This is a genomic window from Klebsiella sp. MISC125, from assembly GCF_051131775.1.
GTDB lineage: Bacteria > Pseudomonadota > Gammaproteobacteria > Enterobacterales > Enterobacteriaceae > Klebsiella.
This window is the reverse complement of record NZ_CP180448.1, coordinates 3263735-3320677: the sequence shown is the minus strand read 5'-3', so window position 1 is coordinate 3320677 and position 56943 is coordinate 3263735. Positions and strand designations below refer to the sequence as shown.

Below are 56943 nucleotides of genomic sequence, written 5' to 3'. Positions count from 1 at the left end.
CCGATGGGTAAGGATGAATTATTGAAAATTGCCGAGCGTATTGTCCATTCAGTAAAACATCGCTGATGGAAAACTACCCATATAATAAATTCACTTTCCATGATGAACAATGTTACTATTGGGTAGATAAAGATTCAAGCTCTCGAGGTAATACTAGTGCGAATTTTATTCAGCGAATGAATATTTCAGGGGGTTCTGTTTGCGCTTATAGTAGTTTTTTGTCTATAAAAACTTGATGGATATAATATGAAGATAATAACTCTATTGGCGGCCCTGTTATTAACCGGTTGTTGCGTGATACTCCCTAATCGCGCAACGGTTTACCCTGATAAATTGCCCGTAGCGATAGTCGGTGAAAAATACCAGGCGAGTATTTATGTTGACGGCACGCCGGTGTCTTCAATGAGTATCAAAATTGGTGATAATTATTCTGATGACTATGTGGAAAATGGCCTAAAACTCTCTTTAGTAAGAGACGGTATAGATATACATGTTAATATTTCAGGTGTGCCTGAAAAAGCCAGTGAGTTAACATTCAGAGTCGACGGTGGTACTAAGGGTACGCAATGTCCTGGGGCCTGTTTTGATAAGGAGTATACGCTTAAGGTTGTCGACTGAGGGGAAAATCTATGTCGAATATCTCAATGTAATTTTTAACGGATATAAAAACTATCAATTCTATCGTTGTTTTACAGATTTTAATGCTCATGAGATATAGCTTATGCAAAGGTTATCAATGCTGTTTTTTTTCCTCATCCCTGTGCTTTCTGGATGCAGTATGTTTAATAATATTTTCGAAAAGAACTATTCGTTGAGCGCGGTGGCGAGTTTTTCTGATGATATAAACGAACTAAAAGAGATATGGTTTTTTTGCGACAAATGCTTGAAAGGCTCATCATGTAAATATAATGAGGTGGAACAATGTGAAAACGTGACCATTCCGAGCAGAAGTGAGGCTTTAAGCAAAGCAGTAGGTCGAGCTAACGTTGAAGCGGTTCACTTTTTGGTGGATGTTGCAAAAACGGATGTTAATGGCGTCAGCGGCAGCTATGAGGAAACGCCTTTAACTATAGCGGCATATTATGGCACGAAAGAGCATCAGGATATTGCTGCGTTTTTGCTTGCGCGTGGGGCGGATATCAATAAACCCTATAATGCTGTAGGCGGAACTCCCCTGGGGGTAGCGATGTGGAAACATAATGTTGATTTTGCAAAGTTCTTGCTTAAATCTGCTGCAAATCCCTCTGCCGGTGCCTATGGGAAAATAAAGGGAGATGTGTGTTTTAAGGCAATAAATAAAAACCTCCCCGAATTGTTCCCGCTTATTCCAGGGTGCTGTGCGTTAGCATTGCGTGATCTTAATTTTGACCCGAATATTAAACCCTTAACCATTCTGCAATGTCAGGGAGTAAAACATTAGCCATCGCATTTTTACACTTTCGGACGCGTTTAACCATACATAGGAGGTTTTTCACTTTCTTCATGCGGAGTGGCATTGTTAACACTTTTTATTACTGCGGGATTTATACGGGGTATATATTTCAGGGGGCTGTTTGTGCTGGTGGTGGTTTTTCTTGTCTATATAAAATTGATGGGTATAATACAAAGATAATGGCTGTAATCCTTAATTGGTCAATGTTATGTATATGACAGTAGTGATGGAGGAAATTATTAATCAGGGGAGATTGCATGAGATATTTTATAAGCTGTGTATTGGTTCTTTCTTCTTTCTGGAATGGTGGTGCTCTTGCGATGGGCGCAACCTCATGGGAGGGTGAGTTTGGAATCGAACAGCGAGGTGAAGAGTTAATCGATGGAACGCAGGTTTCATTACAGTATTTAATAAAAATAGATAATAAAAGCAATCGAGCTTCTTTATCTATGACAACATGGCATGCACCTATATCATGTACAGGCGATTATTCGGTAGAGAATAAGTCAGGGGTTTTAAAGTTATATTATTCTGGTGGGGAAGAAAAAGACGCGTGTCCCTATCCATCGCCACAATTTGAACTGCGTAGAACAGGGGGGCGTTATTTTATAAAAGGGACGATATTTGCATACTCCGAACCAGGTAAATGGTTGCACCTTAAGAAGATAAAGTAACAGGGTGTTTTACAAAGTTATACTGAGCGGTAGTGTTAGTAAAACTTAAAACATCGTGCAGACGCAAGTAGAGTAATAAAAAGAAAATAGAGATAATTCGCATCATTTTGCTATGATAAAGTCAATCGGCCTGTGAGCAGCGTTGAGCAAGAGCATACGTTCGAACCACTCTCAGTTAAAAGTATCAATGCCAGGGAAAGTCATTCAGGCGGTGTGGGGCCAGTAAAATTTATCAACAAGGACGTAAATAGTTTATGCGGAATAAAACGAAAGTTATTGCGGTGGCAGTCATCCTGGTGGCCAGCGGGGCGGTATTGGCGCAAAGGAAACAGAATGATAATCAGCCCTGCGATGAAACTCAGTTAGCTATCAATAACTCGAACTATATCATTTTGACAAAAATGCCACCAGCGATGCCAGACGAAGGTTCTCTTACCATGCAGTTTTCTGGCAAAGGAAAACTTTACCATTATGAATCATCCGGCACGATGTCACTCTCCCACTGCGGGCGGCTGGAAACTCGTTCTGAAACGGGAGATCGTGATATTGGTGATAATAAAATGTTGCGAACGACAATTCATATTAAGCGTGATCAACCGCAGGGATGGCTAATGGAGGTAGCGATTGATGGTTTGTATAAAGATAAGACGGGCGTCGATACTCGACATTATTATACTGACAAACAGGGAAGAATAACTCATGCAAAGGGTCAATATAGGGTAGGTGAAGAACAGCGCGAACCCACGACCTGGCAATATCTATATGATGATCAGAACCGCGTGATTCGTGAAGTGATGAAACACGCGGATTTTCCGGCTGATATCCTCATCGACTATTACTACGATATCAAGGGACGCCTAGCGCATATTACCGAAGGGTCCCGCACCCGCTTGCTGCGATGGGATGAAAAAGGGCGCTGGTTGTCCAGTATGCTTCAGGGGAATGCTGCCAGTAATACGATGCGGTTTGAGGATAAATGCACAAGGTGGGACGTTGTAGGAAACTGTACAGTAATCAATATGTGGGAAGCGGATACAAATCGCGCAGGAACCGAACGAGAAATGCAGGTGAATTATCAAATTCACTATCAGCCGAATAGCGCTGAATGATGTTCCCTGTCAACAAGGATGTGAGTCGCTTATGCGGAAAAAAACAAAAGTTATTATGTCTGTTTTCGTCGTAGTGGCCTGCGGCGTGGCATTTACGCTATGGAAATGGCAAAACGGCCACGCTTGCGATAAGGCGCAACTGACTATCAACGAAGCGAATTTTTTTATTTTAACAAGAATGGTACCGTTTACGGGAGAGCTACGTAGCGTGCAGATTTCCGGTGAGGATAATCAGTATTACAACAAGATGATCTTTTCCCGCTGCGGTATGCTGGAAAGCCGTATAGCTACGCGGGAGAGCGATTTTGGTGGTGGTATGACATCAAGCACTAAAATCAAACTTAGCCGCAACAGCGAGGATGGCGGTAAAGGGTGGGTACAGGAAATCACGACTGTCATTAAGAGGGATAAAGAAGTGAATACCTCAACGACGAGCCGCTATTTCCATACCGATGAATTGGGGCGGATCGCCTGGTCAGAGGAAGATAAGACAGGGAGGGAGAAACTGAGCGACACGAGAACCAGGCGCTACCGCTATAACGACCAGCATCGCCTGGTCCGGGAATATGATGTTGATTCTCCGCAGAAGGTTTTCACCGATTTTAGTTATAACGAAAAGGGTCGCTTAAGCCGCGTTGTTTCCACTGCTTACGACCGTCAGTCTCGCTGGGACCGTAAAGGACGCTGGTTATCTGACGAGGCTGCATATGGCAACGCCAAACTGATTATGGAAAATATGTGTTCGGCGTGGGACAACATCGGGAACTGTACGCTGACTGATATTATTACGAAAATACGTTCAGCGGATGAGGAATATGTGGAAAGGGGGCAACGGCTACAGCAGAAATACCAGTATGAGTATCAACAATAGCAGGCATGATCCGAATTGTGGCTTAGCGCCGCAATCCGGATTCTCAGATTAATTAATGGTTCACCCACGCCAGCGTAAAGCCATCCCAGCCTTTGCTGCCTACCGTTTGCAGCGCCGTGACCGTCAGGCGAGGATCGCTGCCCATCATCTCAATAAACGCTCTGACGCCCTGAACGCGATCGTCCGTGCTGTGCGGGTTAGTCACTTCACCGTCGCGCACGACGTTATCACCAACAATCAACGTCCCCGGACGGGAATAATGCAGAGCCCAGCGCAGATAGTTTGGGTTATTTGGCTTATCCGCATCAATAAAAATCAGGTCAAACGGCGGGCAATCGCCCAGCTTTTCGAGGGTCGCCAGCGCCGGGCCTTCCAGTACCTTAACCTTGTTATCAACGCCCGCCAGCCGGAGGTTTTCCCGCGCCACGGCGGCATGATGGGCGTCGGCCTCCAGAGTGAGTAATTCGCCATCAGTGGGTAATTCTCGGGCCATCCAGATGGTGCTGTAGCCGCCGAGAGTGCCGATTTCCAGCACTCGTTTTGCGCGGGTCATTCGTACCAGCAGGGCCAGAAACTGCCCCTGGTTGGCGGCGACATCGATAGCCGGAAGCCCGGCGCGCTCGTTGTTATCGAGAACCCGCTCCAGTATCGGATCGCTGGGGATTAATGCTTCAACGAGATAATTATCTACTGCCGTCCACTGTTGCTGCATGTCAGACTTCCCGTATTACTTCCCTGGTGAATCAGACCAGCCGCCTCCCAGCGACCGGTACAAATCAATTTGTGCCAGCAGCAGGTTGTTTTTCACCTGTACCACGCTGAGTTGGGTGGAGAACAGCGTGCGCTGGGCGTCCAGCACGTCTAAGTAAGATGAGTAACCGTTGCGATAGCGGTTCTGGGCGATACGCAGCGTCTCCTGGGCGACTTTCTCCTGCTCTTGTAACTCCGCCAACTGCTCGCCGTAGCGGCCAATCGCATCGAGGCTGTCGTTCACCTCCTTAAACGCACTGCGCACCGTTTTCTCATAGCCGTACAGCGCCTGATTGCGCTGGGCCATCGACACATCCACCTGAGCATTTAGCGCCTGACGGTTGAGGAGCGGTGCCAAAATACTGCCACCCAGACTCCATAAGCGTAGCGGATTATCGAGCAGATCGGGCAGGGTACGGTCCTGCATGCTACCGGTGGCGGTAAGGTTAATTGACGGTAGCAGCTGCGCCTGCGAGGACGCCAGCGTGGCGTCGGCGGCGAGCAGTTGACGTTGGGCCTGAACGATATCCGGGCGGCGGTTAAGCAGCGTTGACGGTAGCTGTGCCGGCAGCGTCAGCGGCGTCAACTGGGCGAATTCATTACGCTTAATGGTTCCCGGGTTAGACCCGATCAGCAGGCTAAGCGCATTTTCCTGCTGGGTGATTTGGTGCTGCAAGGGTGGGATCTGCGCCCGCGTAGAGCGCAGTTCCGAATCCGCCTGCATTAGCTCCAGACGGGAGGTGTAGCCCGTCTCAAACTGACGTTTCGCCAGATTAAACGCATCCTCTCGCGATTTTTGCGTTTGCTGCGTCACCCGCAGCTGTTCATCCAGCGAGAGCAGAGTAACGTAGCCAACCGCCACCGACGTCGCGACGGTCAGGTTCGCCGCCGCGGCAGCGGCCTTTTGCGCCTCAAGGCTAGCCTCCGCCGCGCTGGCGGCGCTACGGTTTGCACCCCAGATATCAACATCGTAACTCGCGGTTAGCGCGCCTTTATACACCGTGCTATGGACAGGCAGGCCGGTCGCTGCCGACTGCGAACGCGCGCGGGTGCCGGTTAGTCCGGCGTCAAGAGAGGGAAACAAGCTGCTGTCGGCGGCATAAACCCGCGCCTGATACTCATTCACCCGCTCGCGGGCAATCAGCACGTCGCTGTTGTAACGCAGAGCCTGATCGACATACAGATTGAGCGTGCTGTCGTGAAGGTTGCGCCACCACACGCCTTCCACCGGGCTGCCTGGACCGAAATCCGCGCGCCAGGCGGCGGGGATTTGTAACGTGGGGGCGGCTTGCTGGATGTCGGCAGACTGACAGCCAACCAACGCGAGAATGACGGTGAGGGTGAGCGGGCGGATCATTGTTTCTCCTCCCCGCGCGTATCAATGGTGACCTGCACCGACATCCCCGGACGCAGCCGCTGGTGGTTTTTCTGTCCCTCATCCACGGCGATACGCACCGGAATGCGTTGGGCGATTTTGACAAAGTTACCGGTGGCGTTATCCGGCGAAATGGCGCTGAATTCAACGCCGGTCGCCGGGGAAATACTTTGTACGGTACCGGTGAATTTTTCGCCGTTCAGCGCATCGACGGTGAAAGTCACCCGCTGTCCCACGCGCACCTGCGCCAGCTGGGTCTCTTTTAAATTGGCGATCAGCCAGTGCTGTGGCGGCACCAGCGAGGTCAAATGCGTCCCGGCGGTGACGTAAGCGCCTAGCCGGACGGAAATCTGCCCTAGCTGGCCGTCAGTCGGAGCGACTATACGGGTGTTTTGCAGATCGATTTGCGCCAGCTCCAGCGCCGCTTTGGCACTGGCGACATCGGCCACCAGCGAGTCACGGTTAACGATGGTCGATTGCAGATCCTGACGTGACATCTCAAGCGTTGCCTTCGCTTGTTCAATATCCGCATTGCCCTGCGCCGCGCTGGCGCGGGCAGAATCGCGCTCGCGAATGGAAAGGGAACCGTCGGCGGTCAGCTCCTGAACGCGTTTCAGATCCGCCTGCGTTTTAAGATTCTGCGCGCGGGCGTTTTGCAGCGCCGCTTCGTTACGCGCGATCACCGCTTCCGCGCTTTTACGCTGTTGCTGGTTATTCTTCAGCGCCGCCTCTTTCATCGCCACCTGAGCTTCCGCCTGGTGAACGCGCTGGTTATAAATGCGATCGTCAATCTGAAACAGCACGTCTCCGGCTTTTACCTGATTGAAATCCTGCACCTTCACCTGAGTGATATAGCCGTTAACCTGCGGGCTGATAAAGGTGGTCTGCCCGCGCACATAGGCGTTATCGGTAAACTGGCTTTGACGGGTAAATGGCGGTAGCTGCCAGGCGTAAAGAATAACCAGTACGCCGACGATACCAATGGCGGCGGCGGTAAAAATGGATACCACGCGAATATTATTACGGGTGTTGGCCTGTTGTTTGGCCGCATCCTGCTGACTCATAACGACTCCAGAGTGAAAATTTTATTTGCTGCCCGTGGCGCGTTTCAGCGCGATACGGGCGGTAATACGCAATCTTATTAAGCGCCAGAAAACCCAGACCAGCGTGGCGGCGGAAATCGCCGCCGTCAGCAGATACGTGTCATTGTAGGCGAGAATATTGGCCTGTAGCGTGGCGGCGTTTTGCAGCAGCGTGGTAGCCTGAACGTTCAGCAGCGTGCTGTCGCCAATCTGGCTTTGGTACATCTGGCTGTATTGCTGTAAGCGTTCGGTGATCAGCGGATTAAGCGTGGTGAGCTGGTCGGCAAGCTGGCTGGAGTGAAACTTCTCTCGCCAGGTCTGGAAGGTCCCGAGAATGGCGGAGCCCAGCAGGCCACCGATGTTTTGGCTCATACCGAACAGTACCGAAAAACTCACCAGGTTGCGCTGATCGGCGATCACGCCGCCAATGCCCGCCAGCATCGCCGGGGCGAGGAAGAAGGCGCTGCCGAAACCGAGCAGGAACTGGCTGAACATCAGCTGTTCTGGTCGCGTGAGGATCGTCGACTGGCTGTCGAGCAGTGAGGCAATCATTATCAACGCCAGCGCCGTGGCGGTGGGCCAGTAGAGGCGCTGCGGATTTAGCGTCAGGCAGCTGGCGACAATCCCGCAGGCGATCCCGGCAAAAATAGACCAGGCCAGATTGGTCATCTGCTCATTTTGCAGGCCGACGTACTGCAGCCAGCCAATCACTCCGGTGTTCTGCTCCGCCAGCACGATACGGATCAGTAGCATAATCAGCCCGAGTCGCAGAATACTGCCACTGGATAGCCATTTAGTATTGAGCAGCGGGTTGCTGCGGTTATGTTCAAAGGCGATAGCGGAAACAATCAACACCACTGCGCCCGCCAGCGACCAGCCAATCCACGGCGCTTCAAACCACCAGTCCAGACGCCCCAGCGACAGCACTGCGCACACCAGCGCCATCCCCGGTGCCAGCAGGCAGAAGGTGATGAAATCTTTCTTCTCGAACACTTTTTTGCGATCGCTCGGCGGCAGCTTCAGCGCCATCACGCAGGCCAGCGACACCAGCGCCAGCCCCAGTTCGAAGAAGTACAGCCCGCGCCACTCATCAATTTGTAGCAGTTCGGTAGAGAAAAGGCGGGCAAGGGGGATCGCCAGCGAGGAGCCAGTGATGCCGATAGTCAGCGCCTTTAGCCGATGGCGGGCAGGCCAGGCCTGCACCTGATAATAAATCCCTAACGAGCTGAGTGCTGCCGCCACCATGCCATGCGCCGCGCGCACCATCAGGGCTGAACTGAGGTCGTTAACGAACAGGTGGAAGAAGGTCACCAGCACGTAGAGCACCAGAAAACCTTCGGTAAAGGCGCGCAGGCCAAACTGCTGGCGGAATTTCACCAGTAGCAGGTTGATGGAGACGTTAGTCATCACGTAGACCGCCGGTAGCCAGGCGATCTCTGTCGACCAGGCGGCAAAGGTCCCCTGCAATAGCTGCAGGTTGGCAGTGACCACCGCGTTGCCCAGCGCCCCGGTCAGGCACACCAGCAGCCCGACGATTCCGTAGGCAATACGTTTTGGCGTGCTGTGAATAGGCGTTGAAGGTGAGCCGAGAATGGCCGGTTTTTCATGCGGGGCCCAGTCGTGGGGAACGTAGGGGTTACTTTTACGGCGAGGCATTATTTTTTCTCCACCTCGCGCAGCAGTTTTTCCAGCACCCGCTGGGTCTGCTGCTGTTCTTCTGGGGTAATGGCAGTGAGGATCTCCTCACGCAAACCGTCGGCCACCGTTTTCACCTGTTGATAAATCTCAAGGCCTTTGGCGGTGGCGATCAGCAGCCGTTTACGCTTATCGCGTTCGGTTTTGACCCGCTCAACCAGGCCGAGATCGACCAGTCGGTTAAGCAGCGGCACGAGGGTGGCGCTTTCGACGCCCAGCTCCTGGGCCAGCTCGCTTTGTGATAGCGGCTGTTCGTTACGGGCAATGGCGGCAACGGCGACCCAACTGGCCTGGCTCATGCCAAGGTTTTTGAGGCGACGGTTGACCGCAAGCCGCCAGTGGTGGGCGGTCAGATATAAAAGATGGGAGAAGTTAAGCTGTCGGTTATCCATAGGCCAGTCTGCAATATCGTTAGAGCTCTAATGATTTTAGGCCTGGCCAAAACGAGAATTCAAGCTGATTGATAAAAATCAGTTAACGGTATGTGCGTTTATTGTAGGGGGATAAGAAAACACAACCGGTTGGGCTAAGAAGGTGTTGCATTGCCCGGCGGGGCCTACAGGAGGATGCATAACATGTTGGTACCGTGGGTTTTGTAGGCCGGATAAGGCGTTAGCCGCCATCCGGCGAAAATACGAGCAGCGAACCTAAGCCCGGCATAAACCGGGCTGAGAAGGTCAGATTATCCTGGATAAATACCGCGATCTTTACGCGCCATCAGGATACGTTCACAGGCTACGATATAGGCGGCTGTACGCAAAGAGCACTCTTTTTCAGCGGCTTTTTCGCAGACATGAACGATCGCATCGGTCATGATGCGGTCCATTTTGGCGTTGATCTCCTCTTCACTCCAGAAGAAGCTGGCCATATCCTGCACCCATTCAAAGTAGCTCACGGTGACGCCGCCGGCGTTACAAATAACGTCCGGTACCACCACGATGCCGCGTTCGGCCAGCACATCATCGGCTTCCGGGTAGGTCGGGCCGTTAGCGCCTTCCAGTACCAGTTTGCAGCTGATGGTTTCGGCGCGTTCACGCGTAATCTGGCCTTCCAGCGCCGCCGGGATCAGAATATCCATCTGCGTCGTCCAGAACTCCTCTTTGGCGATTTCGCGCGCGCCGGGGAAACCGGCAATCTGTTTGTTCTCGGCCTGCCATGCGGTCAGCGCGGCCATATCAATGCCGCCTTCATTAAACAGAGTGGCGGTGTGGTCCTGAATCACCACGATGCGCGCGCCGACGCCCGCGAACAGGCGGGCTGCTTCGCTACCGACGTTACCAAAACCTTGCAACGCGACTTTCGCGCCTTCAATTTCGATCCCGCTGCGACGAGCTACTTCGCGTCCGGTCACAAATACACCGCGGCCGGTGGCTTTTTCACGGCCCAGAGAGCCGCCGAGGTGGATAGGCTTACCCGTAACCACGCCGGTGATGGTGGTGCCGTGGTTCATGGAGTAGGTATCCATCATCCAGGCCATCACTTTACCGTTGGTGCCGACGTCTGGTGCCGGAATATCTTTTTGCGGCCCAATAATAATGCCGATTTCGCTGGTATAGCGGCGGGTCAGACGCTCCAGCTCACCTTCGGATAATGAGAACGGGTCGACGCGGATCCCGCCTTTCGCGCCGCCGTAAGGAATATTGACTGCAGCACACTTGATGGTCATCCAGGCAGAGAGCGCCATGACTTCATTCAGGTCTACATCCGGATGGTAGCGCACCCCGCCTTTACCTGGCCCGCGCGAGAGGTTGTGCTGGACGCGATAGCCTTCGAAATGGCGGATGGTACCGTCATCCATTTGTACCGGAATATCAACAATCAGCGCGCGTTTTGGGTGGCGCAGGGTTTCGATCCAGTAGGCGAGATCGCCCAGGTAGGGCGCGACGCGGTCAATTTGGCGCAGGTAGGTGGTCCATGGGGATGTACTACTTTCAGAAGCGTAAGATAACTTTTCCATAAGAGTCCTGTTTTGCAGTGATAATTATTTTGTTAACCGTGGAAAGATACAGCGAGAAACTCTGTAACGAGAATGTTATCACCAATTTAATGGGACGGTATTTGGCAAAAATTCAGAATATGCTGTCGTTACGGGTGGGCTTGAGTTTTTTATGAATAAAAAAACGAGAAATAACGCCTGTTGCGGATGAATATGCATCTTTGTGCATTAAAGCCGTAGTTGTGGCTATTTATCCCTATTTATTAGAATCTTGACTCTCTTCAAAAAGTGAACAAAACGCTATGTAGATGTGTTGACTTTGTTGCTATGAAAGCGTTGACGAGATGTTTGCGCTTTATTACCCAAAGCACAATTGGCGGTTTATGATGGTGGCCGGGAACTTAAGGGTGAAATGGCGTGAAAAGGAGAGGATATGGCAGAACATTTTCCATCATTACCGACTAATACACTGGCGGCGGCAAACCGGCTGGGGGCCTGGCTGGCGCAAGATGATTTATCACAGGATCCGCAAATAGATGTGGTGGTACTGGCGGGTAATGCGGTGATCCCGACCATTGATTTCGCCTGCCAGCTGGCGGCACGTCACGCTGTGCCGTTACTGATCAGCGGCGGCATCGGCCATTCCACCTCATTTTTATATGATGCGGTGTTGAGCGACTCTCGCTACCGGACGCTGTTGGTATCGGGGCGCGCCGAGTCGCATATTCTTGCTGATATCGCCCATCAGTTCTGGCAGATTCCTCGTGAAAGGATTGTGGTGGAAGACCGCTCCACCAACTGCGGAGAGAACGCGCGCTTTACCCGACAAATGCTCGAAGAGAGAGGGATTGCACATCGCACGGGCGTGGTGATTCAAGACCCGACGATGCAGCGCAGAACGATGGCGACGTTTGCCCGCGTCTGGCAGGGGGAGGAGACCGCTGCGCCGCAATGGTACAGCACGCCGGGCTGCTCGCCTGTGCTGTGCAACAGTGATAACGGGTTAACCTTCAGTGGTGAGCAAGAGGGTCTGTGGCCGGTTGGACGCTATCTGGCGTTAATCCTCGGCGAACTGCCGCGGCTGGCAGATAATCCGCAGGGATACGGCCCGCTGGGTAAGGGGTTTATCGCCCATGTGGATATTCCGCCGCATATTGTGCAGGCGTGGGAGACGCTGCGTGATGATCGTCTGCTGTCCGATGCGCTGAACGCGCGAACTCTGGGTTAGATTTTTTATTTCAGCAAAATGTCAGTGAAGGGGAATATTTCTTTCGCCCGCTCTCTGGCCGCCGTCCTGGCGGCCAGTCATGGATGCGCGCCTGCGTTCTCGCCAATTTTCTTGATGCGCTTAACCCCATCGCTGCCAGCCCGCATTAAAAACGTCTTATAACCAAGCGCAAATTTGCCCGTTTGCGTCAGGATTATCGCAAACGGGCATGATGTGTTATCGAATTGTGATTATCTCTGCGTCGAACTCCTCTATTTTTATGAAATGACTCACAAAAACGCGCGTCAGGACTATCGAATTGCCGTTCAGGAGATAGTTTTTAACATTAAATTCACTTGTTAAAAACAATAACTCCACAGGAGCAAACCATGACAGCACCCGTTCAACACCCTATGTACATTGACGGTCAGTTTGAATCTGGCCGCGGTGATGCCTGGATTGATGTTATCAACCCGGCGACGGAAGCGCTGCTTTCGCGCATTCCTGACGGGAGCGCGGAGGATGCACAGCGGGCGATTCTGGCGGCTGAGCGGGCACAACCAGGCTGGGAAGCGCTGCCAGCTATTGAGCGGGCGGGGTGGTTGCGCAAAATTGCTGCCGGTATTCGCGAGCGGGCGGATGAAATCGCCGCGCTGATTGTCGCCGAAGGTGGGAAAATTCAGCAACTGGCGGCAGTCGAAGTCTCCTTTACCGCCGATTACCTCGACTATATGGCCGAATGGGCACGTCGTTATGAAGGTGAAATCGTGCAGAGCGACCGTCCGGGCGAAAACATACTGGTCTTTAAACGCGCGCTGGGCGTAACGACCGGTATCCTGCCGTGGAACTTCCCGTTCTTCCTGATTGCTCGCAAGCTGGCTCCTGCGTTGATTACCGGCAATACCATCGTCATTAAACCGAGTGAATTTACGCCAAATAACGCCATCGCCTTTGCGCAAATCGTCCATGAGATCGGACTGCCGAAGGGGGTATTTAACCTGGTGCTGGGCCGTGGCGAAACCGTAGGTCAGGAGCTGGCGGGTAACCCGAAAGTGGCGATGGTCAGCATGACTGGCAGCGTGGTGGCTGGTGAGAAAATCATGGCCGCTGCGGCGAAAAATATCACCAAAGTTTGCCTTGAGCTGGGAGGAAAAGCGCCAGCCATCGTGATGGATGATGCGGATATCGAGCTGGCGGTCAAGGCAGTGGTGGATTCGCGTGTCATCAATACCGGGCAGGTGTGTAACTGCGTCGAGCGCGTGTATGTGCAAAAAGGGATTTACGACCGCTTCGTTAACCGACTTGGCGAAGCAATGAAAGCGGTACAGTTTGGCGACCCGGCTTCACGTGACGATATCGCCATGGGGCCGTTGATCAACGCCGCCGCGCTGGAGCGCGTTGAGCAGAAGGTGGCGAAGGCGGTCGCGCAGGGCGCCCGCGTTGCCCTTGGCGGTAAAGCGGTCGCAGGCAAGGGTTATTTTTATCCGCCAACGCTGCTGCTGGACGTGCGTCAGGAGATGGATATCGTTCATGAAGAGACGTTTGGCCCGGTACTGCCGGTGGTGGCGTTTGACACGCTCGAAGAGGCGCTGGCAATGGCCAACGATAGCGATTATGGCCTGACCTCATCTATCTATACTCGTGACCTGAATGTCGCTATGAAGGCAATAAAAGGGCTGAAGTTCGGCGAAACCTATATCAACCGCGAAAACTTTGAAGCAATGCAGGGCTTCCATGCCGGATGGCGTAAATCGGGAATTGGCGGTGCAGATGGGCGTCATGGCCTGAATGAGTATCTGCAAACTCAGGTGGTCTATTTGCAGTTATAAACCATTGTCCGAAGCCCCGCTGATGATTCAGCGGGGCCCGTCGAACTACTTCATGGTCGGATAGTCGGTATAGAATCTTTCCGTTCCACCAAAGAAGCCCTCCCGCTGTGCTTCATTCATGGGTGCATTAGCTTGTAGACGCTCGACAAAATCCGGGTTTGCCAGCACCATCGCACCGTAAGACTCCAGGTCCGCCAGGCCGGAATTTACATCGCAGCCAACTTCCTCGCGTGGGCGTCCAGGACGATTAAGGATCAGTTTACTACTCCAGATTTGTCGCAGGTCGCTGAGCAGACTTTCATCACCCATATGCATAACATGCAGCCATGCAAGACCTGATTTATTGAGTTTGCCAACCAGGTAACGATAGAGATCCGCGCGGTCTTCTCCTTCGTCGATTCCCCACATATTCATCCCGGGGGAGAGGCGGATACCTGTGCGATCTCCACCTATTTCATCGGCAATCGCTTGAGTCACTTCAATGGCGAAGCGCGCGCGATTTTGTATGGAACCTCCGTATTCATCGGTGCGCGTATTGGCGCTAGGTGCCAGAAACTGATGGATAAGGTAGGCATTGGCACCGTGTATTTCTACACCATCCGCACCGGCTTCAATGGCTCTTCTCGCGGCGACGCGAAAATCGGCGATGGTCTGCTGAATTTCATCGCGGCTAAGCGCTCTGGGGGTGGGGATTTCCTGCATTCCGCTGGCGGTAAACATCGGCGCGCCCGGTGCGATGGCCGAGGGTGCCACGCCTTCTCGGTGGTGTGGCGTATTGTCCGGATGGGACATGCGGCCCGCATGCATCAGTTGGATAAATATCCTGCCGCCTTTGGCGTGTACGGCGGCAGTGACTTTTTTCCAGCCAGTCACGTGGGCATCCGTGTAGATACCCGGAGTTGTGAGATATCCCTGGCCATCGTCTGATGGCTGAGTTCCTTCGGCAATAATCATCCCAACGCTGGCCCTTTGTGCATAGTAGGTTGCCGCCAATTCGCCGGGCGTACCATCATATTGCGCGCGCGAGCGAGTCATTGGTGCCATGACCAGGCGGTTTGCCAGCGTATAGCGGCCTATTGAAACGGGATTGAATACTGTACTCATCGGTGAAATCCTCTTGGGCGCATGGTAGTTGGCGCGCTGAACGTGATGAGGTCAATCATCATCTGTTTCATGAAAAGGATAAAGTGGGTACTATGGATTTCATTGTTCCATAAATGGCACAGTTGAATGAACGATTATCTAAGCGATATGTCATTGTTTGTTGAGGTGGTTAAAGCCCGAGGTTTTCGTCGCGCGGCGGAGATCACCGGGACGCCAGCGTCAACTCTGTCGCGCCGAATCAGCGAGCTTGAAAAGTCGACAGGTCTGAGGTTGCTGCATCGGACAACTCGTAAAATAGAGCTGACCGATGCCGGGCAGATCTATTTTGAACGTTGCCGCCGCATCGTGGACGAAGCGCGGCTGGCGCATGAGCAATTAGGTGAGATCATGACTCAGCCTGAAGGGGTCTTAAGAGCTTCGTTTCCGGTCGATTTTGCCGTGACGTGGCTGGCGCCGATTATTGCCGAGTTTGCCGGGCTTTATCCTGGCATTACGTTTGAGTTTGATGTCACCCCGCGAAAAGTTGACTTAATTAGCGAGCCGTCTGATGTCGCGATCCGCATAGGCGAGCCGAAAGATTCTCTGCTCATCGCCCGTAAGCTGATGTCGATGAAAGCTTATCTGTATGCTTCTCCAGGATATCTCGCTCGCGCTGGGCTCCCCGCCACACCTGCCGACCTTGCGCATCACGCCTGTCTGGGAATGCTCAAAAATAACGCCTGGACGCTGCATCACCAGCAGCAAAGTGAGACGGTGGCGGTAAGCGGGCGGTTTACGCTCAATAGTGTGGGGATGATTCGTCGGTTAGCGACGCTCAATATGGGGATCATTTTGATGCCAGTGGAGGTAGTGGCCGACGAAGTGGCTGCGGGGAAATTAACCGCGATTTTGCCGCAATGGCACGGTTCTCCGCAGTCCGTTTATGCCATGACTGAAACGCGCTTACTACCTGCCAGGACACAGATATTCATTGAGTTTTTACGCGAAAGACTCGCGTCGGCGGAGTGAAAACAGGCAGATAGCCAAGTACCATCTGCCTTATGCGGGATTATTTTGCGAATTTATCCAGTACGCGAATCAGCTGGGTGACAAAGCCATATTCGTTATCGTACCAGGCCACCGTTTTAACCAACTGAACATCACCGGCTTCGGCTATCTCAAGCTGCGTGGCGTCGTAAATTGAACCGAAATGGCTACCTATCACATCTGACGAGACAATTTCCACTTCGGTATAACCGAACGATTCATTGTTCGCCGCCGCGTTTTTCATCGCCTGATTGACCTCTTCGGCGGTGACTTTTTTCGCCAGCACGGAGACCAGTTCCGTTACCGATCCTGTTTTGGTCGGTACGCGCTGGGCATGGCCTTTTAATTTCCCGCTGAGTTCCGGGATAACCAGACCGATCGCTTTCGCAGCCCCAGTGGTATGCGGAATGATGTTTTCCGCCGCCGCGCGCGAAGCTCGCAGATCTTTACCGCGTGGGCCATCAACCAACGACTGGGTGCCGGTATAGGCGTGGATGGTGGTCATGGTGCCTAGCTTAATACCGAACGCATCGTTAAGGACTTTTGCCATCGGAGCCAGACAGTTGGTGGTGCAGGAGGCGACGGAAATAATGGTATCATCTGCGGCCAGAGTGTCATCGTTAACGTTGTAAACGATGGTTTTCATATCGCCTGCCGGTGCGGAAATCAGCACCTTTTTCGCACCTGCGCTCAGGTGGGCCTGCGCTTTCTCAGTGGAGGTATAAAAACCGGTACACTCGACGATCAGCTCGGCACCCACCGCTTTCCACGGAATATGTTGAGCCTCTTTTTCAGCGTACACGGTGATTTTTTTGCCATCGACGATAAGCGCATCTTCAGTAAAATCAACGCTCCATGGGAAAGGGCCGTAGTTAGAGTCATGCTTTAACAGGTAGGCCAGCACTTTTGGCGAGGTGAGGTCGTTAATGGCCACCACTTCTAAAGAACTTTTCACTTCCAACAACCGGCGTAGCACCAAACGTCCAATACGGCCAAATCCATTAATCCCAAGTTTGCTCATGAAAATCTCCTGGTAAGTTGAATTGATACGTTAAAACTTCTCCAGGCTTAGTCCAGCCATCGGGATTGGGCAACCGGACATTTGTGCAAAATGGCCAGTTGTTCGAAAAAACCATATGAAAAATTTAATGAATTCTGGAGGTTGGCGCTAACATGCTGACGCTTAATAATTTTTTGTTTCAGTTTTATTCGTTAAGGGCATATTAGCTGGGGTAGGCAGATTGTAAACAGGATTGGCCTGGCGCCAAATCAGCGATTGAAGATCATGAAGATAGCTCATGTTGTAATGAAATTAACTCGCTTTCACTCATCCAGTGGCTCTGGCATAAAATACACCATATTAACTTATTGGCAACATGAAGGCCGCTGACTGAGCCAACGCCCAAGCAACTTGAAGTATGACGGGTATAAATTCAGTTTTCATGTCAGGACTCAGGATGCAAAATTGCGATGAATAAAAATTTTACTTTTACGATTAAGAGCAGTATTTTCGATGAAAATTATAACCCTTCTGAAAATACGCGTATTACAACTAACTTTGCTAATTTAGCCAGAGGGCAAAATCGTCAGCAGAATTTGCGTAACACTTTATTGATGATTGACAATCGTTTCAACACGCTGGCGCACTGGGATAATCCGAAAGGCGAGCGTTATTCGCTCGAGCTTGAAATCATTTCTGTCGAGATGAGTATCGAGGCTAATGGCGACACTTTCCCGGTAATAGAAATATTAAAAACGAATATCATTGATAAAAAAACCAACGAACGTATTGAAGGCATTGTAGGGAATAACTTCTCTTCTTATGTCAGAGATTATGATTTTAGCGTATTGCTGTTAGAGCACAATAAACAGCAATCAGCGTTTAGTCTTCCCGATAATTTTGGTGATTTACACGGCAATATCTTTAAATGTTTTGTAAACTCAAGTGAGTACAAACATAACTTTAGCAAACCGCCGGTGATATGCCTCAGCGTATCCAATAAAAACACCTACCATCGAACAGGTAATGAGCATCCTGTGCTGGGCATTGAATACCAACAGAATGGAACGTCGTTGACTGAGGGCTATTTCAAAAAAATGGGCTTGCAGGTTCGTTATTTTATGCCTGCAAATAGTGTCGCACCTTTGGCTTTTTATTTCTCAGGTGATTTACTGAGCGATTACACTAATCTTGAGCTGATGAGTACCATCAGCACGATGGAAACTTTCCAGAAAATTTATCGGCCTGAGATTTACAACGCCAACTCTGTGGCAGGGCAGTGCTATCAACCTGACCTGAATCACCAGGATCACTCACTGACAAAAATTGTTTATGACCGGGAAGAGCGTAGCCAGTTGGCTATTGAGCAGGGGAAATTTACTGAAGAGAACTTCATTAAACCGTACAAGAACATTCTCGATCAGTAGTCTGCTCAGTACGCTATTTAATTAACGATATAAGGCCAACTATTATGAAAAGATTATTACCCACTTCGACTGCGGGCAGCTTACCCAAACCTTCGTGGCTCGCTGAGCCTGAGAAACTATGGTCCCCCTGGAAACTACAAAATGAAGAGTTAATTGAGGGGAAAAAGGACGCGCTGAGTTTGGCTCTGTACGATCAATTACGTGCAGGTATCGATATTGTCAGCGATGGCGAGCAAACGCGTCAGCACTTTGTGACCACGTTTATTGAGCACCTCAGCGGTGTTGATTTTGCAAAACGTGAAGTGGTGAAAATTCGTAATCGCTATGAAGCAAGCGTCCCAACCGTCACAGGTGCTGTTGAACGCCAAAAACCCGTTTTTGTTGAGGACGCGCGGTTTTTACGTCAGCTCACCAAACAACCTATTAAATGGGCGCTACCTGGGCCTATGACCATGATTGATACACTTTATGACGACCACTATAAAAGCCGCGAAAAACTGGCCTGGGAATTTGCGAAAATATTGAATCAGGAAGCCAAAGAGCTAGAGGCTGCTGGCGTCGATATTATTCAGTTTGATGAGCCGGCTTTTAATGTGTTTTTTGATGAAGTGAATGACTGGGGGATCGCGGCTTTAGAAAGAGCAGTGGAAGGGCTGAAATGCGAAACGGCGGTACATATCTGCTATGGATATGGCATCAAAGCGAACACCGACTGGAAAAAGACGCTGGGCACAGAGTGGCGTCAATATGAAGAAGCATTTCCTAAGCTGCAAACATCCAGTATCGATATCATCTCACTGGAATGTCATAACTCGCATGTTCCGATGGACCTGCTTGAGCTGATTCGCGGTAAAAAAGTGATGGTCGGGGCCATCGACGTGGCAACGAATTCTATTGAGACGCCGGAGGAGGTTGCTGACACATTACGCAAAGCCCTTCAGTTTGTCGACGCTGACAAGCTTTACCCTTCTACCAACTGCGGCATGGCGCCATTATCTCGTCAGGTAGCCGCAGGCAAACTAAATGCGTTAAGTGCAGGGGCAGAAATTATCCGCAAGGAACTCTCGGTTAAATAAATTCGCCAAATATCCTGACGACTAAGCGATGCCGAAATCCTGCTTATGCAAGCAAGATTTCGGCACAGGATCATTTCAGACCTTGAGCATTTTTACCGTGGCATCCACGTCTATTTCATCTTCAGAAAAGATTAACGTCGTTCCCTGAAAAGTGGTCACCGCCAGCTTTTTCAGCGAGCGCATTTCACCCGGTTTAGCGGCTGATTTTGGCCTGATACTCCCCATCAGCGCACCTACAGACAGTACAGCGTTTTCTTTATCAATGCGGGTGTCGGCTGGCACTTCTTCGCTGTAAACCAGATAGGACTTGATCGACGTGAGCTTAATACGCTCACCCGCGATATAGATGTATTTGCTTTCCGGTATCACTTTTACCGCATAAGCGGATAAGCCCTTGTTATTGGTAGTGGGTTCGAAAGTGACGGCTGCATCTTTCTTTATCAGATCGGGATTGGCGACCTTAATCACATGAAAATAGCGGTTCTCACCGTTTTCATCTTTGATAAATCCAAAGCCTTTATCTTTAAACCACGTTGTGATCGTTCCGTTCATCGCCTTACCGCCTGGTTAATCGTTTATCTACTCAGTTTTGCAGCGCGCAGTGTAAAGCACAATGCCGATGCAGACCACGTCTTTGCTTTCAGTCTGGACGATAAATTTCTGTCAGGCCAGAAGAGGGGCTGGTGAACCTGGACGACGTCACCCCCAAATAAAACGGCGCTAACTGCTTGCTTTTAATCTGATTACATCATGTTCAGCAATAGTTTGTTAATGCTTCGTAAAAGTTAATGAATTTTTAAGGAAAGGTAGTTATGTTGACGGCATCACTGTTTCCTTAAGGGTTTTCCATGCGCGATAAATACTCCGGCCTGCAGATAGGCATCCACTGGCTGGTCTTTTTGTTAGTGATTGGCGCTTATGCGGCAATGGAGCTACGAGGCTTTTTCCCTCGGAGCGCGCGGCCGGTCATTAATATGATTCATGTCTCTTGCGGGATCTCGATCTTTGTACTGATGGTGGCGCGTCTGCTCGTGCGTCTGAAATTTCCCGCACCGCCAATTGTGCCCAAACCGTCGCCAATGATGACGGGCTTAGCGCACCTCGGGCATTTGATTATCTATCTGCTGTTTATCGCGCTGCCGGTGATTGGCATGGTGATGATGTATTATCGTGGCAATCCGTGGTTTGCTTTTGGTTTGACCATGCCCCATGCGGCAGAAAGCAACTTTGAGCTGGTGGATACGCTGAAGGGTTGGCACGAGCTGCTGGCAAACACTGGCTACTTTATTGTCGGCCTGCACGCGCTGGCGGCGCTGATGCACCATTATTTCTGGAAAGACAATACGCTGCTGCGGATGATGCCGCGCAAACGCTAAACATCTTCAGACCCGCTTAGGCGGGTTTTTTGTTTCTTCCTTTGATAATTGTGATAAAAATGTTATCAACAATAAAAATTGAGGAGAAAGGGATGAGAGTTAGAGTTGCCATCGCAGACGAAGCTCCAGCACTTTGGGATATCCGTAATCAGGCGATTCGCCACGGCTGCCGGGAAAGCTATCTGCCGGAAATCATACGCGCATGGACTCCCGATGGCATGCCTGAAGGTTATCGTCATGCGGTTCGCGATAATCCCTTCTTTGTTGTCGATGATGGGCAAGGAAAGCCGGTCGCCAGTGGTTATCTCGATATCGAAGAGGGGAGCGTTGAAGCCATTTTTACCTTGCCGACATGGGAGGGTAAGGGCTGTGCCAGCATGATCATGGCGGCAATTATCGGGGAAGCCAAACAACGTAAGTTCAGGACAATTGCGCTCGACGCGACGCCAAATGCAGCCGGTTTCTATCTACGCCTGGGCTTTATTTCGTTGGGTGAAAAACTCTGGTATTCGAAAATGGCTAATGCTGATTTACGCTGTGAATCTATGATCCTCGATCTCGACTAAGAGTAAATTTTCGCCGCTATGCTACGGTTAAAGCGGCGAGTTGATTTGCCTCTTTAAGCGAAAAAATATAGTATACCCCCCTATATGATTTTGAGGGCGTAATCATGCCACACTCACCTGAAGATAAAAAACGTGCCCTCAGCCGGGTACGACGCATACGCGGCCAGGTTGAAGCGCTCGAACGGGCGCTGGAATCCGGCGAACCCTGCATGACTATCCTGCAACAGATCGCCTCTATTCGCGGTGCCGCTAACGGCCTGATGGGCGAAATGGTTGAAATTCACCTGCAAGATGAACTGGTGAGCGGCGAAACGACGCCAGACCAACGCGCCGCCAGAATGGCGGAAGTTGGCCATCTGCTACGATCCTACTTAAAATAAAATCACGACGAGGAAGAGAGAATATGAAATCACGTGCAGCAGTCGCGTTTGGCCCAGGCCAGCCGCTAAAAATCGTTGAGATTGACGTCGCACCGCCGAAAAAAGGCGAAGTGCTGGTCAAAATTACCCATACCGGCGTATGTCATACCGATGCTTTTACTCTTTCTGGCGACGATCCGGAAGGCGTTTTCCCGGCAGTACTGGGCCACGAAGGCGGCGGTATTGTGGTCGAAGTGGGTGAAGGCGTGACCAGTCTGCAACCAGGCGATCACGTGATCCCTCTGTACACCGCCGAGTGTCGCGAGTGTAAGTTCTGTAAATCGGGCAAAACCAACCTCTGTCAGGCGGTACGCGCCACTCAGGGTAAGGGGCTGATGCCAGATGGCACCACCCGTTTCTCTTATAACGGCGAGCCTATTTATCACTATATGGGCACCAGCACCTTCAGTGAATACACCGTGGTGGCCGAAATTTCTCTGGCGAAAGTTAACCCGCAGGCGCCTCTGGACAAAGTTTGTCTACTGGGCTGCGGTGTGACCACCGGTATCGGTGCGGTTCACAATACGGCGAAAGTGAAAGAGGGCGATACCGTGGTGGTCTTCGGTCTCGGCGGTATTGGCCTGGCGGTCATTCAGGGCGCGGTACAGGCGAAAGCCGGACGTATTCTGGCGGTTGATACTAACCCGGAAAAATTCACCCTCGCTAAAGAGATGGGCGCAACCGACTTTATCAACCCGAACGACTACGACAAACCGGTTCAGGATGTGATTGTTGAACTGACCGATGGCGGCGTGGACTTCAGCTTTGAGTGTATCGGTAACGTCAACGTGATGCGCGCGGCGCTGGAGTGCTGCCATAAAGGCTGGGGTGAGAGCGTGATTATTGGCGTTGCTGGCGCAGGCCAGGAGATCAAAACCCGTCCGTTCCAGTTGGTGACCGGTCGCGTCTGGCGCGGCTCGGCGTTTGGCGGCGTGAAAGGGCGCACTCAGCTGCCGGGAATGGTGGAAGAGGCGATGGCGGGCAAAATTCGCCTCGACCCGTTTATCACCCACCGTATGCCGCTGGATCAGATCAATGAAGCTTTTGACCTGATGCATGAAGGTAAATCCATTCGCACCGTCATTCATTTCGGCGAGAATTGATCTTTCGGTAAAAATAATAACCCGGGCATGCCCGGGTTATCGCTAAAGCAGAATTACTCCCGCCGCAGGTTTTCATAACCGTTTTGCCACCGCCGCTGTTCTCGTCGCTCCCGTTCACGTTGGATATCCGATTTCTCATCTTCCCACACCGAGCAGTTTGGCCCGCTGAACACTTCGCAGGGCTGTTGTTTATCGGCGAGCGGATTCACGGTTTTTTCTTCCCATATCGTCGGATTGCGCAGGTCCACCTCTGGAGCCTTCAACGCCTGAGCCGATGCAGCCATTATCGACATAATGGTGCCCGCAAGCAGGCGGCAGGTTGAACGTTTCATCCATTATCCTTGTTCAGTTGTTATTATTGATAACCATTCGCAATAATAACATAGCTGAATAAGAATGGGCCCCAATCGGGGCCCTTGAACTTACTTCTGCTCCGGGAGCGCGTAGGCGATGATGTAATCGCCGCGGTCCGGCGACTGGCGAGCGCCGCCAGCGTTGATGATGATGTACTGCTTGCCGGTTTTCGGCGAAACGTAGGTCATCGGGCCGGACTGACTGCCCACCGGCAGACGGGATTTCCAGATCTCTTTACCGTTGGCGGTATCAAACGCGCGCAGGTAGAAATCCTGAGTACCGGCGAAGAACAGCAGGCCGGACTGGGTAGACAGCGAAGCGCCCAGCGTCGGCATACCGATAGGGATGGGCATATGCATGCGGATCCCCAGCGGGCCGGTATCTTCAACGGTGCCGACCGGAACCTGCCACACCAGCTTGCCGGTTTTCAGATCCACCGCCGACATGGTACCGAACGGCGGTTTCTGGCACGGAATACCCAGCGGTGACAGGAAACGCTCGCGCATTGCACCAAACGGGGTACCTTCCATCGGCACGATACCCATTTCTATACCGCTGGCGTTTTTCGCCACTTTCTCGCGCGGCACCATATAGTTAGCGAGGCCAAGGCGCATATCGTTGACGAACATCAGACTGTTATTCGGATCAACCGACACGCTGCCCCAGTTCATCCCGCCAAGCGAGCCTGGATATTGCAGAGAACGGTCTTCGCCCGGCGGCGTAAAGATGCCCTGGTGACGCATCTCTTTAAACTGGATGCGGCACAGCAGCAGGTCGACAGGGGTTGCGCCCCACATATCGGACTCTTTTAGCGTCTCGTTGCCGATCATCGGCATACCAACGGAGTAAGGCTGAGTAGGGGAATAGCGCTCGCCTTTGATATCGCCTACCGGAACCGGACGCTCTTCCACTTTGGCCACCGGCTCACCGGTTTCGCGATTGAGCATAAAGATCATGCCCTGCTTACTGGTTTGCACCAGCACCGGGGTGGTGCCGCCTTTGCCGTCAGGTAGATCGTACAGCAGTGGCTGAGAAGGCAGGTCGAAGTCCCACAGGTCGTGGTGAGTCGTCTGGTAGTGCCAGCGCACCTGACCGGTCGTTGCGTCAACGGCCACGATAGAGGAACTGTATTTATCGTCAAGCGCAGTGCGCTCGCCGCCGAAGAAATCTGGCGTAGCGTTACCGGTTGGCAGATAGATCAGATTCAGCTTCGCGTCATAAGACATGGCCGACCAGACGTTCGGCGTACCGCGGGTGTAGGTTTGGCCTTCCGGCGGCTCGCCGGTCAGATTCGGGTTACCCGGATCCCATGCCCACGCCAGCTTACCGGTGTGAACATCGTAAGCGCGCACAACGCCCGGAGGCTCGCCGGTGGAGAAGTTATCCGCCACGCGACCGCCAACCACGACCACATTGCCAGCGACAAGCGGCGTGGAGGTTTGTTGGTAGTAACCCGCTTTGATTTCGCCCATGCCAACGCTGAGGTCAACAATACCGTGGTCGCCGAAGGTCTCGCACAGTTTGCCGTTATCGGCATCAATGGCGATCAGGCGCGCATCGGTGGTCGGCAGAAACAGGCGACGAGAGCAGGCAGCCGGCTGTGTATCCGCAGTGGCTGTTACCTGAGCCTGGCTATCTTCGTAATAGCCTAAGCCACGGCAGCGCTGCCAGTTCGGCGCGGTGGCCTTTGAATCGTAGCGCCATTTCTCTTTGCCGCTATCAACATCCAATGCCAGTACTTTGCTGTAAGGCGTACAAACGTAAAGTGTGTCGCCAATCTGTAGCGGGGTGTTCTGGTCTTCCGCACCGGAGCCGTTACTCTGCGGAATATCGCCAGTATGGGCGATCCAGGCGACCTGCAACTGGTCGACGTTCTGTTTGTTAATCTGGTCGAGCGCAGCGAAACGGTCGCCGTGGGTGGTGTTACCCCAGTGTTCCCAGTTTTTCTGTTGTTCGCCAGCGGCGACCGGTTTGACCGGTACCTCTTCACTGGCGCTGACCAGCGGCTGGGATTTGAACATCCAGCCGAAACTGACCAGCAGCACCACGGCGAAGATCACCGCAAGGCTAAACGCCGGGCCTTTTTTCGCTGGTTGGCGGGAAAGGAACGGCCAGACCAGCGCAGAAAGAAAGGCCAGCACGCCGAGGGCGAACAGGCGCGAGAACAGCGGCCAGTACGTCCAGCCAGCATCGCTAATGGCCCAGATGATAGAGGCGATAAAAGCAATGGCGTACAGCACGATGCCGCCGCGACGGTTACGGAAGATGAGCAGCGAGGCGATAATCATCACCAGGCCCATAATTGCGAAATAGAAAGTGCCGCCGACGGAGGCGAGTTTTGCGCCGAGAATACCGATAGCCAGACCGATGATCAGCATCAGTCCGGCGAGAAGCCACTGCAGGATCCGGGGGAACCCTCGTGGCACGTTGCCAGTTGCCATTTTTTCTCCTTAACCACCCCTGTACAGGCGTGAACCAGATGAATCAATTTTTCAAGTGAAGTCTTTTGAATGAAGTGATTGTGGCCTTCATAAAAGCCTGTTTTTTGCTGTTATTGATTTCAAGTGAACCATTTGGTGAAATCATGGATATGATAGATCTGTTAAATAAATCTACGCAATTGTTAATGAATGATTTCGCACTAATTGATTATTTTGGTGAATGGAGTTGCGCATTCGCGTAGGAAAAAACAACTATTTCCCCGGTTAACAGGACCGTCACCGGGGAAATGATTAAAGCACCAGTCAGACCGGCATGGATTTGCGAATCGCGCTGAGCAAGATCTGCGTGCCTGCGGTAAGGGTGGCATCCACGCGAGTCAGAATGCCGATGGGTTCACCTGCGCCCTGGGTCGGGATGGGTAGCGCCGCCAGCAGTCCGCGGCGAAGGTCGTCTTTTACCGCGCCAGAGGGGACAAACCAGACGTAGTCGTAATCGACGGTGAGCTGGCGCGATAACGAGGCCGACAGCGTTTCAATGCAGCCTGAAGGAATTTTGCAGCCCTGACTTTGCAGCAGGGTTTCAGCGTTCTGACGCGGCAGGGTTCCTTTTGGTGACACGACCACCGGCCACTCCATCACCCGGCTCAGCGTGACCGTCTCCTGAAGCAGCGGATGCCCCGGGCGAACCACCAGCTTCAGGGATTCGAGAAACAGCAGTTCGTAGTTCAAACCGCTCATTAACTCCGGGTCGGACATTCTCCCGATACCGATATCGATTTCACCCGATTTCAGCCCCGCCAGCAGCATAGTGTTGTTCATGGTCGCCACTTGCAACGTGATATCTTTTTGTTGTTGGTGATACTGACCAATTACCGAGGGTAAAACGCCCAGAGCGGCAGTAGGAAGGGCCCCAATACGCACGATGTCGCTGTTAAGACCTTCTTTGCGATTCAGCGACTGGCCCGCGGTATTGAGTGCATCAAGCACCTTAACAGCATGAGTCAGAAACTGTTCACCGACCAGCGTGAGCTGTGCACCCAGTCGCCCGCGTTCAAACAGCCGCGTGCCGGTTAGCTGTTCAAGCTCATTGAGCGTCTTTGATAAAGCCGGTTGGCTAAGATTTAAGGTTTCAGCCGCACGCCCAAGAGTTCCCTGTTGAGCGACGGCCACGAAGGTATGTAGATGGCGCAAGCGAATGCGCTGACTGAAAAGACCATTTTTTTGCATAATCAATGTTAAAAACAGAGGTGCGCCAGTGACAAGTAATGTTGATTAAATTTGTTAACTTCATAGCAAAATATTATTAACATTTTATCTTATTATTTTACAAGTTGATTTTGTTGAGATTGTTAAAAAGAGAGGCCCCCGGTGAGCGGGGGCATGAAAAGAAGAGAAATGCTAGATATCGAAGAAGACGGTTTCGTTCTCGCCCTGCAAATGAATATCGAAGCGGTACACGATTTCATTGCCGCGAACTTCGCGTTGCGCGATAAGAGTCTGGCGGCGCACTTCCCACTCAATCAGATTCAGTACCGGGTCGGCCTGGTTCGCATCCTGTTCATCACAGAAGTACATCCGCGTGTTGAGGCCAATGTTAATCCCGCGTGCCACTATCCATAAATTCACATGCGGTGCCATTACGCGGCCATCGCGACCGATAACGGAGCCGGGTTTAATCGTTTCAAAGCGCCAGATACCGCTGGTAAAGTCCGAGCAGCTACGCCCCCAGCCGCGAAATTCCGCATCCTGCTTTTTGTTCTGCTGCCTGTCGTCAGGATGGTTATAACGCCCGGCGGCATTGGCCTGCCAGATCTCCAGCAGCACATCGCGTACCGGCGTCCCGGAGCCGTCAATCACCCGGCCTTCGATAGTAATGCGTTCGCCTTCGGTGGCCGGCGTGGTCAACGTCGGACCAAAGTTCTTTTCAAAGATGTGAAAACCGGCGGCGTCCGGCGCAAGGCCGATGTGTACGTAAGGACCGGCGGTCTGCGAAGCGGTTTCAGGTAAAAAATCTTTCATCGGGCGGCCCCCTGAGTGCGGTTTTCGAACAACGTCGCGCGATGACCGCGCAGCACAAGGTCAAAACGGTAGGCCAGAGAGTCCAGCGGCACGGCGGCGTGGGTATCCAGCTCGGCGATTAACGTCCGAATAGCGTCATCATTATTGATGGTTTTGACGATAGGGCACTGTTTAATCAGCGGATCGCCTTCGAAATACATTTGAGTGATTAAGCGCTGCGCCCAGGCTTCGCCGGAAAGAGAGAAGTGGATATGCGCCGGTCGCCAGTCGCTCGCCTGGTTGCGCCACGGATAGGGGCCTGGCTTAATGGTGCGGAAACAGTAATAGCCGTTTTCGTCGGTCAGTACCCGACCACAGCCGCCAAAGTTAGGGTCGATGGGAGCAAGATATTGATCTTTCTTATGCCGATAGCGACCGCCTGCGTTAGCTTGCCAGACTTCAACCAGCGTGTTTTTCATCGGACGGCCAAACCCATCGCGAACGTAGCCGTGCACAATGATGCGCTCGCCGATGGGCAAACCCTCTTTGGCATAATTAAGGATAAGGTCATTATCCAGTGCGCCCAGATCATCACTGCTGAACACCGGTCCGGTAATTTCTGAGAGTGAGTTTTGAAGGGAGATCAGCGCATTGCGCGGTGAACGCAGAACGCTGGTTTTGTAGCCCGGCGCGTAAGCGGGAGGATGGCTGTTGTAGTCGCGATGCAGAACCTCGCGCGGTGACCATTTATCGTTCATAGGGTACTCCGTTTTATCGGTAGAGGGGCATGTTGTTGTAATATCGCCATAAGCAGTGTGTGTAAATGTTTTGTTAATTTAAAGTGAAATTAAAGGGTGTTTTTCATAACCATTGGTTATGAAGTGGTCAGCTAAAAGAAGTCGCTCAGCTATCCGCATCACAGTTTGTAAATTCTTCCCGCCGCCTGCGAGCAGCTTTCCTACACTCCAGGGAGTATTCACTGGAGGTAAGACATCATGGCGAACACCATCACGGCTGATGAGATTCGGGAACGCTTTTCGCAGGCGATGTCGGCGATGTACCAGCAGGAAGTTCCCCAGTACGGGACGTTACTGGAGCTGGTGGCCGACGTTAATCTGGCAGTACTGGAAAATAACCCGAAGCTGCATGAACAACTGGCCAATGCCGATGAGCTGGCGCGGCTGAACGTTGAACGCCACGGCGCGATCCGCGTCGGAACGGCGGAGGAACTGGCGACCTTACGTCGCATGTTTGCCATCATGGGAATGTATCCCGTTAGCTATTACGATCTGTCGCAGGCCGGGGTCCCGGTTCACTCGACCGCGTTTCGGCCCATTGACGACGCGGCGCTGGCGCGCAATCCGTTTCGGGTTTTTACTTCTCTGCTGCGCCTGGAGTTAATTGCTAACGTTGAGCTGCGCAATCGGGCGGCGAAAATTCTCGCCCGCCGCGATATTTTCACTCCTCGCTGTCGTGAACTGATGGCGCTTTATGAAGATAAGGGTGAATTTACCTCTGCTGAAGCACGCGAGTTTGTCAACCAGGCGCTGGGAACCTTTCGCTGGCATCGCCATGCCACCGTTGATGATGAAACCTATCACGCGCTGCATGAAGAGCACCGGCTGATTGCCGATGTGGTCTGTTTCCCCGGCTGTCACATCAATCATCTGACCCCACGCACGCTGGATATCGACCGGGTACAGGCGCTAATGCCGGAGTGCGGTATCACGCCGAAAGCGCTGATTGAAGGGCCGCCGAGGCGTGAAGTCCCGATTTTACTGCGTCAGACCAGTTTTAAGGCTCTTGAGGAGCCGGTGATGTTTGCCGGGGAGCATAAAGGCACGCACACCGCCCGCTTTGGCGAAATTGAGCAGCGCGGCATTGCGCTGACGCCGAAGGGCCGCGCCCTCTATGACCGGCTGCTCAGCGAGGCAGGGGTGGGCAAAGATAATCTTAATCACCAGCGCCATTTGCAGGAAGTCTTTAGCGCGTTCCCGGACAGCGAATTTCTGCTGCGCCAGCAGGGGCTGGCCTGGTTCCGCTACCGTCTGACCCCTTCAGGCGAAGCGCATCGCCAGGCGTTTCGCCCGGGCGATGATCCGCAGCCATTAATCGAACGTGGCTGGGTGATTGCGCAGCCGATCATTTATGAAGACTTCTTACCGGTGAGCGCCGCGGGGATTTTTCAGTCGAACCTGGGCAATGAGATTCAGTCCCATAGCCATGGCAATGCCAGCCGCGAGGCCTTTGAAACGGCGCTGGGCGGCTCGGTCTATGATGAGTTTGAACTGTATCGACAGGCGGAAGAGCGCAGCAAACGACGTTGCGGTCTGCTGTGAAATCAGTACTCTGCTGGCATGAGTCGTTAAAGGAAGCAGGTCATGCAGAATCCGTCTACCCCGCTGGTGAAAACCCGGCAGGGCACCTTATCGGGCACCTCCGAAGAAGGAATACACATCTGGCGCGGCATTCCCTATGCCGCACCGCCCGTCGGCAATCTTCGCTGGCGCGCGCCGCAGCCTGCCGCCCGTTGGCAGGGCGTGCGTCAGGCTGATACTTTCTCCGCTTCCAGCTGGCAGGATATTGAGTATTGCCGTGAACTTGGCGGCGGCGATCCCGGCAGCTTCTCAGAGGATTGTCTCTACCTTAACGTCTGGTCACCCGCCGCTCGGGCGCGCGCTTTACCGGTGATGGTCTGGCTGCATGGCGGTGGTTACACCATCGGTGCCGGCAGCTTGCCACCCTACGACGGAAAAGCGCTGGCTTCCCGCGAGGTGGTGGTGGTGACGGTCAACTACCGCTTGGGACATCTGGGCTTTTTTGCTCATCCAGCGCTGGAAGGCGAAGATGGCGAAAGAATCTATAATTTTGCTCTGCTCGACCAGATTGCCGCGCTGCAATGGGTTCAGGAAAACATCCATGCCTTCGGCGGCGATGCTGCCAACGTAACGCTGTTCGGCGAATCTGCCGGAGCGCGCAGCGTGCTGTCGTTGCTGACCTCGCCGAAAGCCAAAGGGTTGTTTCATAAAGCGATCATTCAAAGCGGCTATACCTTGCCGGATTTGCCGCGCGAGAAGGCGCTGGCGAAGGGGCAGTTGATCGCTGAACATTTCGCTTTGCCGCAGGCTAGCGCCGAACAGCTTCGGGCGATCCCGGCTGAGGCGTTCTGGTCGCTGACCGCACCGTTAACTATCGGCCCGGCACCTATCGTTGGCGATGCTGTCCTGCCGCAGCCGATGCTGGAAACGTTCTTTAGCGGACGCCAGCATCCGCTGCCGGTGATGATTGGTTCAAATAGCGACGAGGCCAGCGTCATGGCGGTGTTTGGCGTCGACATCGCCGGGCAAATCCAGAAACTGCGTCGCGAACGCCGCTTTGGTCTCGGGTTAATTAAACTACTCTATCCTGGCGTCAAGGGGGATGAAGCGCTGGGACGCGAAGTGTGTCGCGACATGGCGTTTACCACGCTGGGCTACGTGGTCATGCAGGCGCAGCAGCGTATAGGGCAGCCGTGCTGGCGCTACTGGTTTGATTATGTTGCCGAGGCCGAGCATGAAACCTATCCGCACGGCGCGTGGCACGGCAACGAAGTGGCATACGTTTTTGATAATCTCGAACTGGCTGAGCCGGTGCGTAATTATGCAAATGAACGCGATCGGGATTTTGCGGCGCAGGTTGCGGATTACTGGGTTGAATTCGCCCGGCGAGCGGGCGGCGGCTGCCAGGAGCTTTCAGGGACGGTACGCTGGCCCGCCAGCTTGCGTGGGCGCGATCGGTTGTTGCGAATCGGGTTGCACAAGCAGGCGGGTTTTAAAGTAGAAAACCGATTTATGCGCGCTCGCCTGGCGCTGTTCCGCCGGGTCATGAAACATCATGTGACCCTGGATTAATCAGCTCTTCACGAAAGCGCGCCAGTCCGTCGGCTTTGCTTTGCGAGGATCGCACCACCAGCCGATAGCTGGCACCGGTTTTCACGCTAAGGGCAAAAGGGCGCGTCAGGCGACCGGCGCGTAAATCCTCCGCCACCAGCGTTTCGTCGGCGATAGCTATCCCCAGCCCCTGCATGGCGGCGGTTATCGCCAGATCCATTGTATCGAAATGTTGGTTTTTACTCATCGGCAGTGGTTTCTCGGGGGAGAACTGCGCCAGCCACAGCGACCAGTCGGTTTTGTCCCGCGTCGGATGTAAAAAGGTCATCCCACTCAGCGGGTTATCGCCTGCCGCCGTACGGTTCATCACCGGCGTCAACGCCTCTTCAAACAACAGTTCGCCCGCACTGTGGTGGCTGCCGAAGATGATCGCTGCGTCATAAGGCTCGGTTTTGAAATTAACGCTATGTTCGGTGGTAGTGGTCAGGGCGACCTGCAGTTCCGGATGGCGTTGCTCAATGGTGACCAGACGCGGTACCAGCCAGCGAATGGCGCAGGTAGGTGCTTTCAGGCGCACCACGGTTTGCTGCTGACGGGCCTGCTCTGCGACCGTCACCAGGCGGGCGAAAGCGGATTGTAGCTCCGGGTAGAGCGCGCTGCCTTGCGGGGAAAGCCGCAGTCCGCGAGCGTGGCGAACAAACAGCGGGAAACCAAACCAGCTTTCCAGTGCCGCAATCTGTCGGCTAACTGCACCCTGCGTCAGGCACAGCTCGCGGGCGGCGTGGGTTAAGTTGAGATGCCTGGCTGTGACCAGAAAGGTTTCCACGGTATTAAATGGCAGGGCGCTTCGCGACATGTCGCCTCCAGCTATGCGTTTTGATCATAACCAGTATGTCATGGCTATACCGCGCAAGTCACCCTGCCAGCGGGCGGTTCAGAGGGGGGCCAGCGGTTCACTACCCGCCACGCCAACCCACTCGTAGCGCTGAGGGAGATTAACGGGCCGATAGTCGCTTGCTGCCATGCGCCGCTTAACGGATTGGTGAATCAGCGCGCCCTCAGGAATCAACCTTGGTTCCCCTCGCGGAAGATACCAACCCAGCCAGTCCCGACGCTCACGCCACTCCCTGGCTTTCACCTTTTTTGGCAACCATTCGAGAGGGATCCAGGACAGCGTCAATGAACGATGAATTTCAGCCATTTCATCCGGCGCGGCGTAGCGATATTTACTGCCCTGGCGCGGCTTGCCGGAAACCATTTGATTAATATTGGCCTGATTCACCAGCAGGCCGTACGACCGGGCTTCTTCTATCATCCAGGCCAGCGGAAATTTTGACAGGCCGCTCTCCGTTTCCGGATATCCGCCGCCGATATCCGCATGAACGCCCGCAAACCAGACCTGTTTAACATCCTGCGTAATATCGCTTTCAGGCTTAAAAGGTTTGGCTCTAAAAGATTGGGGTTCGAGCCAGTGATGCAGTCGAAACATCCGACGCCGTTCATCGATGGCGATGGCCTGGCGAAGGCACTTCACAATGGGGTTTTTCTGGGTATAGAGCAGCTTTTCCACATCCAGCAGCAGGCCGAATTTTTTTGGGATCAGTATTGAGGAGACGGTATCCCACACGCCGATAAACTCAATCTGAATCATCCGCGTTCCGGCGACCCGTGAGAAGTGCCATGCATCGGCCAGCGCTGAAGAGGGCTGCTTGCTCTGATGAGGTGGTTCATTGCTTAAACTTGCGCGCTTGTAGGCGGCGAGGGCGTATTCGGCGAGATTCAATTGGTCTTTATTGAGAAGGCCAATCATGTTCACCATGGCCGCCAGTACGCGAACGGTGTACGCCCCACGGCTAAAGCCGAAAAGCCACACTTTATCTCCCTGAGCATAATTTTCACAAAGAAAGCGGTAGGCGCAAAGGATGTCTTTATCCAGGCCGAAACCGGTGGCGAGTTCAAACCATCCACGGACTTTTTGTCGCAACTGTTGCCAGGCGTTGTGCTGACCAATAGTGCCAATTCCAGGTTGATAATAGACGCATTGCGCTGCGTTTTTGCTCATCACCCGGTAAAGTTTCAGCACATTTGACAGCTCCGCCTTCACTTCATTACCGGTTCCATCACAACAGATAACGACATTTTTGCTCATTATTTTCTTCCTGAAATCAAAGACAAAAAAGTGCCAGGAGTATCCCTGCGGTTGGTGTTGCTTTTTAGCAGTATGCCACGGCTTGTTCCGCAAATGGGACAATGCGTCTCACATTCAGCGGCTAATCCTCAGCCAGTGATTACACTATGATCAGTTCTGCTAACCAAACAATCCGCTAAGACTGCTTGCAGGCGGAAAATCTGATGTCGAAATGAGGAAGAGACCATGGCCAAACCGTATGTTCGTCTGGATAAAAATGATGCCGCTGTGCTGCTGGTGGATCACCAAACGGGACTGTTATCACTTGTGCGTGATATCGATCCTGATAAGTTCAAGAACAACGTCCTTGCCCTTGGCGACCTGGCGAAGTACTTCGGTTTGCCGACCATCTTAACCACCAGCTTCGAAAATGGTCCCAACGGCCCGTTGGTGCCGGAGCTGAAAGAGCAGTTCCCGGACGCGCCCTACATTGCTCGTCCTGGCAACATTAATGCCTGGGATAACGAAGATTTTGTTAAGGCCGTCAAAGCCACGGGTAAAAAGCAGCTGATTATCGCCGGCGTCGTGACCGAGGTTTGCGTGGCATTTCCGGCACTGTCGGCGATTGAAGAGGGCTTTGATGTCTTTGTGATAACCGACGCGTCCGGCACGTTTAATCCGATTACCCGCGATGCCGCATGGGATCGCATGTCGCAGGCGGGTGTGCAGTTGATGTCGTGGTTTGGCGCAGCCTGTGAGCTACATCGCGATTGGCGCAATGATGTTGAAGGTCTGGGGACCTTGTTCTCCAACCATATCCCGGACTATCGCAATCTGATGACCAGCTTTAACCTCTTAAATCAGAAATAATTTCTCTCACGGTCGGCAGCTCTGCTGGCCGTTTTCACCTTAAGCCATGATCGCTGTGCATAGCTACTATGACAACAATTCGATTGTCGCATCCCGAACCTTTGGATTGAATGTTTATGCAAATAAAGTGAAAAAGGATTAACCATGGCCCTCAGTTCTTCGGTGAGCACCCGCTCTAAACTGCCGGATGTCGGCACCACTATTTTTACCGTGATTGGTCAGCTATCCGCGCAGCATAATGCCGTAAACCTCTCTCAGGGCGCACCGAATTTCTCCTGCGACGAACACCTTGTCGAAGGCGTGACCCGGGCAATGGCGCAGGGGCATAACCAGTACGCGCCGATGACCGGTTTGCGCGTGCTGAAAGAGCGCATCGCCGAAAAAATCGCCGCGTTGTACGGCACGCATTACGATGTGGACGACGAGGTGTTGATTACCGCCAGCGCCAGTCAGGGGATCTACTCCGCCATTAGCGGGCTGGTGCATCCTGGCGATGAGGTCATCTATTTCGAGCCCTCTTTTGATAGCTATGCGCCAATCGTGCGCCTGCAAGGGGCGACGCCGGTGGTGATTAAGCTGACGGTACCGGATTTTGCCGTTAACTGGGATGAGGTTCGCGCGGCGATTACCCCACGTACGCGGATGATCATTATTAATACTCCGCACAACCCAAGCGGGCAGGTGTTTTCAGCGGATGATTTAGCCCAGCTAGCGGCGCTAACTCGCCATACCGACATTGTGATCCTGTCAGATGAAGTTTATGAACACGTGGTTTTTGATGGCGCACAGCATCACGGAATGGCGACTCACCCGGATCTGGCGGAGCGCAGCGTGATTATCTCCTCATTTGGCAAAACCTATCATGTCACCGGCTGGCGGGTGGGTTACTGTGTCGCCCCGGCTGCACTGATGGACGAAATTTGCAAGGTGCATCAGTTTCTGATGTTTTCCGCCGATACCCCGATGCAGTATGCCTTCGCTGACCATATGCGCGACCCGCAATCCTGGCTCTCGCTGGCCTCGTTTTATCAGCAAAAGCGCGATCTACTCGTGCAGTTGTTGGCGGACTCGCCGTTTCGGCTGCTGCCGAGTGCGGGCTCTTTCTTCCTGCTGGCGGACTACGGTCATTTCAGCGAGGAAAGCGACAGCGAGATGGTCAAACGGCTGATTACCGATTATGGCGTTGCCACGATCCCGCTATCGGCGTTTTATACCGATGGCACTGATAACAAATTGATTCGCCTCTCTTTTGCCAAAGATGAAGCGACACTGCGGGCCGGTGCTCGGGCACTGCGTCACGTTAAGCCATGCTAAGGAGCCACCTGATGAAGATAAAAGCCTTTACCCTCGCGCTGGGGATGATTTGCACTTTTTCCTCGCTGGCGGCCAGCGAGCTGCGCTACGGCGTCGAAGCAGAATATCCACCGTTCGAAAGCCGCAACGCGGCAGGGGAACTGGTGGGATTTGATATCGAACTGGGTAATGCAATTTGCCAGGCGGCGCAGCTGAAATGCAGTTGGGTTGAAACGTCGTTTGATGCCCTGATCCCGGGGCTGGTGGCGAAGAAGTTCGATGCGATTAACTCGGCCATGAACATTACCGAGCAGCGGCGCAAGAGTATTGATTTTACGCAGCCTATTTACCGTATCCCTTCGCAACTGGTAGGCAAGGCGGATAGCGGGATGCAGGCGACGCCGGAAGGGCTGAAGGGGAAAACCATTGGCGTCCTGCAGGGATCGATTCAGGAAACCTTCGCCAAAGAGCACTGGGAAAAGCACGGCGTTACCGTCGTCGCTTATAAAGACCAGAATATGGCGTGGGCCGATCTGCTTAACGGACGCATTGATGCCTCGCTGGTGATGTCCGCTGCCGGGCAGGCAGGGTTCCTCAGCAAACCGCAGGGCAAAGGATTTGGTTTTATCGGCAAACCGGTGGCTGACGATACTATTCTCGGCAGCGGGATTGGCTACGGCTTGCGCAAAGGGGATGAGGTGACGCAAAAACAGCTGAACGCGGCGATCGATAAAGTTCGCGCTGATGGCACCATCACGCGTCTGGCGGGCAAATATTTCCCCGGTATTGACGTCAGCGTCAAATAATCGCCATTCCCCCGAGGTCTGACCTGCGGGGGAATTCGGTCTGGTCCGGTGGACATATTTTTTTCACGCTTTTTCTGCCGCCAACAATTGGATTATCAATCGTTTTTGTCTAGAGTGAGCGACATTCACGACGCATGAGTTTGTTACGTCGCGTCTCAATTCACATATGAATAAGGATGCTTTCTCAGGCATGAACCGCAGACGTTTTCTCAAATCTTCCATGGCTGTTGCCGCCGTATGCGGAACGTCAGGAGTCGCCTCTCTGTTCAGTAAAGCCGCGTTCGCCGAGGATTCGGGAATTGCCGATGGGCTGACGCGCCGTTTTGACTACTCCGTGCTGCAATCGATGGCACATGACCTTGCCCGTCAGCCCTGGGGCGGAGCGCCTCGCGATCTCCCGCCGACGCTGGCGAACCTGACCCCGCAGGCCTACAACAGCATTCAGTATGATGCGGCACACTCTCTATGGAGCAATATCGAAGAGCGCAAGCTGGATATTCAGTTCTTCCATGTGGGGATGGGGTTCCGCCGCCGTGTGCGCATGTTCTCGCTGGATTCGCAAAGCCAGCAGGCGCGGGAAATTCACTTCCGCCCGGAGCTGTTTAAATACAATGATGCCGGCGTCGACACCAAACAGCTGGAAGGCCAGAGCGATCTCGGTTTTGCCGGGTTCCGCGTCTTTAAAGCCCCGGAGCTGGCGCGTCGCGATATCGTCGCTTTCCTCGGCGCAAGCTACTTCCGCGCGGTGGACAGTACTTATCAGTATGGTCTTTCTGCCCGTGGACTGGCTATTGACACCTTTACGGATACGCCGGAAGAGTTCCCGGACTTCACCTCTTTCTGGTTTGAAACCGCCAAACCGGGAGCGACGGTATTTACCGTATACGCCCTGCTCGACAGCCCGAGCGTCACCGGAGCCTATAAGTTTGTCGTCAACTGCCAGGAAACGCAGGTGATTATGGATGTGGAAAACCACATCTATGCGCGTAAGGACATCAAACAGCTGGGCATTGCGCCGATGACCAGTATGTTCAGCTGCGGCAACAACGAACGCCGGATGTGCGACACCATCCACCCGCAAATCCATGACTCCGATCGCCTGTCGATGTGGCTGGGCAACGGCGAGTGGATTTGTCGTCCGCTGAACAACCCGCAAAAGCTGCAATTTAACGCCTACCAGGATAAGAACCCGCGCGGTTTTGGCCTGCTACAGCTGGATCGCGATTTCTCCCACTATCAGGACATTATGGGCTGGTATAACAAGCGCCCAAGCCTGTGGGTTGAACCACGTAACCAATGGGGCAAAGGGGCCGTCAGCCTGATGGAGATCCCGACCACCGGCGAAACGCTGGATAATATCGTTTGCTTCTGGCAACCGGCGAAACCAGTGAAAGCCGGGGATGAGCTGGACTTCCGCTATCGTCTCTACTGGAGCGCGCAGCCGCCGGTACGTTCCCCGCTGGCGCGGGTGATGGCGACGCGCACCGGGATGGGCGGCTTCCCGGAAGGTTGGGCGCCGGGCGAGCACTACCCGGATAAATGGACCCGTCGCTTTGCCATCGATTTTGTCGGTGGCGATCTGAAAGCTGCTGCGCCGAAGGGCATTGAGCCGGTGATTACCCTGTCGAGCGGTGAGGCGAAGCAGATAGAGATCCTCTACGTCGAACCGTTTGATGGCTATCGCATCCAGTTTGACTGGTATCCGACTTCGGATTCTACCGACCCGGTGGAGATGCGTATGTTCCTGCGCTGCCAGGGGGAGGCGATCAGCGAAACCTGGCTGTATCAGTATTTCCCGCCAGCGCCGGATAAGCGCAACTACGTTGATGATAGGGTGATGAAGTAATCGCTCCTTGTCCCGCCCGCAGAGGTGATTCTGCGGGCGTTTGCCTTTCTGTAAGAGTGCGCTATGTCTGCTGAAAACACCCCCATGCAAGAACAAATCCCCGTGACCGACGCGCTTTCCCTGCGTGCTGTTGATGAACGTCACGTCACTGAGTTGCACCAACTGGTGATTAAAAACCAGCACTGGCTTCAGCAATCGCTGAGCTGGCCCGCTGAGGTCAGCCACGAAGATGAAACCCGCCGCCACGTGCAGGGCAACGTGATGCTGCATCAGCGCGGCTACGCCAAAATGTTTTTGCTCTTTTTGCATGAAGAGATTATCGGCGTGCTGTCGTTTAACCAGATTGAACCGATTAACAAGACCGCGTATATCGGCTACTGGATTGACGAAAGTCATAATGGGCAGGGGCTGCTCTCTCAGGCGCTACAGGCTTTTATGGATTATTACGCTCGCAGCGGTACGGTTCGCCGGTTTGTGATCAAATGCCGGGTGGCGAACCATAAGAGCAATCAGGTAGCGTTACGCAATGGTTTTACGCTTGAAGGGTGTCTGAAGCAGGCCGAGTTCCTCAACGGTTCGTATGATGACCAGAATATCTACGGGCGAATTATTGATTGTGATGGGCAATAAATCTGAGGTTCTTCCCGGAGGCGATGCTGCGCATCTGTCCGGGCTACAACCCCCACAGACCGCCCGGACTCGTAGCCCGGGGGCAAGGCTTACAAAAAACCGACTATGGGCGTGCGGGTAATATGCTGGTTCTTCCCGGAGGCGATGCTGCGCATCTGTCCGGGCTACAACCCCCACAGACCGCCCGGACTCGTAGCCCGGGGGCAAGGCTTACAAAAAACCGACTATGGGCGTGCGGGTAATATGCTGGTTCTTCCCGGAGGCGATGCTACGCATCTGTCCGGGCTACAACACCCACAGACCGCTCGGATCCGTAGCCCGGGCAAGGCGCGTTGAGCGCCGCCCCCGGGGAGTAAGGCTTACAGAAAACCGACGATTGGCGTACGGGTAATATGCTCGTCGCCGCTAATAACCTTTGCGCCTCGAATGTGAATGGCATCGCCAGCGCTTGCCTCAACTCGTGCGCCGTCGCGAATTGCCACCTGATGTTCAATTATCACATCACCACAGATAGCCGCGTTTCCCTCTATTAACACCTCATCATCAAGCAGGATTGGCCCACCGCGCAGGTGCGCATGGCCGCCGACCATCACCCGGTGCTTAAGCAGACAGTTTCCCTCTACGATTGCATTTTCCGCGACCTGCGAGCTGTAACGCAGGGTTGGAATGGCGTCCTCTTCGCGCCCGGCGATAATCCGCGCGTTGCCGTAGACCCTGGCGTTATCACAAACCCAAACATCGTTCTCGTCGTTACCTTCCAGTCGGGCATTGTCAAAAATCTCCGCTCGATGTTCGACGAACGCGTGTTCAACAAAGGCATCACCGTAAATTTGCGCCTGATGGACAATCCGCGATGTGCTGACCGTCGCCCGCTGATAAATACGCAGGATCTTATCATTGTCGGCGGTGAGCCCCTGAGCGGCGATAATCAGGCAGTGGGGGAGGATCCGCGCGTCGTCCGCCAGATGGCAACCCCCCCGAATCCGGGATGATTCTATCGTGACGTTGTCACTTATTCGCGCGTGATAGCTGATGTGTACGCTATCCAGGCGGGCATTATCGCTAATGATGACGCCGTGACCGATCACGCACTCGCCGGTCAACCGCGCGTTGCCCTCAATCTTCGAACCATCAAAAACGGCGCTATTGGCATCATAAATCCAGCATTCTCCACTGTGGCTCAGCGCCTCTTCATCGTCCAGCCAGCCGCCTTCGTCCCCGACTTTCACGTCAGCGAAATCACGCAAGGCGACAATTTGCCGCAGATTTGCGCTATGTTTGTTCCCGTCCTCTTCATAGTGAAACTGGCGAACCTTCTCACTGAGGCAATATTTGCGCATCGGACTTTCTCATTACGTATGGTTAACATAAAGATAGCAAAAAACTCCGTAGCGCGTTTTTGAAGGTTCTTTTAAAATGCAACTTAAGATAAATTGAAATATTAAACAAAATGAATAAAAACCATAATAAGAGTCAGGTATTGAATTTACCGGCGGGTTACTTTGGCATGGTGCTGGGCATTATCGGTATGGGCTTCGCCTGGCGCTATGCCAGTACCATCTGGCCGGTGAGCCGGGCTATTGGCGACGGGTTGGTGATTCTGGCAATGGTCATTTGGGCGCTGCTGGCGGTCGCGTTTATTTCGCGGGTGCTACGTTTTCCGCATAGCGTACTGCAAGAGATGCGTCACCCGGTCGCCAGCAGCTTTGTCAGCCTTTTTCCGGCGACCACCATGCTGGTCTCTATCGGCTTTGTGCCATGGCTGCGCTCGCTATCGCTGGTCCTGTTTAGCCTTGGCGTGGTGCTACAGCTCTCCTATTCTGCCTGGCAAAGCGCCGGGTTATGGCGGGGACAACACCCCGGAGAGGCGACGACGCCGGGTCTCTACTTGCCGACGGTGGCGAACAACTTTATTAGCGCCATGGCCTGCGGCGCGCTGGGTTTTAACGATGCCGGGCTGGTGTTTCTTGGCGCGGGGATCTTCTCGTGGCTCAGCCTGGAGCCGGTGATTTTGCAGCGTCTGCGCAGCGACGGCGAACTACCGACCGCCATGCGAACCTCGCTGGGCATTCAACTGGCCCCGGCGCTGGTGGCGTGCAGCGCCTGGTTGAGCGTCAACGGTGGGGAAGCGGATACCTTTGCTAAGCTGCTGTTTGGCTACGGCCTGCTCCAGTTGCTGTTTATGTTTCGCCTGATGCCGTGGTATTTGCGCCAGCCGTTTAACGCGTCGTTCTGGAGCTTCTCGTTCGGTATCTCCGCGTTGGCGACCACCGGGCTGCATCTCGGTCATACCCATCCCAACGGATTTTTTCATGCCCTGGCGATGCCGCTGTTTATCTTTACCAACGTCATTATCGGGTTGCTGCTGATTCGTACCTTCCTGCTGCTGATGCGCGGCAAACTGCTGATTCGCGTCGATCGCGACACGTTATTAAAAAATAAGGATTAACCATGACTCTTCGTGATGAAAACTACTTTACCGATAAATACGGCATGACCCGCACCCACTCGGAAGTGGTGCATGCCGCTACGCTGATCGCGCCGGGCAAGACGCTGGATCTGGGCTGCGGTAACGGGCGCAATAGCCTTTATCTGGCGGCTAATGGCTTTGACGTTACCGCGTGGGATAAAAACCCGGCCAGCATCAACAATCTTGAAAGTATTCGTCAGGCGGAAGGGCTGGAGAACCTGCAGGCGGCGATTAAGGACCTTAACTCGCTGAGCTTTGACGGCGAGTATGATTTTATTCTCTCCACCGTGGTGATGATGTTCCTTGAGGCAAAGACGATCCCGGGGCTTATTGATAACATGCAGCGCTGCACTAAAGCGGGTGGATACAACCTGATCGTCGCGGCGATGGATACTGAAGACTATCCGTGCACCGTTGGCTTCCCGTTTGCCTTTAAACCGCAAGAACTGCGTAATTATTACGCGGGTTGGGAGTTCCTCAAGTACAACGAAGACGTCGGCGAACTGCATCGCACCGACGCCAACGGTAATCGCATTAAGCTGCGTTTCGCTACTATGCTGGCGCGCAAACTCGCTTAACGCGCGGCCAGTAGACAGAGCTGTAACGCGGTCTGATAAGAGGCCTCAAAGGCGCGTAGCGGCAGAAACTCAAACTTCGAGTGGAAGTTGTGCGCGCCGGTAAAGAAGTTTGGTGTTAATACTCCCTTTGCCGATAGCGCTGCGCCGTCGGTGCCTCCGCGCATCGGCGTCGGTTTCGGCGTGATCCCTAAGCTTTCCATCGCCTCAAACATCAGGTCGATGGCCCGGCGATCGTCGCCAATCGCATTGCTGATGTTGCTATAGGTATCGCTGACGTGGAATTCGACGCTGCCGGTTGGATACTGCGCGGCGATTTTCTGCGCCACTTCGCCAATCTGCTGCTTGCGACGGTTAAAACTTTCAAGGTCAAAATCGCGAATGCTGGCCTGTAGCAATGTGCTGTTTTGATCGCCCTGGATACCGTTAAACCAGACGTAGCCTTCGCGTCCGGCGGTATGCTCCGGGGTTTGCTGGCGGTCAAAATGGCTCATGTAATCGGTTGCCATTAGCAAGGGATTGACCAGCATACCTTTTGACGACATCGGGTGGGCGGTGACGCCGGTAAAGCGGATTTCCGCTGCTGCGGCGTTAAAGTTCTCATAGACGATTTCGCCCAGCTCGCAGCAGTCGATAGTCCAGGCGAAGTCGACGACAAAGCGGGAAAGATCCAGCGCTTTGGCCCCGCGCAGGCCAACTTCTTCATCCGGGACAAACGCGACAACGATATCGCCGTGGCGATGCTCCGCCGTCAGGTTTTCCAGCACCGTCATCACCACCGTCACGGCGGATTTATTATCGGCTCCGAGTACGCTGGTGCCGTCGCTGAAAATGATCTCTTCACCCGGATAAGCGGAGATTTCCGGATGTTCCGCCACTCGTAGCCAAATATCTTTATCAGTATTTAAACAGAGATCTTCACCCGTAAAGCGCAGAATTTGTGGATGAATATCCGGCGACAGGCCGACGTCGACGGTATCGATATGGGTAATAAAGCCAATCCGCGGCGCGCCGGGAACATTGCCTTTTTTAACCGCCGTGACGGTAGCGTGTTCGTCAATCACGATTTCATCCAGGCCCAGCTGTCGTAACTCATCGGCAAGCGCCTGCGCCATCGTGTGTTGTCCCGGCGTAGTGGGCAGGGTGGTCGCGCGTGGGTCGCTCTGGCTGGTTATCGCCAGATAGCGAAAGAAGCGTTGGGTTAATTGACTGGCTAGCGGAGATGACATAGTGATTCCTTCTTTATTTGTTTTTTCAGGTGTTTGCAATGAGGCTTTAGTGTTATGTATGAATGGCAAAACAACAAGCTATACATTAGCTGACAAATTAAAAAGGAAAGCATATGCAACGCAGATTCACGACGCTTGCTCTGGCATTAGCCGCGCTGACGGCCAGCTCGGCTATTAGCGCAAAAACGCTGGTCTACTGTTCCGAAGGATCGCCGGAAAACTTCAACCCTCAGCTCTACACCTCTGGTACCAGCGTGGATGCCAGCGCGGTGCCTGTCTACAACCGGTTGGTTGATTTTAAGGCCGGGACCACCGAACTGCTGCCGAGCCTGGCAGAAAGCTGGGAGGTCAGCGAAGATGGCAAAGTTTATACTTTCCATTTACGTAAAGGCGTTAAGTTTCAGAGTAATAAATATTTTAAACCGACCCGTGATTTTAATGCCGATGATGTGATTTTCTCTTTTATGCGGCAAAAAGATCCTAACCATCCTTATCACAATGTCTCCAGCGGTAATTATTCCAATTTTGAAAGTCTCGAGTTTGGTCAATTAATTACCAATATCGATAAGCCGGATGAATATACAGTTCGCTTTACGCTCGCCCATGCGGAAGCGCCATTTGTTGCCGATCTTGCCTGGTATTTCGCCTCTATTTTATCGGCGGAATATGCCGATGCGATGTTAAAAGCCGGGACGCCGGAGCGGGTGGATATGGACCCGATTGGTACTGGTCCGTTTAAACTCGCCCAGTATCAAAAAGATTCGCGCATTCTTTTTACTTCTTTCCCGGAATACTGGCAGGGGAAGGCCAATATCGACAGGCTGATCTTCAGCATTACTCCGGATGCCTCAGTACGCTATGCCAAGCTTGAGAAGAATGAGTGTCAGGTGATGCCGTTCCCCAACCCGGCTGATTTGCCGAGGATGAAAGAGAACAAAGATATCAATCTGATGAGTAAAGCGGGTCTCAACACCGGCTTCCTGGCATTTAATACCCAGAAAGCGCCCCTTGATAACGTCAAAGTTCGTCAGGCCTTAGCTATGGCGATCAATAAACCGGCGATTATTGAAGCGGTATTCCACGGTACCGGTACGGCGGCAAAAAACCTGCTGCCGCCAGGCGTGTGGAGTGCGGATAGCAATCTGAAGGATTATGAATACGATCCACAGAAGGCTAAAGCTCTGCTGGATGAATCGGGGGTTGCAGGTCCGATCACTATCGACCTGTGGGCGATGCCGGTTCAGCGTCCCTATAACCCGAACGCCAAACGTATGGCCGAGATGATTCAGGCCGACTGGGCGAAAATCGGCGTGCAGACCAAAATCACCACCTATGAGTGGGGTGAATATTTAAAACGCGTGAAGGATGGTGAGCATCAGGCGGCGTTGATGGGCTGGACGACGGCTACCGGCGATCCGGATAACTTCTTCGGCCCGTTATTTACCTGCCAGTCGGCAAACGGCGGTTCTAACTCAGCGAAATGGTGCTATCAACCATTTGACAAGCTGATTACTGAAGCTAAATCGATAACCGATCGCCAAAAACGCGAAGCACTCTATCTCCAGGCGCAGCAAATGATGCACGACCAGATGCCCGCGGTGATGATTGCTCATTCGACCATTTTTGAACCGGTGCGTAAAAACGTTTCCGGCTATGAAATAGATCCTTTTGGCAAGCATATTTTTTATCAGGTGGATATAAAATAAATACAATGAGAACCCGCTGGCAACAGCGGGTTTATTTTATCCAGGTACTTGACGTACCACCTTTTTTGCCACAAAACTTACCCCTGTATTTTGCTATAACACGTGCCGATAGATTACATTTACAGGGATTAACCTATGCGTACTCAGTTATTTTTTAAGGTCGCCGCGCTTGCTGGCCTGTTAGCGTTAGCCGGCTGCTCATCAAAACTCGCTAAACCCGAACAATATTCCGGTTTTTTAAAAGATTACTCAAACTTAAAAGAAACCACCTCCGCTTCCGGTAAACCTGAGCTGCGCTGGATTTCTCCGGATTATAATCCGAGCAATTACGACAACGTTGTTTATAACCCGATCACTTATTATCCGGTACCAAAACCGACGACGCAGGTTGGCGAAAAGGCATTGGCCGATATCTTAAATTACACCAACAAAGAGATGAAACAGGCTATTTCCGAGCGTAAGCCGCTGGCAACCACCGCAGGTAAACGCAGCCTGATCTTCCGTGGTGCCATCACCGGCGTGGATTCCAGCAAAGAAGGCTTGCAGTTCTATGAAGTCATCCCGGTGGCAATGATTATCGCCGGTACTCAGGCGGCAACAGGCCACCGTACCATGGATACCAACCTGTACTTTGAAGGTGAGCTGATCGATGCGGCGACTAAAAAGCCGGTCATCAAAGTCGTGCGTAAAGGTGAGGGTAAAGATCTCTCCAATGAAAATACGCCGTTAACCGTCGATACCCTGAAGCAGGTTATTGATGATATGGCGATTGACGCGGTGAAATTCGACCCGAACAACCGCTAAGTCAGTTTTATCAATGAAGAAAGGCGCTATGAGTTGATAGCGCCTTTTTAATTACTGGTAGTCAGTCATCGACTGGCGGCTGAACTCGGTTTTTGTAGGTCAGGTAAGGCGCCAGCCGCCACCTGACAAGAATGCAGCACCGGTCGTCCCAATTTACCTATGCCAGCCTGCGGCGCAGGAACCACTGCTCAGGACGAGCAAACATCACCAGATTCCCGACCAGAATCAACGCCAGTCCAGCCACGGCGTTGCTGTGCCAGACATATCCCTCATAAAACGTCGAGATTGTCAGCGCGACCAGCGGAAACAGCAGTGTACTGTATGCCGCTTTGCTCGCGCCAATTCTGCCGACCAGAGTGAAATAGGCGCCGAAGGCGATAACGGAACCAAATAGCGACAGATACAGCAGCGCGCCCATATAGCTGAACGTCCACTGCGGCGTGAAATCATCCCCACGTACCAGAGCAATGGCACCCATCACCAGCGTGCCGTAAAGCATAGCCCAACTGTTGGTGGTTAATGTTTCCAGACCGCGGCGCTGGTGGCGAATGCTGAGCATATTCCCCAGCGAAAAGCCGTAGGTTCCCAGCGCGCTAAGCGCGATGCCGAATAGGAGCGACGCATTCAGGCCGTTGGCCCATAAATCATCCCAGAACAGCGTAACGATACCCGCCAGGCCCAGCGCGGCGGCCAGCCAGAAGCGACCCGGCGGCTGCTGGCGGAAAAAGAGAAAGCTGTTAATGGCGTTAAACAGCACCGCCATGGAGAATATCACCGACTCAAGGCCGGTATTGATATACGCGGCGGCGGTATAGAAACACCAGAAGTTAAAGCAGAATACGCAGCAGCCCTGTAGCAGGCAGAAGAGATGGTCGCGTGCGGCCAGCGGGCGCAGACGGCGGGTGACCAGAAGAACGGTCAGCATCGTGACGCTGGCCAACGCAAAGCGCCAGAAAATGGACACCGGCGCGGCGACCGGTCCTTGCTGCAAAAAGATAGCAATCCACGTCGTGCCCCAGATAACGACGACTAATCCGTAGAGTAATGCGTTCAAAATGTCTCTCCCGTGAGTGTTGTACCGGTCATTCTGACGCCTTAGGCTACGCCGTGCTGTCATCAGCCTGTTGCTGACTTGCAAATTCTTGCGCTTATTTTTGGTTATCGGCGGGTGAAGGCTGGTATCTGCCTGTGACTCTTCATAGACTGGATGCCTGCAGAATCTGAAATGTGAAGGCTATGGCTTACGGGACTTTCGAAACATTGCGTCAAAAAAATGCCGTGCTGCGGGAGACGGTGAAGCTTAACTCCGGTATTCAACTGGCGGCCTGGTATAACAATCTCGATACTATAACGGTACAAAGCGATCACCATACCCTGAGCTTGTATGTTGCCGATGGTTATGAAAGCTACCAGAAAACCGCTCATGGCTGGAAAAACGGCGGCGGTCCGGACCGTTTCTGTCTGATGCCGAAAGGTGATGAGAGCACCTGGGATATTCGCGGCGACCTTTCGTTTGTCCATATGTACTGCACGGACGAGCATTTGCGCCGGGTTGGCGAGCAGATTTGGGACCGCAGCCCAGCCTCATTCACCTTGCAGGAAAAAACCTTCTCCAGTGATGACAAAATTACCGCCGTCTATCGCCAGTTTCTGCTGGATAACGACTGGCAGCAACAGGCGAACCAACTCACGCTAAGCTCCGCCAGCACGTTGCTACTGACGCATCTTATCCAGAATTACTCTAACGTTCAGTGGCGTTTGCCTACCGTGACCGGCGGGCTAGCACCGCATATCTTGCGCAATACTGTGGCGTGGGTTGAGGAAAATCTGGACCAGCCGCTGACGCTGGCGGATCTGGCCCGGGAAGCAGCGCTGAGTGAGTACCATTTTGCGCGGATGTTCCGCCAGTCGATGAAAATGGCACCACATCAGTACGTCATGCAGCGCCGTATGATCAAAGCGAAGGAACTCATCTGCCGAAGCGTTCTGCCATTAACTGATATTGCGATGGCCTGCGGTTTCAGCTCCGCCAGTCATTTTAGCAACCGGGTTAAAAGCGCCACCGGCCTGACGCCATCACAGCTACGGGCGGCGCAGCGTTGATAGCAGAACATAGCTGACGCCGCCGAGCACCAGTCCCCAAAAAGCAGATCCAATGCCCGCCAGCGTCACGCCGCTGGCGGTTATCAGGAAAGTCACCACCGCCGCATCGCGTTCATTTTCATGGTTTAGTGCCTGAAACAGACTGCCACCAATGGTACCGAGCAGTGCCAGCCCGGCAAGCATCTGGATCCACGCCATCGGCAGCGCTGCCATCAGCGACGTAATCGAGCCACCAAATATCCCCGCCAGCAGATAAAAAATGCCTGCCGCCGCCGCTGCAAGCCAGCGTTTTTGCGGTTCCGGATGGGCTTCCGGGCTCTGGCAAATGGCGGCGGTAATCGCCGCGATGCAGATGGAATACACGCCAAACGGTGACAGCAGCAGCGCCAGGCCGCCGGTTGCCACGATCAGTGGTGAAGCGGGGACCCGATAACCCGAAGCCTGAAGCGTGGCGAAACCGGGGGCGTTTTGCGAAGCCATGGTGACGAGGAAAAAAGGCAAACCGACGCTAAGCAGCAGCGCAGGAGTAAACACCGGAGCAATATAAGAAGGGGCAACAAAACTCAAATTTATCTGTGACGTTGTCACATCTCCGTTTAGTCCGGCTACCGCACCTCCCACTAACAGTGCGGCTACCACGGCAAAGCGGGGAAACCAGACTTTGCACAATAGCCAGGCGGCCAGCATGCCGCCGCATAACAGTAGATTGTCTTGCAAACTAGCGAAAGCCTGCATGCCAAAGCGCAGCAAAATCCCGGCCAGCATCGCCGCCGCCAGCGAATGGGGAATGATCTTCATCAACCGGGCAAAGAGGCCAGTGACGCCGCAAAGTACGATTAAGGCGTTGGCAAAAATAAAGACGCCAACCGCCTGCGCCAGCGTGACTCCTTGCAGGCCGCTGACCAGTAGCGCTGCACCAGGAGTTGACCAGGCCGTAAGAATAGGAACCTTTTGCCACAAGGTTAACGCCAGGGTACTGACGCCCATTCCCAAACCTAATGCGGTCATCCAGCCGGCGATTTGCGTGGCATCGGCTCCCGCGGCGGCGGCGGCCTGCCAGATGATGGCGGCGGAGCTGGCGTAGCCGACTAATACGGCGACAAATCCGGCAAGCAGCGTCGGAAAGGGTACGGTAAATGTGTGCATGAGTATCTCTTGTGCGTTATAGCGGTCGATGTAACTTAACACTGTGCGCTATAACGTACAACTGGCTTTGTTTTGTTTCTGGCGCTTCAGCCAGAGCGTAGTGATTGTGAAGTTCAAACAGGAAATGGTGCTGTTTTATCTTGACAAAACTGAACGAAATTCAATAGATATCACTGTAAATCAATCACAAAGGAAGTCATCCATCATGGTCACGACCAGAATTGCTAATGAGGCCGATGCTCCCGATCTGCTCGCGCTTTTTCAACAGCTCGGCTACCCGGTAGATTTAGCCAATCTCCGCGACTTATTGCGTGAAGATAACTCGTACCGCTACACCTTGGTTGCCCTGGTGGAGGAACAATTATCCGGGGTGATTGTGGTCAATCTTATTGAACCAATGCATGAAAAAGGGCGCTGGGGACTAATTTCAGCACTGGTGATTGACGAATCCTGCCGGGGGGCGGGAGTTGGCCGGATATTGTTGGCTGAAGCTGAACGGATTGCTATTGCCAGCGGTTGTCGCCAAATTGAACTCTCCAGCAGCGAACGGCGGGAACAGGCGCATAAGTTTTACCAAAATAATGGTTACAGAGAAGTCAGAAAGCGTTTTTTGAAAACTCTTGTTTAATGATTCTGACTCCTAACCTTAAGTGCACGTTCTAACGCTTGCCGCTAAACGCCCTGTAGAATCAGGTGAATATGCGTATAATTCCCTCAGATATTATTGGGAGGTTGAATGAATATTGCGCAACATCTGTCTGCGACCCTAAAAGCGTTGCGCCAACAGCGCGGCTGGAGCCTGTCGCGACTAGCGGAAGAAACCGGCGTATCCAAAGCGATGCTGGGCCAGATTGAACGTAACGAGTCCAGCCCGACGGTCGCCACGTTGTGGAAGATTGCCACCGGCCTGAACGTGCCGTTCTCCGCGTTTATCGTGGCCGATGATACCGCCGCACCGGCCGCATTTGACCCGCAGCAGCAGGCGATGGTGGTGACGCCAATATTTCCCTGGGACCCGGTGCTACGATTTGACCATTTCTCCATTACCCTGGCCCCCGGCGCGCTGAGTGAGTCTACGCCCCATGAGCAAGGGGTTATCGAGCATGTGGTGGTGATTAGCGGCGTGCTGGATCTCTGTTTGCAAGGCGAGTGGTTGTCGTTGCAGCCCGGTGAGGGGCGGCGTTTCGCCGGTGACTTAGCCCATGCTTATCGCAATAGTAGCGTGCAGACTGCCCATTTCCATTCGCTGATCCACTATCCGAAAGAAAAATAAAAAAGCCGCGAGCGAACTCGCAGCCAGGCAAATGACTGAGACAGCAAATCACAACGTGACGAGGAAAATCCGGAATACGTGATAACTGTATCCTCCGGCGCTTTTTCTGGGAAATACCTTTTCCTTCAATGCTTTGCTGAAAACCGAAAATTCCCCCTGCGACGGCGGCGGAAAATGTTTTAGTCTGCGCGTAGTTCTGACTACAATAGCCGCCATTTCGACCCCCTATAATGGATAACGACGAGCGTATGCGCCTGCAAAACCATCATCTTGAACTTCTCAGTCCTGCCCGCGATACCGCGATCGCTCGTGAAGCGATTTTACACGGTGCCGACGCGGTCTATATCGGCGGACCGGGCTTTGGCGCGCGCCACAACGCCAGCAATAGCCTGAGTGATATCGCCAGTCTGGTGCCTTTCGCTCATCGCTACGGCGCGAAAATATTCGTGACGTTGAACACCATTCTTCATGATGATGAGCTGGAACCGGCGCAGCGCCTGATTACCGACCTGTATGAAACCGGCGTGGACGCGCTGATAGTCCAGGACATGGGGGTGATGGAGCTGGATATCCCGCCGATCGAGCTGCACGCCAGTACCCAGTGCGACATTCGCAGCGTCGAGAAAGCAAAGTTTCTCTCCGACGTTGGTTTTAGCCAGATTGTTCTCGCTCGCGAGCTGAATCTTCAGCAGATCAAGACCATTTACGATAACACCGACGCGACCATTGAATTCTTTATTCACGGCGCGCTGTGCGTGGCTTATTCCGGCCAGTGCAATATTTCCCATGCGCAAACCGGGCGCAGCGCCAACCGCGGCGACTGCTCGCAGGCTTGTCGCTTACCGTATACCCTGAAAGACGATCAGGGCCGCGTCGTGGCCTACGAAAAGCATCTGCTGTCGATGAAAGATAACGACCAGACCGCCAATCTGGCGGCGCTGATCGATGCGGGCGTGCGCTCCTTCAAGATTGAAGGTCGCTACAAAGATATGAGCTACGTGAAGAACATCACTGCGCATTATCGCCAGATGCTGGATGCGATTATTGAAGATCGCGGCGATCTGGCGCGCGCTTCCGCCGGTCGCACCGAACACTTCTTTATTCCGTCGACCGATAAAACTTTCCATCGCGGCAGTACCGACTATTTTGTTAACGCGCGTAAAGACGATATCGGCGCGTTTGACTCGCCGAAGTTTATCGGCCTGCCGGTGGGCGAAGTGCTCAAAGTGGGGAAAGATTTTCTCGACGTCGACGTGACTGAGGCGCTGACTAACGGCGATGGTCTGAATGTGATGATCAAACGTGAAATCGTCGGTTTTCGCGCCAATACGGTAGAAAAAACCGGCGAAAACCGCTATCGCGTATGGCCGAATGAAATGCCCGCCGACATGTACAAAGTGCGCCCGCACCAGCCGTTGAACCGCAACCTCGATCATAACTGGCAGCAGGCGTTGCTGAAAACCTCCAGCGAACGTCGAATCGCGGTGGATATAGAATTGAGCGGCTGGCAGGAACAGCTGGTCTTAACCATGACCAGCGAAGAGGGCGTGAGCGTTACCCACACTCTTGACGGCGAGTTTTCTGAAGCAACTCAGGCCGAGAAAGCGCTGGCGAACCTGCGCGACGGCGTGGCAAAGCTAGGCCAGACGATTTACTACTCGCGCGCTGTGCAGGTTAATTTGCCGGGGGCGCTGTTTGTGCCGAACAGTCTGCTTAATCAACTGCGTCGTGAAACGGTAGAAATGCTGGATGATGCACGCCTGAAGGCCGTGGTACGAGGCAGCCGTAAGCCGGTTTGCGTGCCGCCGCCGGCCTATCCTGAAACGCATCTGTCGTTTCTGGCGAACGTCTACAACCATAAGGCCCGTGAGTTTTATCAGCGCTATGGCGTACAGCTGATTGATGCCGCCTATGAAGCGCATGAAGAGAAGGGCGACGTGCCGGTGATGATTACCAAGCACTGTCTGCGCTTTGCCTTCAACCTGTGCCCGAAACAGGCCAAAGGTTCGATTAAGAGCTGGAAAGCGACGCCGATGCAGCTGATTCATGGTGATGAAGTGCTGACGCTGAAGTTCGATTGCCGCCCGTGTGAAATGCACGTCATTGGCAAGATGAAAAACCATATCCTGAAAATGCCGCTGCCGGGCAGTATTGTCGCTTCCGTCAGCCCCGACGATCTGCTGAAAACCCTGCCCAAGCGCAAGGGTGCCTGATAGCGGGCTCAGATTGCAGACAAAGTGCGCCTCTCTGGAATTGCCCGGTGTCGGCTAACGCCTTACCGGGCCTACGGGGAATTCGTAACATGATGATATTGTAGGTTTTGTAGGCCGCGCAAGGTGCTAGCCGCCGCCCGGCAGACTTGCTGTCGGGCGGCGGTATCAAACCCTTAATCCCGCCGCCGTCATCAGCAATCGAAATCCCATGCTCACCGCCGCCAGTGCCAGCACGCTGCCGCCCCACAGGGCAATCATCCACAATGTTCTTTTAAGCCATAATCGTTGCATCAGTGGTACCCCTCGCCATGTTGAACTTTGCCGCGAAAAACGTAGTAGCTCCAGAAGGTATAGCCAAGGATCACCGGCAGAATCAGCAGCGCCCCGACCAGCATAAAGCCCTGGCTCTGCGGCGGCGCGGCGGCCTGCCAGAGGGTGATGCCCGGCGGAATAATATACGGCCAGATGCTAATTCCCAGACCGCTAAAGCCGAGGAAAATCAGTCCTAGCGTCAGGACAAAAGGCAGCAGATGGCTGGCGCTATTACGCAGTGTTCGCCATAGCCAGGCGCTTATCGCGGCGACCAGCAGCGGTACAGGCAGCAGGAAGAAAAGGTTAGGCAAGCTGAACCAGCGTTGGGCTATAGCCGGTTGCGCCAGCGGAGTCCAGATGCTGATTGCCGCAATAATGACCAATAGCGCCAGTAGTAGGCCGCGTGCGGCAATGCGCATTTTTCGTTGCAGCGAATTCTCGCTTTTCATCACCAGCCAGCTGGCACCCAGCAGCGCATAGGCGATGCACAGACCCAAACCGCAGAACAGAGTAAACGGTGTGAACCAGTCAAACATCCCGCCGCTGAAGCTGCGGCCGCTGACCGCGAAGCCGTTGATCACCGCGCCAACCACCATGCCCTGCGTGAAGGTTGCCAGAAGTGAACCTCCCATAAAGGCTCTGTCCCAGAACGGACGGTGTGATGGCGTCGCGTTAAAGCGAAATTCAAAGGCGACGCCGCGAAAGATAAGGCCGATCAGCATCAGGGTGAGTGGGATCGCCAGCGCGTCAATAATTACCGCGTAAGCCAGCGGGAAAGCGCCAAACAGCCCCGCGCCGCCGAGCACTAGCCAGGTTTCATTGCCGTCCCAGACCGGTGCGACGCTGTTCACCATCACATCGCGGTCTGCAGCATCCCGTGTGGTGCTGAATAAAATGCCAATCCCCAGGTCGAAGCCATCCATCACGATGTACATCAGGGTGGCAAAGACGATAATGACAAACCAGATAACCGATAAATCGATACCCATTAGTGGGACTCCTTCTGCTGTACACCGTCTGTCGCGGCGGAAAGCGGGCGTGCTGGCGTTCCTGAGGTAGCCGGTTGCGCTTCCTGCGGGCCTTTACGAATCAGGCGCAGCATATAGCTATAGCCGACGCCAAATACCGAGCTGTAAACCACGATAAAGGTCAACAAGCTGATGGACATATGCAGATCGCCGTGAGCGGAAACGGCATCGGCGGTGCGCTGTACGCCGTAAACTACCCACGGCTGACGGCCCACCTCGGTGGTGACCCAACCCGCCAGAATGGCGATGAGCCCCGACGGTCCCATCCACAACGCAAAGCGCAGAAAGGGTTTTGAGTGATACAGACGACCGCGATAGCGCAGCCACAGGGCCAGCGCGCCGAGCAGAATCATCAGCATGCCAAGCCCGGCCATCAGGCGGAATGACCAGAAAACAATGGTGGAGTTAGGTCTGTCTTCCGCGGCGAACTCCTTCAGCGCGGGGACCTGTTTATCCAGACTGTGGGTGAGGATCAGGCTACCGAGAGCCGGAATTTCCAGACCGTAGCGAGTGCGTTCCTGCTGCATATCCGGCCAGCCGAACAGCAGTAGCGGGGTCGGCTCTCCGGGAATATTCTCCCAATGGCCCTCAATCGCGGCAATTTTGGCGGGTTGATGTTTCAGCGTGTTCAGCCCGTGCATATCGCCGATCATCGCCTGAATGGGGGCGACAATCAGCGTCATCCACAGCGCCATAGAGAACATAGCACGCACCGCGGGCGTGTTATTGCCGCGTAGCAGATGCCACGCTGCCGACGCGCCGACGAACAGCGCGCTGCTGAGAAAGGCCGCCACCGACATATGTAGCAGGCGGTAAGGGAACGACGGATTAAAGATAACCGCGAACCAGTCCACCGGCACAACCTGGCCATTGACGATTTCAAACCCCTGCGGCGTTTGCATCCAGCTATTGGAGGCGAGGATCCAGAAGGTGGAGATAATCGTCCCCAGCGCCACCATACAGGTGGCGAAGAAGTGCAGACCAGGGCCGACACGGTTCCAGCCGAACAGCATCACGCCGAGGAACCCGGCTTCAAGAAAGAAGGCGGTCAGCACTTCGTAAGTCAGCAGCGGGCCGGTTATGCTCCCGGCGAACTCTGAAAATCCGCTCCAGTTGGTGCCGAACTGGTAGGCCATCACCAGCCCGGAAACCACGCCCATCCCGAAGTTAACGGCGAAGATTTTCGACCAGAAATGGTACAGCGAGCGCCAGGTTGGATTTTTGGTTTTTAACCATAACCCCTCCAGCACCGCCAGGTAGCTGGCCAGGCCGATGGTGATGGCGGGAAAGATAATATGAAATGACACGGTGAAGGCAAACTGGATCCGCGCCAGGTGGAATGCATCAAGACCGAACATGCAGAACTCCGCAACAAAATTGATTCAGCGCAATTCTAGGCTTCGCCCAGGCCAGGTTGCAGGAACAGAAACGCTGTTTTTCCCTATAACAGTTAGGTTCTGTTATGAAATTTTGGCAAAACGAAGGATGGATATCTCCCGGTTCGCCGGGCTATCGATTTACCGCCATCTGCGGATTGGTAGCCCGGGCAAGGCGCGTCAAGCGCCGCCCCCGGGAATGTGTTGTTTCACTACACACCATAACAGTTTTTATAAACTGCCATTATTTATCATCTGATATATCATTGATTACAAGAATGATAAACCGGACCCGACGATGAAAAAGTACCAGCAGCTGGCGCAGCAGCTTACCGAACAGATTGCGCTTGGCGTATGGCTACCTGGCGACAGGCTGCCGTCGCTGCGCGAACAGGTGGTGAGCAGCGGGATGAGCTTTATGACCGTCAGCCATGCCTATCAACTGCTGGAAAGTCAGGGACGGATTATCGCCCGCCCGCAGTCCGGCTATTATGTTGCGCCGCAGCCGATCAAGCAGCGTCAGCCGGAGCCGCCCGCGCAGGTAACGCGCGATGAAGCGGTGGATATCAACACCTACATTTTTGATGTGCTACAGGCCAGCAGACGAGCGTCGATGCTGCCTTTTGCCTCGGCCTTTCCCGACCCACGGCTGTTCCCCTTGCCGCAGCTTAACCGCTCGCTGGCGCAGGTGAGCAAAACCGCCACCGCCATGAGCGTGATTGAAAACCTGCCGCCGGGTAACGATGAACTGCGTCACGCCATTGCTCGCCGCTATGCGCTGCAGGGAATGAATATCTCTCCGGACGAAATCGTGATTACCGCCGGGGCGCTGGAGGCGTTGAATCTCAGCCTGCAGGCGGTGACGGAACCGGGTGATTGGGTGGTGGTGGAAAACCCCTGTTTCTACGGCGCGCTTCAGGCACTGGAGCGGCTGCGCCTGAAGGCGCTGTCGGTGGCGACCGATGTGAAAGAGGGGATTGATCTTGCCGCGCTGGAGCAGGCGTTACAAAACTATCCGGTCAAGGCCTGTTGGCTGATGACCAACGGTCAGAACCCGCTTGGCTTCACGCTCAGCGCGGAGAAAAAAGCGCAGTTGGTCGCTTTGTTGGCGCGCTATAACGTAGTGCTGATTGAAGATGATGTTTACAGTGAACTCTATTTTGGCCGCGAGAAGCCGCTGCCGGCGAAGTACTGGGATCGTGATGACATGACGCTGCATTGCAGCTCATTTTCTAAGTGTCTGGTACCCGGGTTTCGCATCGGCTGGGTGGCGGCGGGCAAACACGCCCGGCGTATTCAGCAATTGCAGCTCATGAGCACGCTCTCCACCAGTTCGCCGATGCAGCTGGCGCTGGTGGATTATCTCTCGACCAAGCGCTATGACGCGCATTTACGGCGGTTGCGCCGACAGCTTGC

General features: G+C 53.5%; 54 protein-coding genes (2 of these 54 only partly in view). 31 read left to right on the top strand and 23 right to left on the bottom strand.

What is annotated here, in order from left to right:
* From ACMYSL_RS15795 to ACMYSL_RS15770, 6 genes are all read left to right on the top strand, one after another.
* Positions 1–66, top strand: partial view of a T6SS immunity protein Tli4 family protein gene (locus ACMYSL_RS15795; RefSeq protein WP_434659024.1) — the end only. It extends 642 nt beyond the left edge of the window; the window shows 66 of its 708 coding nt (coding positions 643–708); its start codon lies off the left edge, out of view; the stop codon is at positions 64–66.
* A gap of 180 nt (positions 67–246) precedes the next feature.
* The gene (locus ACMYSL_RS15790) at positions 247–618 is read left to right on the top strand and encodes a hypothetical protein (RefSeq protein ID WP_434659023.1); all 372 of its coding nucleotides are present in this window, start codon (positions 247–249) and stop codon (positions 616–618) included.
* 160 nt (positions 619–778) lie between these two features.
* On the top strand, positions 779–1420 hold the full coding sequence (locus ACMYSL_RS15785) for an ankyrin repeat domain-containing protein (RefSeq protein ID WP_434659022.1): 642 nt from the start codon (positions 779–781) through the stop codon (positions 1418–1420).
* A gap of 269 nt (positions 1421–1689) precedes the next feature.
* Complete coding sequence (locus tag ACMYSL_RS15780; RefSeq protein WP_434659021.1) at positions 1690–2106, top strand: hypothetical protein; 417 nt, start codon at positions 1690–1692, stop codon at positions 2104–2106.
* A 254-nt stretch (positions 2107–2360) separates the two neighbouring features.
* Positions 2361–3215, top strand: a complete 855-nt coding sequence (locus ACMYSL_RS15775) for a hypothetical protein (RefSeq protein WP_434659020.1) — start codon at positions 2361–2363, stop codon at positions 3213–3215.
* A 31-nt stretch (positions 3216–3246) separates the two neighbouring features.
* Positions 3247–4086 carry a hypothetical protein gene (locus tag ACMYSL_RS15770; RefSeq protein ID WP_434659019.1) on the top strand — a complete coding sequence of 280 codons (840 nt, stop codon included), beginning with the start codon at positions 3247–3249 and terminating at the stop codon, positions 4084–4086.
* A gap of 52 nt (positions 4087–4138) precedes the next feature.
* On the opposite strand, the gene ACMYSL_RS15765 is transcribed toward ACMYSL_RS15770, so the two are convergent.
* From ACMYSL_RS15765 to ACMYSL_RS15740, 6 genes are all read right to left on the bottom strand, one after another.
* Positions 4139–4798, bottom strand: coding sequence for an O-methyltransferase (locus ACMYSL_RS15765; RefSeq protein WP_434659018.1), 660 nt, complete (start codon positions 4796–4798; stop codon positions 4139–4141).
* Positions 4799–4813: 15 nt separating this feature from the next.
* A complete protein-coding gene (locus ACMYSL_RS15760; RefSeq protein ID WP_434659017.1) occupies positions 4814–6193 on the bottom strand; it encodes an efflux transporter outer membrane subunit in 1380 nt (459 codons plus the stop codon).
* Positions 6190–7275: an HlyD family secretion protein gene (locus ACMYSL_RS15755; RefSeq protein WP_434659016.1), complete on the bottom strand. Its 1086-nt coding sequence runs from the start codon at positions 7273–7275 to the stop codon at positions 6190–6192. The genes ACMYSL_RS15760 and ACMYSL_RS15755 overlap by 4 nt, the downstream gene beginning before the upstream one ends.
* A 21-nt stretch (positions 7276–7296) precedes the next feature.
* Positions 7297–8949 (bottom strand): MFS transporter, encoded by a 1653-nt coding sequence (locus ACMYSL_RS15750; RefSeq protein WP_181482393.1) that lies wholly within the window; start codon positions 8947–8949, stop codon positions 7297–7299.
* Entirely contained in the window at positions 8949–9380 is a 432-nt protein-coding gene (locus tag ACMYSL_RS15745; RefSeq protein WP_182238369.1) for a MarR family winged helix-turn-helix transcriptional regulator, read from the bottom strand. The genes ACMYSL_RS15750 and ACMYSL_RS15745 overlap by 1 nt, the downstream gene beginning before the upstream one ends.
* 290 nt (positions 9381–9670) lie before the next feature.
* Positions 9671–10945 (bottom strand): Glu/Leu/Phe/Val family dehydrogenase, encoded by a 1275-nt coding sequence (locus ACMYSL_RS15740; protein ID WP_110274809.1) that lies wholly within the window; start codon positions 10943–10945, stop codon positions 9671–9673.
* Between the two features lie 412 nt (positions 10946–11357).
* On the opposite strand from ACMYSL_RS15740, the gene ACMYSL_RS15735 reads away from it, so the two are divergent.
* Together ACMYSL_RS15735 and aldA are read left to right on the top strand one after the other, a co-directional pair.
* On the top strand, positions 11358–12152 hold the full coding sequence (locus ACMYSL_RS15735) for a YdcF family protein (protein ID WP_434659015.1): 795 nt from the start codon (positions 11358–11360) through the stop codon (positions 12150–12152).
* Positions 12153–12520: 368 nt separating this feature from the next.
* The gene (gene aldA, locus ACMYSL_RS15730; protein WP_434659014.1) at positions 12521–13960 is read left to right on the top strand and encodes an aldehyde dehydrogenase; all 1440 of its coding nucleotides are present in this window, start codon (positions 12521–12523) and stop codon (positions 13958–13960) included.
* A gap of 45 nt (positions 13961–14005) precedes the next feature.
* On the opposite strand, the gene ACMYSL_RS15725 is transcribed toward aldA, so the two are convergent.
* Complete coding sequence (locus ACMYSL_RS15725; RefSeq protein WP_434659013.1) at positions 14006–15064, bottom strand: alkene reductase; 1059 nt, start codon at positions 15062–15064, stop codon at positions 14006–14008.
* Positions 15065–15190: 126 nt separating this feature from the next.
* Between ACMYSL_RS15725 and ACMYSL_RS15720 the strand changes: the two genes are divergently transcribed.
* Entirely contained in the window at positions 15191–16072 is an 882-nt protein-coding gene (locus ACMYSL_RS15720; protein ID WP_434659012.1) for a LysR family transcriptional regulator, read from the top strand.
* Positions 16073–16112: 40 nt separating this feature from the next.
* On the opposite strand, the gene gap is transcribed toward ACMYSL_RS15720, so the two are convergent.
* A complete protein-coding gene (gene gap, locus ACMYSL_RS15715; protein WP_434659011.1) occupies positions 16113–17111 on the bottom strand; it encodes a type I glyceraldehyde-3-phosphate dehydrogenase in 999 nt (332 codons plus the stop codon).
* 449 nt (positions 17112–17560) lie between these two features.
* Between gap and ACMYSL_RS15710 the strand changes: the two genes are divergently transcribed.
* Together ACMYSL_RS15710 and ACMYSL_RS15705 are read left to right on the top strand one after the other, a co-directional pair.
* Complete coding sequence (locus tag ACMYSL_RS15710) at positions 17561–18517, top strand: DUF1852 domain-containing protein (protein ID WP_434659010.1); 957 nt, start codon at positions 17561–17563, stop codon at positions 18515–18517.
* A 44-nt stretch (positions 18518–18561) separates the two neighbouring features.
* The gene (locus tag ACMYSL_RS15705) at positions 18562–19593 is read left to right on the top strand and encodes a methionine synthase (protein WP_304258781.1); all 1032 of its coding nucleotides are present in this window, start codon (positions 18562–18564) and stop codon (positions 19591–19593) included.
* 75 nt (positions 19594–19668) lie between these two features.
* Here ACMYSL_RS15705 and ACMYSL_RS15700 read toward each other — a convergent pair whose 3' ends face one another.
* A complete protein-coding gene (locus ACMYSL_RS15700; RefSeq protein WP_181482384.1) occupies positions 19669–20145 on the bottom strand; it encodes a cold-shock protein in 477 nt (158 codons plus the stop codon).
* 296 nt (positions 20146–20441) lie between these two features.
* Here ACMYSL_RS15700 and cybB point away from each other — a divergent pair, with 296 nt between their 5' ends.
* The 4 genes from cybB to ACMYSL_RS15680 all read left to right on the top strand — a co-directional run bounded on the left by cybB (position 20442) and on the right by ACMYSL_RS15680 (position 23057).
* A complete protein-coding gene (gene cybB / locus ACMYSL_RS15695; RefSeq protein WP_434659009.1) occupies positions 20442–20969 on the top strand; it encodes a cytochrome b561 in 528 nt (175 codons plus the stop codon).
* A gap of 92 nt (positions 20970–21061) precedes the next feature.
* The gene (locus ACMYSL_RS15690; RefSeq protein ID WP_434659008.1) at positions 21062–21535 is read left to right on the top strand and encodes a GNAT family N-acetyltransferase; all 474 of its coding nucleotides are present in this window, start codon (positions 21062–21064) and stop codon (positions 21533–21535) included.
* Between the two features lie 104 nt (positions 21536–21639).
* Positions 21640–21915, top strand: a complete 276-nt coding sequence (locus ACMYSL_RS15685; protein WP_004101746.1) for a metal/formaldehyde-sensitive transcriptional repressor — start codon at positions 21640–21642, stop codon at positions 21913–21915.
* A gap of 23 nt (positions 21916–21938) precedes the next feature.
* The gene (locus ACMYSL_RS15680) at positions 21939–23057 is read left to right on the top strand and encodes an S-(hydroxymethyl)glutathione dehydrogenase/class III alcohol dehydrogenase (protein WP_434659007.1); all 1119 of its coding nucleotides are present in this window, start codon (positions 21939–21941) and stop codon (positions 23055–23057) included.
* A 53-nt stretch (positions 23058–23110) separates the two neighbouring features.
* Here the strand turns inward: ACMYSL_RS15680 and ACMYSL_RS15675 are convergent, their stop codons facing one another.
* From ACMYSL_RS15675 to pcaH, 5 genes are all read right to left on the bottom strand, one after another.
* The gene (locus tag ACMYSL_RS15675; protein WP_304258785.1) at positions 23111–23389 is read right to left on the bottom strand and encodes a hypothetical protein; all 279 of its coding nucleotides are present in this window, start codon (positions 23387–23389) and stop codon (positions 23111–23113) included.
* A gap of 90 nt (positions 23390–23479) precedes the next feature.
* A complete protein-coding gene (locus ACMYSL_RS15670) occupies positions 23480–25852 on the bottom strand; it encodes a glucose/quinate/shikimate family membrane-bound PQQ-dependent dehydrogenase (RefSeq protein ID WP_434659006.1) in 2373 nt (790 codons plus the stop codon).
* Positions 25853–26155: 303 nt separating this feature from the next.
* On the bottom strand, positions 26156–27079 hold the full coding sequence (locus ACMYSL_RS15665) for a LysR substrate-binding domain-containing protein (RefSeq protein WP_304258790.1): 924 nt from the start codon (positions 27077–27079) through the stop codon (positions 26156–26158).
* Positions 27080–27250: 171 nt separating this feature from the next.
* Positions 27251–27871 (bottom strand): protocatechuate 3,4-dioxygenase subunit alpha, encoded by a 621-nt coding sequence (pcaG, locus tag ACMYSL_RS15660; protein WP_182238388.1) that lies wholly within the window; start codon positions 27869–27871, stop codon positions 27251–27253.
* Positions 27868–28608: a protocatechuate 3,4-dioxygenase subunit beta gene (pcaH, locus tag ACMYSL_RS15655; RefSeq protein ID WP_112215764.1), complete on the bottom strand. Its 741-nt coding sequence runs from the start codon at positions 28606–28608 to the stop codon at positions 27868–27870. Before pcaH ends, pcaG begins: the two co-directional genes overlap by 4 nt.
* Before the next feature lie 237 nt (positions 28609–28845).
* On the opposite strand from pcaH, the gene hglS reads away from it, so the two are divergent.
* Complete coding sequence (gene hglS, locus ACMYSL_RS15650; protein ID WP_434659005.1) at positions 28846–30189, top strand: 2-oxoadipate dioxygenase/decarboxylase HglS; 1344 nt, start codon at positions 28846–28848, stop codon at positions 30187–30189.
* A gap of 42 nt (positions 30190–30231) precedes the next feature.
* Positions 30232–31740 carry a carboxylesterase/lipase family protein gene (locus ACMYSL_RS15645; protein WP_434659004.1) on the top strand — a complete coding sequence of 503 codons (1509 nt, stop codon included), beginning with the start codon at positions 30232–30234 and terminating at the stop codon, positions 31738–31740.
* Here the strand turns inward: ACMYSL_RS15645 and ACMYSL_RS15640 are convergent.
* Together ACMYSL_RS15640 and ACMYSL_RS15635 are read right to left on the bottom strand one after the other, a co-directional pair.
* Positions 31712–32575 carry a LysR substrate-binding domain-containing protein gene (locus ACMYSL_RS15640; RefSeq protein WP_434659003.1) on the bottom strand — a complete coding sequence of 288 codons (864 nt, stop codon included), beginning with the start codon at positions 32573–32575 and terminating at the stop codon, positions 31712–31714. The genes ACMYSL_RS15645 and ACMYSL_RS15640 overlap by 29 nt on opposite strands.
* Positions 32576–32653: 78 nt before the next feature.
* A complete protein-coding gene (locus ACMYSL_RS15635; protein WP_434659002.1) occupies positions 32654–33868 on the bottom strand; it encodes a T6SS phospholipase effector Tle1-like catalytic domain-containing protein in 1215 nt (404 codons plus the stop codon).
* Positions 33869–34093: 225 nt separating this feature from the next.
* Between ACMYSL_RS15635 and ycaC the strand changes: the two genes are divergently transcribed.
* The 5 genes from ycaC to rimL all read left to right on the top strand — a co-directional run bounded on the left by ycaC (position 34094) and on the right by rimL (position 39292).
* Positions 34094–34717, top strand: a complete 624-nt coding sequence (ycaC, locus tag ACMYSL_RS15630) for an isochorismate family cysteine hydrolase YcaC (RefSeq protein ID WP_112217412.1) — start codon at positions 34094–34096, stop codon at positions 34715–34717.
* A gap of 144 nt (positions 34718–34861) precedes the next feature.
* Positions 34862–36031 carry a pyridoxal phosphate-dependent aminotransferase gene (locus tag ACMYSL_RS15625; RefSeq protein WP_434659001.1) on the top strand — a complete coding sequence of 390 codons (1170 nt, stop codon included), beginning with the start codon at positions 34862–34864 and terminating at the stop codon, positions 36029–36031.
* Positions 36032–36042: 11 nt separating this feature from the next.
* Positions 36043–36816, top strand: coding sequence for an ABC transporter substrate-binding protein (locus ACMYSL_RS15620; RefSeq protein ID WP_434659000.1), 774 nt, complete (start codon positions 36043–36045; stop codon positions 36814–36816).
* A gap of 190 nt (positions 36817–37006) precedes the next feature.
* Entirely contained in the window at positions 37007–38662 is a 1656-nt protein-coding gene (locus ACMYSL_RS15615; RefSeq protein WP_287855622.1) for a glucan biosynthesis protein D, read from the top strand.
* 63 nt (positions 38663–38725) lie between these two features.
* Positions 38726–39292, top strand: coding sequence for a 50S ribosomal protein L7/L12-serine acetyltransferase (gene rimL, locus ACMYSL_RS15610; protein ID WP_304258807.1), 567 nt, complete (start codon positions 38726–38728; stop codon positions 39290–39292).
* A 359-nt stretch (positions 39293–39651) separates the two neighbouring features.
* Here the strand turns inward: rimL and ydcK are convergent, their stop codons facing one another.
* Positions 39652–40632: a YdcK family protein gene (gene ydcK / locus ACMYSL_RS15605; protein ID WP_434658999.1), complete on the bottom strand. Its 981-nt coding sequence runs from the start codon at positions 40630–40632 to the stop codon at positions 39652–39654.
* 110 nt (positions 40633–40742) lie between these two features.
* On the opposite strand from ydcK, the gene tehA reads away from it, so the two are divergent.
* Positions 40743–41741 (top strand): dicarboxylate transporter/tellurite-resistance protein TehA, encoded by a 999-nt coding sequence (gene tehA, locus ACMYSL_RS15600; protein ID WP_434658998.1) that lies wholly within the window; start codon positions 40743–40745, stop codon positions 41739–41741.
* A gap of 2 nt (positions 41742–41743) precedes the next feature.
* Positions 41744–42340 carry a tellurite resistance methyltransferase TehB gene (gene tehB, locus ACMYSL_RS15595; protein WP_434658997.1) on the top strand — a complete coding sequence of 199 codons (597 nt, stop codon included), beginning with the start codon at positions 41744–41746 and terminating at the stop codon, positions 42338–42340.
* Here tehB and pepT read toward each other — a convergent pair.
* Positions 42337–43566 (bottom strand): peptidase T, encoded by a 1230-nt coding sequence (gene pepT, locus ACMYSL_RS15590; protein ID WP_434658996.1) that lies wholly within the window; start codon positions 43564–43566, stop codon positions 42337–42339. The genes tehB and pepT overlap by 4 nt on opposite strands.
* 113 nt (positions 43567–43679) lie before the next feature.
* Here pepT and ACMYSL_RS15585 point away from each other — a divergent pair, with 113 nt between their 5' ends.
* Entirely contained in the window at positions 43680–45272 is a 1593-nt protein-coding gene (locus tag ACMYSL_RS15585) for an ABC transporter substrate-binding protein (RefSeq protein ID WP_434658995.1), read from the top strand.
* Between the two features lie 135 nt (positions 45273–45407).
* Positions 45408–46076 (top strand): DUF3313 domain-containing protein, encoded by a 669-nt coding sequence (locus ACMYSL_RS15580; protein ID WP_182238418.1) that lies wholly within the window; start codon positions 45408–45410, stop codon positions 46074–46076.
* 157 nt (positions 46077–46233) lie between these two features.
* On the opposite strand, the gene ACMYSL_RS15575 is transcribed toward ACMYSL_RS15580, so the two are convergent.
* Entirely contained in the window at positions 46234–47130 is an 897-nt protein-coding gene (locus ACMYSL_RS15575; RefSeq protein ID WP_434658994.1) for a DMT family transporter, read from the bottom strand.
* A 182-nt stretch (positions 47131–47312) separates the two neighbouring features.
* Between ACMYSL_RS15575 and ACMYSL_RS15570 the strand changes: the two genes are divergently transcribed.
* Positions 47313–48179 (top strand): helix-turn-helix domain-containing protein, encoded by an 867-nt coding sequence (locus ACMYSL_RS15570; RefSeq protein WP_304258821.1) that lies wholly within the window; start codon positions 47313–47315, stop codon positions 48177–48179.
* Here ACMYSL_RS15570 and ACMYSL_RS15565 read toward each other — a convergent pair.
* Positions 48159–49325, bottom strand: coding sequence for a benzoate/H(+) symporter BenE family transporter (locus ACMYSL_RS15565; protein WP_434658993.1), 1167 nt, complete (start codon positions 49323–49325; stop codon positions 48159–48161). The two genes, ACMYSL_RS15570 and ACMYSL_RS15565, sit on opposite strands and share 21 nt — an antisense overlap.
* Before the next feature lie 205 nt (positions 49326–49530).
* On the opposite strand from ACMYSL_RS15565, the gene ACMYSL_RS15560 reads away from it, so the two are divergent.
* From ACMYSL_RS15560 to ACMYSL_RS15550, 3 genes are all read left to right on the top strand, one after another.
* Positions 49531–49953 carry a GNAT family N-acetyltransferase gene (locus ACMYSL_RS15560; RefSeq protein ID WP_434664109.1) on the top strand — a complete coding sequence of 141 codons (423 nt, stop codon included), beginning with the start codon at positions 49531–49533 and terminating at the stop codon, positions 49951–49953.
* 108 nt (positions 49954–50061) lie between these two features.
* On the top strand, positions 50062–50598 hold the full coding sequence (locus tag ACMYSL_RS15555; RefSeq protein WP_181482361.1) for a helix-turn-helix domain-containing protein: 537 nt from the start codon (positions 50062–50064) through the stop codon (positions 50596–50598).
* A 248-nt stretch (positions 50599–50846) separates the two neighbouring features.
* Positions 50847–52811: a peptidase U32 family protein gene (locus ACMYSL_RS15550; protein WP_434664107.1), complete on the top strand. Its 1965-nt coding sequence runs from the start codon at positions 50847–50849 to the stop codon at positions 52809–52811.
* A gap of 165 nt (positions 52812–52976) precedes the next feature.
* On the opposite strand, the gene ACMYSL_RS15545 is transcribed toward ACMYSL_RS15550, so the two are convergent.
* From ACMYSL_RS15545 to ACMYSL_RS15535, 3 genes are read right to left on the bottom strand one after another with little or no spacing between them, the layout of a single operon-like run.
* Complete coding sequence (locus ACMYSL_RS15545; protein ID WP_182238427.1) at positions 52977–53102, bottom strand: DUF2474 domain-containing protein; 126 nt, start codon at positions 53100–53102, stop codon at positions 52977–52979.
* Entirely contained in the window at positions 53102–54112 is a 1011-nt protein-coding gene (cydB, locus tag ACMYSL_RS15540) for a cytochrome d ubiquinol oxidase subunit II (RefSeq protein WP_434658992.1), read from the bottom strand. The genes ACMYSL_RS15545 and cydB overlap by 1 nt, the downstream gene beginning before the upstream one ends.
* Positions 54112–55509, bottom strand: coding sequence for a cytochrome ubiquinol oxidase subunit I (locus tag ACMYSL_RS15535; RefSeq protein ID WP_182238431.1), 1398 nt, complete (start codon positions 55507–55509; stop codon positions 54112–54114). The genes cydB and ACMYSL_RS15535 overlap by 1 nt, the downstream gene beginning before the upstream one ends.
* 316 nt (positions 55510–55825) lie before the next feature.
* On the opposite strand from ACMYSL_RS15535, the gene ACMYSL_RS15530 reads away from it, so the two are divergent.
* Positions 55826–56943, top strand: partial view of a PLP-dependent aminotransferase family protein gene (locus tag ACMYSL_RS15530; protein ID WP_182240748.1) — the 5' portion only. Its footprint extends 295 nt past the window's final position; the window shows 1118 of its 1413 coding nt (coding positions 1–1118); its start codon is at positions 55826–55828; its stop codon lies beyond the right edge, outside the window.

Excerpts from the sequence above, each read along its gene's own strand:
- ACMYSL_RS15790 (WP_434659023.1), top strand. The coding sequence starts at position 247 with ATGAAGATAATAACTCTATTGGCGGCCCTGTTATTAACCGGTTGTTGC.
- ACMYSL_RS15785 (WP_434659022.1), top strand. The coding sequence starts at position 779 with ATGTTTAATAATATTTTCGAAAAGAACTATTCGTTGAGCGCGGTGGCG.
- ACMYSL_RS15780 (WP_434659021.1), top strand. The coding sequence starts at position 1,690 with ATGAGATATTTTATAAGCTGTGTATTGGTTCTTTCTTCTTTCTGGAAT.
- ACMYSL_RS15775 (WP_434659020.1), top strand. The coding sequence starts at position 2,361 with ATGCGGAATAAAACGAAAGTTATTGCGGTGGCAGTCATCCTGGTGGCC.
- ACMYSL_RS15770 (WP_434659019.1), top strand. The coding sequence starts at position 3,247 with ATGCGGAAAAAAACAAAAGTTATTATGTCTGTTTTCGTCGTAGTGGCC.
- ACMYSL_RS15765 (WP_434659018.1), bottom strand. The coding sequence starts at position 4,798 with ATGCAGCAACAGTGGACGGCAGTAGATAATTATCTCGTTGAAGCATTA.
- ACMYSL_RS15760 (WP_434659017.1), bottom strand. The coding sequence starts at position 6,193 with ATGATCCGCCCGCTCACCCTCACCGTCATTCTCGCGTTGGTTGGCTGT.
- ACMYSL_RS15755 (WP_434659016.1), bottom strand. The coding sequence starts at position 7,275 with ATGAGTCAGCAGGATGCGGCCAAACAACAGGCCAACACCCGTAATAAT.
- ACMYSL_RS15750 (WP_181482393.1), bottom strand. The coding sequence starts at position 8,949 with ATGCCTCGCCGTAAAAGTAACCCCTACGTTCCCCACGACTGGGCCCCG.
- ACMYSL_RS15745 (WP_182238369.1), bottom strand. The coding sequence starts at position 9,380 with ATGGATAACCGACAGCTTAACTTCTCCCATCTTTTATATCTGACCGCC.
- ACMYSL_RS15740 (WP_110274809.1), bottom strand. The coding sequence starts at position 10,945 with ATGGAAAAGTTATCTTACGCTTCTGAAAGTAGTACATCCCCATGGACC.
- ACMYSL_RS15735 (WP_434659015.1), top strand. The coding sequence starts at position 11,358 with ATGGCAGAACATTTTCCATCATTACCGACTAATACACTGGCGGCGGCA.
- aldA (WP_434659014.1), top strand. The coding sequence starts at position 12,521 with ATGACAGCACCCGTTCAACACCCTATGTACATTGACGGTCAGTTTGAA.
- ACMYSL_RS15725 (WP_434659013.1), bottom strand. The coding sequence starts at position 15,064 with ATGAGTACAGTATTCAATCCCGTTTCAATAGGCCGCTATACGCTGGCA.
- ACMYSL_RS15720 (WP_434659012.1), top strand. The coding sequence starts at position 15,191 with ATGAACGATTATCTAAGCGATATGTCATTGTTTGTTGAGGTGGTTAAA.
- gap (WP_434659011.1), bottom strand. The coding sequence starts at position 17,111 with ATGAGCAAACTTGGGATTAATGGATTTGGCCGTATTGGACGTTTGGTG.
- ACMYSL_RS15710 (WP_434659010.1), top strand. The coding sequence starts at position 17,561 with ATGAATAAAAATTTTACTTTTACGATTAAGAGCAGTATTTTCGATGAA.
- ACMYSL_RS15705 (WP_304258781.1), top strand. The coding sequence starts at position 18,562 with ATGAAAAGATTATTACCCACTTCGACTGCGGGCAGCTTACCCAAACCT.
- ACMYSL_RS15700 (WP_181482384.1), bottom strand. The coding sequence starts at position 20,145 with ATGAACGGAACGATCACAACGTGGTTTAAAGATAAAGGCTTTGGATTT.
- cybB (WP_434659009.1), top strand. The coding sequence starts at position 20,442 with ATGCGCGATAAATACTCCGGCCTGCAGATAGGCATCCACTGGCTGGTC.
- ACMYSL_RS15690 (WP_434659008.1), top strand. The coding sequence starts at position 21,062 with ATGAGAGTTAGAGTTGCCATCGCAGACGAAGCTCCAGCACTTTGGGAT.
- ACMYSL_RS15685 (WP_004101746.1), top strand. The coding sequence starts at position 21,640 with ATGCCACACTCACCTGAAGATAAAAAACGTGCCCTCAGCCGGGTACGA.
- ACMYSL_RS15680 (WP_434659007.1), top strand. The coding sequence starts at position 21,939 with ATGAAATCACGTGCAGCAGTCGCGTTTGGCCCAGGCCAGCCGCTAAAA.
- ACMYSL_RS15675 (WP_304258785.1), bottom strand. The coding sequence starts at position 23,389 with ATGAAACGTTCAACCTGCCGCCTGCTTGCGGGCACCATTATGTCGATA.
- ACMYSL_RS15670 (WP_434659006.1), bottom strand. The coding sequence starts at position 25,852 with ATGGCAACTGGCAACGTGCCACGAGGGTTCCCCCGGATCCTGCAGTGG.
- ACMYSL_RS15665 (WP_304258790.1), bottom strand. The coding sequence starts at position 27,079 with ATGCAAAAAAATGGTCTTTTCAGTCAGCGCATTCGCTTGCGCCATCTA.
- pcaG (WP_182238388.1), bottom strand. The coding sequence starts at position 27,871 with ATGAAAGATTTTTTACCTGAAACCGCTTCGCAGACCGCCGGTCCTTAC.
- pcaH (WP_112215764.1), bottom strand. The coding sequence starts at position 28,608 with ATGAACGATAAATGGTCACCGCGCGAGGTTCTGCATCGCGACTACAAC.
- hglS (WP_434659005.1), top strand. The coding sequence starts at position 28,846 with ATGGCGAACACCATCACGGCTGATGAGATTCGGGAACGCTTTTCGCAG.
- ACMYSL_RS15645 (WP_434659004.1), top strand. The coding sequence starts at position 30,232 with ATGCAGAATCCGTCTACCCCGCTGGTGAAAACCCGGCAGGGCACCTTA.
- ACMYSL_RS15640 (WP_434659003.1), bottom strand. The coding sequence starts at position 32,575 with ATGTCGCGAAGCGCCCTGCCATTTAATACCGTGGAAACCTTTCTGGTC.
- ACMYSL_RS15635 (WP_434659002.1), bottom strand. The coding sequence starts at position 33,868 with ATGAGCAAAAATGTCGTTATCTGTTGTGATGGAACCGGTAATGAAGTG.
- ycaC (WP_112217412.1), top strand. The coding sequence starts at position 34,094 with ATGGCCAAACCGTATGTTCGTCTGGATAAAAATGATGCCGCTGTGCTG.
- ACMYSL_RS15625 (WP_434659001.1), top strand. The coding sequence starts at position 34,862 with ATGGCCCTCAGTTCTTCGGTGAGCACCCGCTCTAAACTGCCGGATGTC.
- ACMYSL_RS15620 (WP_434659000.1), top strand. The coding sequence starts at position 36,043 with ATGAAGATAAAAGCCTTTACCCTCGCGCTGGGGATGATTTGCACTTTT.
- ACMYSL_RS15615 (WP_287855622.1), top strand. The coding sequence starts at position 37,007 with ATGAACCGCAGACGTTTTCTCAAATCTTCCATGGCTGTTGCCGCCGTA.
- rimL (WP_304258807.1), top strand. The coding sequence starts at position 38,726 with ATGTCTGCTGAAAACACCCCCATGCAAGAACAAATCCCCGTGACCGAC.
- ydcK (WP_434658999.1), bottom strand. The coding sequence starts at position 40,632 with ATGCGCAAATATTGCCTCAGTGAGAAGGTTCGCCAGTTTCACTATGAA.
- tehA (WP_434658998.1), top strand. The coding sequence starts at position 40,743 with ATGAATAAAAACCATAATAAGAGTCAGGTATTGAATTTACCGGCGGGT.
- tehB (WP_434658997.1), top strand. The coding sequence starts at position 41,744 with ATGACTCTTCGTGATGAAAACTACTTTACCGATAAATACGGCATGACC.
- pepT (WP_434658996.1), bottom strand. The coding sequence starts at position 43,566 with ATGTCATCTCCGCTAGCCAGTCAATTAACCCAACGCTTCTTTCGCTAT.
- ACMYSL_RS15585 (WP_434658995.1), top strand. The coding sequence starts at position 43,680 with ATGCAACGCAGATTCACGACGCTTGCTCTGGCATTAGCCGCGCTGACG.
- ACMYSL_RS15580 (WP_182238418.1), top strand. The coding sequence starts at position 45,408 with ATGCGTACTCAGTTATTTTTTAAGGTCGCCGCGCTTGCTGGCCTGTTA.
- ACMYSL_RS15570 (WP_304258821.1), top strand. The coding sequence starts at position 47,313 with ATGGCTTACGGGACTTTCGAAACATTGCGTCAAAAAAATGCCGTGCTG.
- ACMYSL_RS15565 (WP_434658993.1), bottom strand. The coding sequence starts at position 49,325 with ATGCACACATTTACCGTACCCTTTCCGACGCTGCTTGCCGGATTTGTC.
- ACMYSL_RS15560 (WP_434664109.1), top strand. The coding sequence starts at position 49,531 with ATGGTCACGACCAGAATTGCTAATGAGGCCGATGCTCCCGATCTGCTC.
- ACMYSL_RS15555 (WP_181482361.1), top strand. The coding sequence starts at position 50,062 with ATGAATATTGCGCAACATCTGTCTGCGACCCTAAAAGCGTTGCGCCAA.
- ACMYSL_RS15550 (WP_434664107.1), top strand. The coding sequence starts at position 50,847 with ATGCGCCTGCAAAACCATCATCTTGAACTTCTCAGTCCTGCCCGCGAT.
- ACMYSL_RS15545 (WP_182238427.1), bottom strand. The coding sequence starts at position 53,102 with ATGCAACGATTATGGCTTAAAAGAACATTGTGGATGATTGCCCTGTGG.
- cydB (WP_434658992.1), bottom strand. The coding sequence starts at position 54,112 with ATGGGTATCGATTTATCGGTTATCTGGTTTGTCATTATCGTCTTTGCC.
- ACMYSL_RS15535 (WP_182238431.1), bottom strand. The coding sequence starts at position 55,509 with ATGTTCGGTCTTGATGCATTCCACCTGGCGCGGATCCAGTTTGCCTTC.